The sequence below is a fragment of the Coleofasciculus sp. FACHB-1120 genome (assembly GCF_014698845.1).
Classification (GTDB): Bacteria; Cyanobacteriota; Cyanobacteriia; order Cyanobacteriales; family FACHB-T130; genus FACHB-T130.
The window spans coordinates 230686-288356 of the sequence record NZ_JACJTV010000005.1 but is presented as its reverse complement, the minus strand read 5'-3'; the positions used below and the strand labels follow the sequence as shown (position 1 = coordinate 288356).

Annotated in this window: 34 protein-coding genes and 1 pseudogene (2 of these 35 only partly in view); 15 read left to right on the top strand and 20 right to left on the bottom strand. The window is 45.1% G+C overall.

Annotated features, from left to right (window positions below; all coding sequences use genetic code 11):
• A protein-coding gene (locus H6H02_RS07985) for an erythromycin esterase family protein (protein WP_190816410.1) crosses the window boundary here: on the top strand, positions 1 to 991 show its 3' portion. 368 nt of this gene lie to the left of the window's left edge; 991 of the gene's 1359 nt are visible here — the last part of the coding sequence; the start codon falls outside the window, past its left edge; it ends in the stop codon at positions 989 to 991.
• A gap of 29 nt (positions 992 to 1020) precedes the next feature.
• Here the strand turns inward: H6H02_RS07985 and H6H02_RS07980 are convergent, their stop codons facing one another.
• Positions 1021 to 3498, bottom strand: a complete 2478-nt coding sequence (locus H6H02_RS07980) for a glycoside hydrolase family 31 protein (RefSeq protein ID WP_190816342.1) — start codon at positions 3496 to 3498, stop codon at positions 1021 to 1023.
• 429 nt (positions 3499 to 3927) lie between these two features.
• Here H6H02_RS07980 and H6H02_RS07975 point away from each other — a divergent pair, with 429 nt between their 5' ends.
• Positions 3928 to 4140 carry a hypothetical protein gene (locus H6H02_RS07975; RefSeq protein ID WP_190816340.1) on the top strand — a complete coding sequence of 71 codons (213 nt, stop codon included), beginning with the start codon at positions 3928 to 3930 and terminating at the stop codon, positions 4138 to 4140.
• 7 nt (positions 4141 to 4147) lie between these two features.
• On the opposite strand, the gene H6H02_RS07970 is transcribed toward H6H02_RS07975, so the two are convergent.
• From H6H02_RS07970 to H6H02_RS07960, 3 genes are all read right to left on the bottom strand, one after another.
• Positions 4148 to 7654, bottom strand: coding sequence for a tetratricopeptide repeat protein (locus H6H02_RS07970; RefSeq protein ID WP_190816338.1), 3507 nt, complete (start codon positions 7652 to 7654; stop codon positions 4148 to 4150).
• A 367-nt stretch (positions 7655 to 8021) separates the two neighbouring features.
• Positions 8022 to 9104 carry a glycosyltransferase family 4 protein gene (locus H6H02_RS07965; protein ID WP_190816336.1) on the bottom strand — a complete coding sequence of 361 codons (1083 nt, stop codon included), beginning with the start codon at positions 9102 to 9104 and terminating at the stop codon, positions 8022 to 8024.
• Positions 9105 to 9585: 481 nt separating this feature from the next.
• Positions 9586 to 9870 (bottom strand): hypothetical protein, encoded by a 285-nt coding sequence (locus H6H02_RS07960; RefSeq protein ID WP_190816334.1) that lies wholly within the window; start codon positions 9868 to 9870, stop codon positions 9586 to 9588.
• A gap of 280 nt (positions 9871 to 10150) precedes the next feature.
• Here H6H02_RS07960 and H6H02_RS07955 point away from each other — a divergent pair, with 280 nt between their 5' ends.
• Positions 10151 to 10360 carry a hypothetical protein gene (locus H6H02_RS07955; protein WP_190816332.1) on the top strand — a complete coding sequence of 70 codons (210 nt, stop codon included), beginning with the start codon at positions 10151 to 10153 and terminating at the stop codon, positions 10358 to 10360.
• Here H6H02_RS07955 and H6H02_RS27850 read toward each other — a convergent pair.
• A pseudogene (locus H6H02_RS27850) lies at positions 10327 to 10549 on the bottom strand (hypothetical protein); the annotation flags it as partial. The gene H6H02_RS07955 and the pseudogene H6H02_RS27850 sit on opposite strands and share 34 nt — an antisense overlap.
• A 174-nt stretch (positions 10550 to 10723) precedes the next feature.
• On the opposite strand from H6H02_RS27850, the gene H6H02_RS07950 reads away from it, so the two are divergent.
• Positions 10724 to 11014: a hypothetical protein gene (locus tag H6H02_RS07950; protein ID WP_347342583.1), complete on the top strand. Its 291-nt coding sequence runs from the start codon at positions 10724 to 10726 to the stop codon at positions 11012 to 11014.
• A gap of 264 nt (positions 11015 to 11278) precedes the next feature.
• Positions 11279 to 11446, top strand: coding sequence for a hypothetical protein (locus tag H6H02_RS07945; RefSeq protein ID WP_190816331.1), 168 nt, complete (start codon positions 11279 to 11281; stop codon positions 11444 to 11446).
• 11 nt (positions 11447 to 11457) lie between these two features.
• Here the strand turns inward: H6H02_RS07945 and H6H02_RS07940 are convergent, their stop codons facing one another.
• The gene (locus H6H02_RS07940) at positions 11458 to 16890 is read right to left on the bottom strand and encodes an ATP-binding sensor histidine kinase (protein WP_190816329.1); all 5433 of its coding nucleotides are present in this window, start codon (positions 16888 to 16890) and stop codon (positions 11458 to 11460) included.
• A 367-nt stretch (positions 16891 to 17257) separates the two neighbouring features.
• Here H6H02_RS07940 and H6H02_RS07935 point away from each other — a divergent pair, with 367 nt between their 5' ends.
• Positions 17258 to 18736 carry a CoA-acylating methylmalonate-semialdehyde dehydrogenase gene (locus tag H6H02_RS07935; protein ID WP_347342582.1) on the top strand — a complete coding sequence of 493 codons (1479 nt, stop codon included), beginning with the start codon at positions 17258 to 17260 and terminating at the stop codon, positions 18734 to 18736.
• Positions 18737 to 18885: 149 nt separating this feature from the next.
• On the opposite strand, the gene H6H02_RS07930 is transcribed toward H6H02_RS07935, so the two are convergent.
• The 7 genes from H6H02_RS07930 to H6H02_RS07900 all read right to left on the bottom strand — a co-directional run bounded on the left by H6H02_RS07930 (position 18886) and on the right by H6H02_RS07900 (position 24721).
• A complete protein-coding gene (locus H6H02_RS07930) occupies positions 18886 to 19674 on the bottom strand; it encodes a tryptophan-rich sensory protein (protein WP_190816325.1) in 789 nt (262 codons plus the stop codon).
• 226 nt (positions 19675 to 19900) lie between these two features.
• Positions 19901 to 20554, bottom strand: coding sequence for a peptide-methionine (S)-S-oxide reductase MsrA (msrA, locus tag H6H02_RS07925; RefSeq protein WP_190816323.1), 654 nt, complete (start codon positions 20552 to 20554; stop codon positions 19901 to 19903).
• A 232-nt stretch (positions 20555 to 20786) separates the two neighbouring features.
• Complete coding sequence (locus tag H6H02_RS07920; protein WP_190816408.1) at positions 20787 to 21479, bottom strand: pentapeptide repeat-containing protein; 693 nt, start codon at positions 21477 to 21479, stop codon at positions 20787 to 20789.
• A gap of 112 nt (positions 21480 to 21591) precedes the next feature.
• Positions 21592 to 21894, bottom strand: coding sequence for a hypothetical protein (locus H6H02_RS07915; protein ID WP_190816406.1), 303 nt, complete (start codon positions 21892 to 21894; stop codon positions 21592 to 21594).
• A 217-nt stretch (positions 21895 to 22111) separates the two neighbouring features.
• Positions 22112 to 23326, bottom strand: a complete 1215-nt coding sequence (locus H6H02_RS07910; RefSeq protein ID WP_206757265.1) for a hypothetical protein — start codon at positions 23324 to 23326, stop codon at positions 22112 to 22114.
• A 423-nt stretch (positions 23327 to 23749) separates the two neighbouring features.
• A complete protein-coding gene (locus H6H02_RS07905) occupies positions 23750 to 24382 on the bottom strand; it encodes a CDP-alcohol phosphatidyltransferase family protein (protein WP_190816319.1) in 633 nt (210 codons plus the stop codon).
• 156 nt (positions 24383 to 24538) lie between these two features.
• Positions 24539 to 24721 carry a hypothetical protein gene (locus H6H02_RS07900; RefSeq protein ID WP_190816317.1) on the bottom strand — a complete coding sequence of 61 codons (183 nt, stop codon included), beginning with the start codon at positions 24719 to 24721 and terminating at the stop codon, positions 24539 to 24541.
• 607 nt (positions 24722 to 25328) lie between these two features.
• On the opposite strand from H6H02_RS07900, the gene rsgA reads away from it, so the two are divergent.
• The 4 genes from rsgA (at position 25329) to H6H02_RS07880 (ending at position 32589) form a co-directional block, all read left to right on the top strand.
• A complete protein-coding gene (gene rsgA, locus H6H02_RS07895; protein WP_190816315.1) occupies positions 25329 to 26390 on the top strand; it encodes a ribosome small subunit-dependent GTPase A in 1062 nt (353 codons plus the stop codon).
• Between the two features lie 254 nt (positions 26391 to 26644).
• Positions 26645 to 28255, top strand: coding sequence for a ribosomal protection-like ABC-F family protein (gene abc-f, locus H6H02_RS07890; RefSeq protein WP_190816313.1), 1611 nt, complete (start codon positions 26645 to 26647; stop codon positions 28253 to 28255).
• Positions 28256 to 28334: 79 nt separating this feature from the next.
• On the top strand, positions 28335 to 29060 hold the full coding sequence (locus H6H02_RS07885; protein WP_190816311.1) for a cyclase family protein: 726 nt from the start codon (positions 28335 to 28337) through the stop codon (positions 29058 to 29060).
• A 151-nt stretch (positions 29061 to 29211) separates the two neighbouring features.
• A complete protein-coding gene (locus H6H02_RS07880) occupies positions 29212 to 32589 on the top strand; it encodes a non-ribosomal peptide synthetase (RefSeq protein ID WP_190816309.1) in 3378 nt (1125 codons plus the stop codon).
• A gap of 6 nt (positions 32590 to 32595) precedes the next feature.
• Here the strand turns inward: H6H02_RS07880 and H6H02_RS07875 are convergent, their stop codons facing one another.
• Together H6H02_RS07875 and H6H02_RS07865 are read right to left on the bottom strand one after the other, a co-directional pair.
• Complete coding sequence (locus tag H6H02_RS07875; RefSeq protein WP_206757268.1) at positions 32596 to 32985, bottom strand: hypothetical protein; 390 nt, start codon at positions 32983 to 32985, stop codon at positions 32596 to 32598.
• A gap of 485 nt (positions 32986 to 33470) precedes the next feature.
• Positions 33471 to 34580 carry an alpha/beta hydrolase gene (locus tag H6H02_RS07865; protein WP_190816305.1) on the bottom strand — a complete coding sequence of 370 codons (1110 nt, stop codon included), beginning with the start codon at positions 34578 to 34580 and terminating at the stop codon, positions 33471 to 33473.
• Positions 34581 to 34706: 126 nt separating this feature from the next.
• On the opposite strand from H6H02_RS07865, the gene H6H02_RS07860 reads away from it, so the two are divergent.
• Positions 34707 to 39560: a non-ribosomal peptide synthetase gene (locus H6H02_RS07860; RefSeq protein WP_190816303.1), complete on the top strand. Its 4854-nt coding sequence runs from the start codon at positions 34707 to 34709 to the stop codon at positions 39558 to 39560.
• Positions 39561 to 39565: 5 nt separating this feature from the next.
• A complete protein-coding gene (locus tag H6H02_RS07855) occupies positions 39566 to 40942 on the top strand; it encodes a GH1 family beta-glucosidase (RefSeq protein ID WP_190816301.1) in 1377 nt (458 codons plus the stop codon).
• 318 nt (positions 40943 to 41260) lie between these two features.
• Here H6H02_RS07855 and H6H02_RS07850 read toward each other — a convergent pair whose 3' ends face one another.
• The 3 genes from H6H02_RS07850 to H6H02_RS07840 all read right to left on the bottom strand — a co-directional run bounded on the left by H6H02_RS07850 (position 41261) and on the right by H6H02_RS07840 (position 44382).
• Positions 41261 to 43036 carry an ATP-binding protein gene (locus H6H02_RS07850; protein ID WP_190816299.1) on the bottom strand — a complete coding sequence of 592 codons (1776 nt, stop codon included), beginning with the start codon at positions 43034 to 43036 and terminating at the stop codon, positions 41261 to 41263.
• Positions 43037 to 43189: 153 nt separating this feature from the next.
• A complete protein-coding gene (locus H6H02_RS07845) occupies positions 43190 to 43696 on the bottom strand; it encodes a hypothetical protein (protein WP_190816298.1) in 507 nt (168 codons plus the stop codon).
• A 188-nt stretch (positions 43697 to 43884) separates the two neighbouring features.
• Positions 43885 to 44382, bottom strand: a complete 498-nt coding sequence (locus tag H6H02_RS07840; protein WP_242040610.1) for a DUF29 domain-containing protein — start codon at positions 44380 to 44382, stop codon at positions 43885 to 43887.
• Between the two features lie 59 nt (positions 44383 to 44441).
• Here H6H02_RS07840 and H6H02_RS07835 point away from each other — a divergent pair, with 59 nt between their 5' ends.
• Positions 44442 to 48524 (top strand): non-ribosomal peptide synthetase, encoded by a 4083-nt coding sequence (locus H6H02_RS07835; RefSeq protein WP_190816295.1) that lies wholly within the window; start codon positions 44442 to 44444, stop codon positions 48522 to 48524.
• 48 nt (positions 48525 to 48572) lie between these two features.
• On the opposite strand, the gene H6H02_RS07830 is transcribed toward H6H02_RS07835, so the two are convergent.
• Entirely contained in the window at positions 48573 to 49301 is a 729-nt protein-coding gene (locus H6H02_RS07830) for an iron-containing redox enzyme family protein (RefSeq protein ID WP_190816293.1), read from the bottom strand.
• Between the two features lie 175 nt (positions 49302 to 49476).
• Positions 49477 to 55011: an AAA family ATPase gene (locus H6H02_RS07825; RefSeq protein ID WP_347342581.1), complete on the bottom strand. Its 5535-nt coding sequence runs from the start codon at positions 55009 to 55011 to the stop codon at positions 49477 to 49479.
• Between the two features lie 789 nt (positions 55012 to 55800).
• On the opposite strand from H6H02_RS07825, the gene H6H02_RS07820 reads away from it, so the two are divergent.
• Positions 55801 to 57225 carry a WGR domain-containing protein gene (locus H6H02_RS07820; protein ID WP_190816292.1) on the top strand — a complete coding sequence of 475 codons (1425 nt, stop codon included), beginning with the start codon at positions 55801 to 55803 and terminating at the stop codon, positions 57223 to 57225.
• A gap of 163 nt (positions 57226 to 57388) precedes the next feature.
• On the top strand, positions 57389 to 57671 hold the 5' portion of the coding sequence (locus H6H02_RS07815) for a hypothetical protein (protein WP_190816290.1). 194 nt of this gene lie beyond the right edge of the window; the window shows 283 of its 477 coding nt (coding positions 1–283); it begins with the start codon at positions 57389 to 57391; the stop codon falls past the right edge of the window.

The following is a 57671-nucleotide window of genomic DNA, read 5'->3' as shown; positions in this document are numbered from 1 at the left end:
CAACTTCATTGATTGGCTGCGCCAGTACAATAGCGCCCTCCCTGAAAATGCCACTAAGACTGGCTTCTACGGTCTTGACCTCTACAGCCTACACCAGTCAATCGCCGCCGTTCTCGACTACCTTGACAAAATTGACCCAGAGGCGGCAGAACAGGCGCGTCACCGCTACTCGTGCTTTGAAGACTTTGGTGAAGACGCTCAATCCTACGGGTATGTCGCCAACTTCGATGATGAGGAATCCTGTGAGAGCCAAGTTGTCAACCAACTTCTAGAATTGCAACATCGTGCTAGCGAGTACGCCCATCGGGATGGTCGCCTGACAGAGGACGAATTTTTCTTTGCCGAACAGAACGCACGACTGGTCAAGAACGCCGAGGAATACTACCGCTCAATGTTTCGTGGTCGGGTGTCGTCGTGGAATTTGCGCGATCGCCACATGGCAGAAACGCTGCAACACCTCGTCGCTCATTTGGACAAACAAGGCGATCGCACCAAGGTCGTCCTCTGGGCACACAACTCCCATCTCGGCGACGCACGGGCAACCGACATGGGCGCACACGGCGAACTGAACGTCGGTCAACTGGTGCGCGAACAGTATGGTCGCGACGCGGTACTTGTCGGCTTCAGCACCTACACGGGAACCGTCACCGCCGCCTCAAATTGGGGCGCACCCGCCGAACGCAAGCGCATCCGTCCGGCGCTTCCAGACAGTTATGAAGCGCTGTTTCACGACACAGGTGTGTCTTGCTTCCTGCTCGTCTTACGCGACGGTGGCGCATCAATCAAAGAATTGCGGGAGCCTCGATTGGAACGGGCGATTGGTGTCATCTATCGACCCCAGACCGAGCGGAGTAGCCATTACTTCCACGCACGGCTCGCCGACCAATTTGACGCCATCATCCACTTCGACGAAACCCAGGCAGTGCAGCCCCTAGAGCGGGCTGAATGGGAGATAGACGAAGTGCCAGAGACATTTCCCTCTGGTTTTTAACCGTAGAGGTTTTCTGGGGATAAATGGATTTAACTCAATTCTCCCTGAAAGCGAATTTGCTGGAAGCGATGGATGCTACCGCCTCCCGCTGCGCTAACGCATTCTATACGCTTCCCCTGACAAGTCACTTCTGACCCATCTACCCAAGCTTGCTGGGCTTCCATCCCGTGAAGTTGCACTTGGACACTGGCGTAAGGGAAAGCATAATCCCCGTGTTGTTCTTCCCAGGTGAGTTCTAAACCGTTCCCGTCCCGCACCATCCGGAATCGATCGAGCCGCGATTCTCCATATCCATCTCCGGCATCGCTGTAGAGGTGAGCTTCGCAAGTTTCTTGTACGGGCGGGTAGAGGTGGAGAATTAGTTGCCGATCTTCCTCCATTGGAAGAATACTCCCTGCCCTCACCAGCACTGGAATCTGCTCTAGCGGTGCATCCAAATTTACCGACTGCGAACCCTCCAGCACTGCATCATCCCAGAAACGATACCAACGACCGTTCGGTAAGAGGACTTCACGCGATCGCGCTTTATCTTCAACAATCGGACAAACTAGCAGTGCATCGCCCAACAAGAAAGCATCCTCTACATCCCAAAGTGCCGGTTCGTCGCTGTCAGCCCAGAAAAGCGGACGCACCGGAGAATAACCCTTCTGGCTGGCTTCCCAAGCCAATGTATAGAAGTAGGGCAGCAATTTATAGCGTAATTGCAAGAATTGCCGAATGATACTCAGGTAAGGTTCGCCATACGTCCACGGCGTGCGGTGTTCAACGTTATTAGAAGAATGGGTGCGGCAAAAAGTCAGAAAACTTGCCATCTGGAACCAGCGCAAGTAAAGTTCAGCACTCGGATTTCCCTGAAAACCGCCGATATCCGGGCCACTATAAGGAACTCCCGATAGTCCTAACCCCACAACCGTTGCCACCGTCTGGCGCAACGCCGCCCACGTACACTCAATATCCCCCGTCCAAGTCCAAGCATAGCGCTGGAGTCCTGCCCAACCCGCACGGGAAACAATGAACGGGCGTTGATGGGGTCGATGTTCCCGCAGACTTTCGTATCCCGCCTTCGCTTGCAGCAACCCGTAGATGTTATGAGCTTCGCGATGGTCGCCCCCTCTCCCTTCCAAGAAATGCCGCGTCGGTTTGGGAAGAGAGCGATCGCCCCAAAGAATAAACGCAGCCGGTTCGTTCATGTCGTGCCAAAATCCCGCCACGCCGACATCTAGCAAGTATGCATACTGCCGACTCCACCACTTGCGTACCGTTGGATTCGTGTAATCGGGGAAAACTGACCAACCGGGCCAAACTGGGGCAACAACAAGCTTACCGTTGGGGTGTTTGCAAAACGCATCGAGAATCTGACCCTCTAAGAACAAGTTGCTCTGGCGGCTGTACTTAATTCCTGGGTTGAGAATGGCAATAAACTGCACCCCTATCTCAGCCAGCTCTTGCGTAAAACTTCCTAAGTTGGGAAAGCGCTCCGGGTCAATCGTAAAGGCTCGATATCCCACCTGACAGTCAATATCTAGGTGAATCGCACTCAACGGCAAGTTATGAGCCTGAAATGTCTTCGCTTCTTTTCGGACTGCCTCTTCTGTACCATATCCCCACTTCGACTGATGATATCCTAAAGCCCAGCGGGGAGGCAGGGGAGAACGTCCCGTCAACTCCGTGTAACGCTCTAGTAGTTCCGCAGGCGAGCCGGAAGTAAAGTAGTAACGCAGCGATCCTCCGTCGAAGTCGGCTGTGGCGACATCCGCAAACGTAAAATTGGCATTAAAAGAGTTTTCATAGAAAACCAAGTAACTGCCAGCGGAGTGAAGACCCCAATAAACCGGAATGCAAATATACATCGGATCTGAACCGGGAGCATACATCCCAGCCGCGTCATAGTTCCACATCCGATATGTTTTAGGTTGCTGGGTAACTTCTCCTTTCTTTGTCACCTCCCTCGCTGCACGCAGGTTGAGGGAAGAAGCACGTTCTCCCAAGCCATAAATGCGTTCTTCTTCTCGTAGTCGTGCTTTGTGAATCCATCCCCCGTCTTTTCGCTGCGGCGGGAGTTCTTCCCGTAAGGTTTGTCCAGAAGAGTCGCAGAATTTCAGACTGCCATCGATTCCGACGATGACGGCGAGATTGTGGCTCGAAACCGTCCACCCCTCCGCCGTTTCTTCCAGCGTCGTCTCGACTTCCGACCAATCCTGACGAGCGATCGCATACGGAATCGGCGGTATCCCCGGCTTCCAATCCACTCGGACTAAATCGCCAGTCAGAAAACAAATTTCTAACTCTGCTTGCTCGAAGTAAAAATTAGCACCTCGATTGCTTGGCTCGCCCCGGAGTAATTTTCCGGGGTTGTCAAAAGCTTCCTCGGCTGGCAGATTGGGAAACTCCTGTTCAATGCGATCGCGTTGGCGAGAGTAGACGAATGCCTGCGGCATATAACTCACATAGAGCAGCGATCCTAGAAAAAAACGTATTTTTAGCGATATTTCTTTGAAGAGACTCATCGTGTTTATGCCAGAAGAGAGCTAATCTTTTTAACCGATTTAACAATTCTTTTAATCGAGTAACTCTTCAAGAGAAAAGCAAATTTATCCTAGCAATCTCATCAATCTTAAGTATGATCTCTTTGATTAAAAGCTCAATTGATTTTCTAAAAAATATTCTGGTGATTAAAAAGACACGACTGGTCAATTCTGGCAGGGTCGGTTTGAAAGCCTGTTGAGAGCGAGTTTCGTCTGGATAGCCAGTAGAAACAAGGGTTATCGCGTCTCTATCTATACTTATGGAGGATAAACAGACAGAAAATAAATGAGTAGAAACCAATCATAAATGTTGTTTTTTTAGTCAAATTTAAGCCCCAAGATAGGGTATTTCTCTAAACCAACGAGTCTAAGCTGAAAGAGATAAATTCAATTTAAATTGAGGAAGAAATTATGCCAGGTGGTCATGCAAGTCATAAAGGTACTTCAGCCAAACCCAACACCAATGCGAATGGTCGGATTGATACTGCGGCTGACTCCTCAGTAGAGCCAGCCGATCTTCTGGATGAAGGTGTTGATGCCAGAAGAGCCGAAGAAGAAAGTCCGGAGAATGCCGCCGCGACGCAACGACCAAATCAAGGCGGATCGGGGCAAGAACAGCAGTAATCGGCATTTATAGACCATTGCCAATCAAGATGAAGGGTGCCCAATAATAAGGGTGGCTAAGGCGATCGCTAACATTACCGGGTATATCGCGAATCCGTTCGACGACAAAAATGCCCCGTTCTTGACCCAAAGCCGTATAGTCGCCGGTAATTAAGGCGATTTGTGCTTGGCGGAGGGATTCAGCTTTCGGGGTATTGCCATTTTCTAGTGCGGTATAGAAAGCATTCATCAGTGCTTGGGTACCGCCATCATCGACCGTCCACAAAGACGCGATCGCCGCCCTCGCACCTGCCTTCTGCATCAGGTACCCAAAGCCTAAAATCTCTTTCCCATCACCTAATTGACCGCCGACTCCGGTTTCGCAAGCAGAAAGTACGACCAGATCGGTATTTCTGAGAGGCCAAGTTTCGACATCGCGGAAATTTGCGCGATCGCCATTGCCAAATAATATAAACGAATCTTCAGGTTTACCTGTGACAAAGGCGGCATGAGTCGCGAAGTGGAGGATAGAATAATCGCTGATCCGGGCTAATATTTCCTTTTCGCTAAAGTCCCGGTTGAGTAAACCTGTCGTGTTAGGAAGCATCGCCGCCAAGTTTTCGACTTCCTTTCCTGCAAAGCGCAATCCTCCAAAGTTGAAGTTGCGATCGCCGACTTGAAAGCTGTAATTTCCCTGACTGAACGCACCCGCTAAAATCTTAGGCGTTTGGGGTTTCTTGTCCCACTCGGTCAAACTTAAGGCAGTGATATTATTGACGCGGTACTTCTGCACCAACCACTGATTGCCGTCATACAAAGCCGCTAGGGGAATGTAGCGCAATTGTCCGTCTGGAGCATAGATAATGGTCTGGGCGTTCGCTTCTTTAAGGGCAGCTTCTATCGGTTGAATGAGCCAATTGTAGAGTTTTTGGGCAGGTTCTTTAGCATTCGCATTCGGATTTGTTAAGGCAGAACGAAAGTCGGCAATGGTGCGGTTGAGTTCTTCTCGTTTGACGGGGACAGTCTGATGAATCGGAGGCGCGTAGGGGGTAATGAGTACCAGTTCCAGGCGGTCTTCGAGAATCAGCGGATAGAGGAGAACAGCATCTTGTGCCAGTTTTTTGAGATTATCTTGTAAACCTACAAGCATTTGCGGGCTAAGGGTTTCGCCGTCTGTGGTTTGGTTCAGTTGCCCAACCAGGGCGACAATTTGGGGAGAACCGATAAAATCGAGAAATTTTCGGGTCGATTCCCGCTGAGCGGTTTCAATCTCCCGTCGTCGCTTTTCCTGCTCAGGGGTGCGATCGCTTGCAGGAATTTTCTGGAGTTTCTGTAGTTCTTTACCAATTTGGACAACGGAAGCGAGTTCAGTATTATACTCGCCCAAAAGTCGCTCTTCTAAGGGTAAATATTCCACCCCCGGTTTTGTATTTTCGTTCCCTTGTACGGTGCGGAGGTAATCGTCGAGTTCTTGAAGTTTGAGCAAGTCGAGGACTCGTTGCGCTTCGAGTACCCGGTTTTCTTTGAGCAAAAGGTCGGCGAGACGACGATAGGTGGCTGCAACGGTTTCGGTGTAAGACTGCTGTTGCTCTTTTGGCAGGATTCTTAAATCTTTGCGAATCGCTTCCGTGACATTGACCGATTGTTTCAAGAAAGCGATCGCTAATTCTGGCTGCTTTTCCTCTAAAAGCACACCAATATTATTGAGGGTTACACCTTCCCCAGGCTTATCGCCAATTTCTTTGCGAATGGCTAAAGCTTGTTGATAAAACTCCAACGCTTTTGGGTCCTGCTTCTGGTCGTAGTAAACTGCCCCAATGTTATTGAGGGTTGTCCCTTCCCCCGCTTTATCGCCAACTTCTTTACGAATGGCTAAAGCTTGTTGATAAAACTCTAATGCTTTCTCGTACTGTCCCCGGTTGTAGTAAATTGCCCCCATATTATCGAGGGTTGTTCCTTCCCCCGCTTTGTCGCCAATTTTTGTGCGAATGGCTAAAGCTTGTTGATAGAACTCTAACGCTTTCGGGTACTGATTTAAGTTGCGGTGAACTAACCCGATGTTGCTGAGAGTGTTTGCTTCCGACGCCTTATCGCCAATTTCTTGACCAATCGCTAAAGCTTGTTGATAAAACTCCAACGCTTTTGGGTACTGTCCTAGCTCGGAGTAAACTAACCCGATATTGTTGAAAGTCACCCCTTTCCCTGCCTTATCGCCAATTTCTTGACCAATCGCTAAAGCTTGTTGATAGAACTCCAACGCTTTCGGATATTGTCCTAGTTTGGCGTAAACTAACCCAATATTGCTGAGAGTCACCCCTTCCCCCGCCTTATCGCCAACTTCTTTGCGAATGGCTAAAGCTTGTTGATAAAACTCCAAAGCTTTTAAATATTGCCCCAGCTCAATATAAACTGCCCCGATATTGTTAAAAGTCACCCCTTTCCCCGGCTTGTCACCAATTTCTTGACGAATGGCTAAAGCTTGATTAAAAAACTCCAAGGCTTTCGGGTACTGCCCCAGATTAGTATAAACTCCCCCAATATTGTTGAGGGTGCCTCCTTCACCCGCCTTATCGTCAATTTCTTTACGAATGGCTAAAGCTTGTTGATAAAACTCCAAAGCTTTTGGGTACTGCCCCAGGTTGTTGTAAACTAACCCAATCTTGTTGAGGGTGTTTCCTTCCCACGCTTTGGCACCAATTTTTGTGAAAATGGCTAAAGCTTGTTGATAAAACTCTAAGGCTTTCGGGTACTCTCCAAGGCTGTTGTAAACTGCCCCCATGTTGCTGAGAATTACCCCTTCCCCCGCTTTGTTGCTAACTTCTCTAGCGATGGCTAAAGCTTGCTGATAAAACTCTAAAGCTTTCGGGTACTGTCCCGACTCGTTGTAAACCGATCCCATGTTGCCGAGGGTTGTCCCTTCCCCTGTCTTGTCGCCAATTTTTCTGCGAATGGCTAAGGCTTCGCTAAAGAACTCTAGGGCTTTTGGGTACTCTCCGAGGCCGTGGTAAACTGCCCCCATATTGTTGAGGGTTGTCCCTATCCCTGACTTGTCATCAATTTCTTTGCGAATGGCTAAGGCTTGCTGATAGAACTCTAGAGCTTTGGGGTACTGGCTCAGTTTGCGGTAAACTAACCCGATGTTACTGCGAGTGTTTCCTTCCTCCGCCTTGTCCCGACTTTCTATAAAAATCGCTAAAGCTTGTTGATAAAACTCTAAAGCTTTGGGATATCGATCCAAGTTGTCGTAAGCTAGCCCAATGTTGTTGAGGCTGACTCCCTCGCCTTTGCGATCGCCAATTTCTCGATTAATCGCTAAAGCCTGCTGGAATTTCTCTAAGGCTTCTCGAAATTGCCCCCTGTCTAATTGCTGAAGTCCCTCTTCGTTCAGCCGCTTTGCCTTAGCGTTTCTATCTTGGGTCGTTTGCGCCTGAACGACCAGAGGCTCAAAGTTTGAGGTAAGCGGTAAAAGGGGAAATGTTACCGAAAGTAATAGAGTCGCAGTAGTAAAGCTGAGATATCTAAGACGGTAGTGCATTGGGAAGTCCTCTTGCCGATTGGTAGATGGCTTGCTCCCTTATCTATATCTTTATCTGAGCCACAGTTATGTAAAAATTTGCTCAGTTATCAAGCACTCCGGTTAGTGGCAAAGCTCATAGCTTGCACCAATGCTAAGCCGAAGGGCATTTGTAGAGACGCGAAATTGCCTACAACTTAATTTAGCGAAATTATTTTTAAGTCAGCTCAACTAACCGCAACTAGGCGAAATCATATCAAATTTTAGGGAAATTAAAATTCTTAAACTGCGATTCGCTCTTAACTGAACTAAATTGAGGAATTAAGACTTACAGTTTGGATGGCAAAAGCTTCCTCCTCCCTGTAAGATTCCTCAAAACGATTAGCGATTAATGGGTGCTACGCAATCTAGATTGACTGCGGACGTGACCATTTTGCGAAAAGCGCTCCGCCAAGATTTGTTGATAAACTGCTTCGTAGCCATCAGTCATCTGTTGCACGCTGAAGTGACTTAGCACGTGTTCTCGACAAGCGTAGCGGTTCAATTGGGCAGCTTGATCAATTGCAGCGATCGCTTCTTCAACGTTGTGGGTTAAAAAGCCTGTCTTCCCGTGAGCAATCACTTCTGGCGTAGAACCCATCTTCATGGCAATCACTGGCGTTCCCGATGCCATCGATTCAATCATTACTAACCCAAACGGTTCGCGCCAGGTAATTGGGAACAAAGTTGCAACAGCCCCTCCCATCAATGCATTCTTTTGAACATGGTTTGCTTCACCCAAATATTCAATCTGCTTGCCATCGATGTGAGGCTTGATTTCCTGCTCAAAATATTCCACATCAACGACATCCACTTTTCCTGCCATCTTTAAGTGCCAGCCAGAACGCTTAGCAATTTCTATTGCCAAATGTGGCCCTTTTTCCGGTGAGATTCGACCTAGAAAAGCCAAGTAAGGGGGGTTATCCGGCTGGGGGTAAAACTCATAAATCGTTGGATTGATGCCGTTGTAAACCGTAGCGACGCAGTTCAGATTTAGTCTGGGTTCCCGCTGGTCATTGGAGATACTAATAAAAGGTTGACGGCGGGCGTGCATAAACAGCTTTTCATTGTCTGGGGTAAAAATGCCATGCAGGGTGTGAACAGTAGGCGTTTTTACCAGATTCGCATAAGGCAAGGCAGCGCAGCCCATGTGAGAGTGAATGATATCAAACTTATCTGCTTGCTCGTAGACTCGACTCAATTGCAGCATTTCGTAAATGCTATATTCCTTCACTGAGGAGTCTAAACGGAGTGCCTGTGGATGAACAGATTCTAATTTAGCGAGACTGATGGAATCACCAGATGCAAACAAAGTGACCTCATGACCGCGCCGGACTAATTCATCGGAAAGTAACCCGACAACCAATTCAATGCCGCCATAAGCTGGAGGTGGAACACGCTCCCATAAGGGTGCCACCTGTGCAATTCTCATCACTAACCTCCTAATTGTAGTAAGGTAAAAATTAGATTAGAAGAGGCTCTGTTCTTTAGATATCTTATTCCTTGTGAAGGAATTTATAAACAGAGGGGATTTCTTCACAAGATTTTATTGAAACTTATTTAGTTTTGTAAATGCTACTTTGGACGGAAACTTGGAATCAAAAAGGTAGAGATATCCGAACCGAAAAATATAAAATTTGAAATATAATTTTGAGAATAAAAATACTTGGGTCGTGCGAGTTTTGCGCGTAATAATCTCTTTTTAGCTGGCGCTATAGCAACCCTATTTGAGTTATGAATCAGCAGTTCAGATACCCGACTTCCTTAAGGAAGTCGGGTATCTCGCTTTCACGCATCATTTAGGACTGCTATATCTTTCCGGAAGCAATCGGGAAAAATATAACTCATATGTGAGGTATCTGTGAGGTGTGTTCCAGCCACCTCCCAGTCAGCTCAGTATTGAGGTAACTGAATTAGCTTCCCACAACAGGTTTCGTTGACGAAGCACAATAACTATCACTCACGACTGTAGAGGTGGAAGACATCTTTACAACTTGTCTGTGAGATTCTTTGGACTGCAACGGTTTCTCTGGATGCATCACAATCTTCTTACAAACAACTTGATGGCTGCCTACATCTGCAAAGCTCCAGATGTAATTTTCAAAGTCACTGCTAGTCGCGTTAGCTGGAGATAGCGCTAACGCAGACAATAACACTATCTCCAAAGTTAATAGAGCTACGATCGCAATTCTCAACATAGTATTTCTACCGAACTAAAAATTTTCCTCATCTGTATTTCTCTAATTATTCCCTGAATTTTCGTCTTCGTAAAGAACCAGGCTTAACCTGGATTCCAATGAAACCTAACCGCACCACGCTTTGATGAGCAGCTGCAACACTACTGGAGATTGAAGGCTGCTGTAGGTGTGTATTTCAAAATCTCAGTTCAGTTCAAGCCATTGATGCGGCGATTGAAGCAGCACTCAACAGAAAAATTGGAATAGTACTTTAACTTGTGGGAATGCACAAAGCTGTTATGTGAAAAAATTAACCGCGATCGCACTTGCAGTGATTGCGATCGCGGTTGGTTGTCGTTTCAGCAACAGACAGAAGCAATTCCGTCTATCGCTTGTCTCTCAGGAGGAATGGGGGATGCGAAGCGCGTTAATTAGGAAGCGATCGCTGATTCAGCTGGAGTCTGGTCATTATGACCGTTACCTTGTTCGCTGTTCGCTTCTACAGTCGTAGAAGCGAACAGCGATTTCCTTTGGCATCGCTATAGCGCGATCGCGCATGGCTACGCTAACGCTTCCCGCGCCTTGGCTTTCACCCAAGTTGAGTCTAACGACTCGGTGTTCGTGCTTCTTCCACCTTAGGCAGCGTCAGCGTTAAAACACCATTCTGGAAGTCAGCTTGTACCCGCTTGTTTTGCCTTGCTGTTGACTTAAAATCTTGAGACTCCTAGGGCTGAAGCTCCTGGGAGTCTCAATTCAGCACAAAAGTGGAGTTTTCGCCAGAAGCCATGAAGTGACCCAGATCGTACTCGTGCTGCGATTGGGTTCGCCATTTTTTGTGATTCAAATCACAAGAGACGCTTAAAAGAATCACGTTTTGTTATCCCATCGCATCACCAATGACAACCGGAAATTCACCGATATTATAGATATCGAGTTCAAGTTTCAAGCGATGCCTTCTATCCAACTTCTCCCCACCGCCCTCTCCGAGTTATTCGCTCAAGTTACTTATTCTGGTTCCCTGACGCTTGCCGACCGCTACGGACTTATGGCAGCGCTATTAGATGATTCGCTGGGTGAAGAAGAGAGAGATGTCATCGACCGTCTGCTTCGCGCCGCGTGTAAAGGACGGCTTTCGTTAGTGGAGCAAATTTCGGCTGTAATGTAGAGAACAAAGCGGACGGGACTCTAGATAAAAAATAATCGGACTCGAAAGAACTCGCTCCTCAGTACACCCCAGATGGGTACTGGGGTTTTTTGCTTTTAATCGCTTTGATTTGGCGAACGTTGGAGTTTAAATTAACCTGAGTTTGGGATAAGAAAAGGAGGAGACGTGTAAGCTGAAATGAGTTAAATCTATAATTCAGCCAGTTCCTTCCATATCTAGTGCCAGAAGAACTTTTATGGCACATCGACGATTTGTGCTGCCACTTTGAACCCTAGTGGTGAAAGTCCCAGCTTCAGTAGCCAAAACCCAGAATTTAAGCTATACAACGGTCGTACTCAGCGGCAGCAGATCGCCTTTGCATCTACACCAAGATATCTAAACTTTCCCCTGCAAAAGAGTGGTTATACTGCGCCACAGCGGTGGTTGGGTTGATCTACAACGTTTCAAGCAGGATGGATGACTTGACCCCGAACCGGGAGGAAGATGGAAAACTCAGTGCCTTGCCCCAACTCCGACTGGACTTCCAGCCGACCATCATGTTTCTCTAGCACAATCTGACGAGCGATCGCTAAGCCTAACCCCGTTCCTTTGCCAACCTCTTTAGTAGTAAACAAATGATCGAAAATCTTAGATTTGATTTCCTCATTCATGCCTTTACCGTTATCATTAATGCGAATTTCAACCGTATTTTGTTCTGGTAATAATGCAGTTTGAATCGCGATCTGTTGGGGATGATGTTCTAATTTTTCAAAGATTGTTTGCTGTGCCATTTCATCGAACATATCAATCGCATTAGCCAAAATGTTCATAAACACCTGGTTAAGCTGACCGGGGAAGCAATCAATTTCAGGGATTTCACCGTAGTTTCGGATAACTTTAATGGCAGGCCGATTTTCATTCGCGTTGAGCCGATACTTGAGAATTAACAGCGTACTATCTAACCCTTCGTGCAGCTTGGCGCTAATTTTGTGTTCCGTATCGGCACGAGAGAAGGTACGCAGACTGGTGCTGATGCCTTTGATGCGATCGGTCGCCCCTTGCATTGAGTCAATTAACTTGGGTAAATCCTCCAAGAGAAACTCCAGGTCAATTTCTTGGGCCAATTCGGCCACCGAACCAGTAGGCGGCTGCTGCTGCTGATAGGTGTCTAAATATTCACGCAGGTCTTTTACATAATCTTTGGCATTATTAATACTGCCGTTGAGGAAGCTGACTGGGTTATTAATTTCGTGAGCAACTCCTGCCACCAAGTTACCCAAAGTAGCCATTTTCTCGTTTTGCACAATCTGAAGCTGAGATTCTTCAAGCTGTTGAGCATAGGCTTGGGCTTGCCGATAGAGGCGAGCATTCTCCAGTGAAATCGCAGCTTGGGCACAGAGCAGATTCAGCAACTTCACGCGATCGCGGGTAAAGGCTCCTGTTGCCAGGTTATTTTCCAGATAGACCATGCCCAGCAACTTGCCTTGTTGCAGAATGGGGCTGCACAGCAGACTCTTGGGCTGTTGGTTTTGGATATACACATCACCGATCAATAGCGGCTCTTGCACGGCGTTGCTAATCACCGCAGACTGCAAGTTGCGTTTAACTTTTGTTACCAAACTGATGGGCACTATACCACTATCGACAAGCGACTGCGCCGGATGCAGAATCTGCGTTTCGATTTGACCCGATTCCGTAAGCTCTGCCTTAGCCTGAACCGTGAGATTTTGTTCCTCACTCAACATCAAAGCGCACTGCGTCGCCCCTGAGGTTTGTATTACCGTAAGTAAGAGAGTGCCAATTAACTGCTCAAGCTCAATTTCACTAGAAAGAGTTTGGGAAGCTTTGAGGATGGCAAACAGATCCAGGGAATCAGAAATACTGGTGGAGGAAGTATTCGTAGCGGTGACAGTTCCAGTGGCAAATACGGTTTCGTCAACAGAGAATGGTGTCTGCGTTGGTTGGAGGATGGGAGCCAGTAGTTGAGGATAGCGAGTTTCTAAGTCGGCGAGTTTGGCTTTCGCCCCCCAGCGAGCATAGCCATAATAGGCTTCAATCATATAAGCTTGGGCGATCCGCTCTTTGTTCCAAGCCAGGTAAAATTTTGCCGCTAGTTCATTGGCAAGGGCTGCTTCCTGAGGGTAGCCATTGGTTTTGGCACCAGCGATCGCTAGGTCATACAGTTCTATTGCTTCCGTTTTGCGATCGAGAACGCGATGTTTTTCAGCTTCTACTAGATGATATTTGTGCAAGTAATTCATGGGGCCATAATCTGCCCACTCTTTTAGCTTGGCTTGATTTTCTTGCATTCGCTGCCATCTAGGTTCTGACTCCAACATCGATTCTGGCGGAGTTGCCAGCACGGTCAGAGAATCATAGAAATATAAGATCGGTTCAACGGTACTTCCCATCCCTCCGGCTAAATACTGTCGGGTTTGAGTGGCATCGTATTCCGCCTTGGCAAAGTCTTCCAGCCAGTAATTCAATGTGAATCGATACAGGTAAAAGAAAGATAGTCGGTAAAAATCGACTTTTGCCTCATCCAGAACTTGTTCTTCATAGGCATCCTGGCGTAGGAGAATCTCTTCCTCTGACTCACCCAAAAGAATTTGAGCCGCTTGCCAGTAAGCCAAAACACAGTTTGCTGCCGTAACTTGGTGGAGGTCGCACAACTGTTGGTAATAGGCGCGGATTTGTGGTTCGAGTTCAGCGAGCGGTTGACCGCACCAATAAGCATTGAAGCAGTACAACTGGGCATCGTAGCCCATAAATTCTAGATTGCCAGTTTCTAATCCAGCTTGATAGCCTTCCAGCAGAATCGGCAACGTTTCTCGCAGATGGATCGTCCAGTGACCCACATATCCCCCCATTAACAGGGCTGTTGCGGCTCGAATATTTTTGGCATCTGGCTCTGAGGCGAGTTGGTATCCTAATTGCCCAAACTGAGGTACCTTGGTCATGTCTCCCCACAATATCCTCAGTTGAAAGGCGTAACCCGCGTAGCAGTAAGGGGAAACCGGACTATTGCCAAATTGAATTGATAATTTAACCTGGAGGGCTACGACCAGAAAATAAAGCTTTGTGCCGGACATATAGCAGACGGGGGTCAGTCGCGCTGCATTTTGCATAATCGCGAGCTGCTGAGGATCGCTCATGGGGGGCAGATAAAGAAATGACTCAATGGCGCGATCGCCAATTAAGGCATCAATTTCCTGCTTCAGGAGCCGAATATCCTCTAGCGTTGTTTCGTCTGGCAAGTTCACGCCCAACATTCGGAAGACCGATTGACCGATCGCGATCGCTTCGACAAATTGATTGCGGGCGACTAACGCCTGAATTCGGACTTGATAGACTTGCACCTGTTCTAGTGGTGTTTTCGCACGAGCAATCACCGCTTCAATCCACCGATCCATCTGCTCAAAAGCACCCGCTAAGAAAGCTACCTCGGCAGCTAAGTCGTGCAGAGCTAAGGTCATTTCGTACTGCCGGTGCCAAGCGTCTGCTCCTAGCAGTTGCAGCCCTACGGTGGCATATTCGCGGGCGGCTTGATAGGCGGTTGCCAGTCTGGCTTTGCGGCAAGCCATGAGATTGAGTTGGGCGAGTTCGTCCCGTTCCTGTTGTGCCTCAACCAGCGTCGTTCCATAGTTCAACTGATTGACGATTTCAAAAATGCGTTCTTCTCTGGCGCCTGGGGAAACTTGTTGCAGCAACAGTTGTCCGATTTGGTAATGAGTCGTCTGTTTTTGCTCGTTAGGGATGAGAGAATAGGCGGCTTGCTGAACGCGGTCGTGGAGAAAGCGATAGGAACAGTTAAAGGTTGCTGCCTGGTTGACGTCTGCCACCTGAAGTGGTGACGGCTGATAAAACTTATAGACCTCGGCAATCGGTAAAATCACGCCTTCTTGCAAGGCTTTCCAGAGGTCGATGGCGGTATCTTCGGGCGATCGCTCATTGACAATCGCCAAGGTTGCCAAATCGAACTGAGCGCCAATGCAAGCTGCCAGTTTCAAAGCAGTCTGGGTTGCAGCAGGTAATTTTTGCAACTGAAGTGCCATAAACTCGACGACATCATCCGTGAGCGCGAGTAACTTCACCGTTGCTAAGTCGCACTGCCAATGTCCTGCCTGGGAATCAAACGAAATATAGCCGTCCTCATGCAGGGCTTTGAGAAATTGGGTGAGGAAGAAGGGATTTCCCTTGGTTTTTTGACAGACCAACTCTGTCAATGGCTGAGCTAATTCAATCGAGCAACTCAGCGTATCTGCCGTTAACTGATTCACATCCGCTTGGCTCAGGGGTTCCAGGGTGAGGGTATGGATCGGGGTTTCAGCTTTTTTGACCTCATCGAGCATCAGCATCAAGGGGTGAGTCGGGAACACTTCGTTATCCCGATAAGCTCCGATGATGAACAGATAACCGCGTTGCTTGCCGCCGTAGGCATCGCGCTCTGTCAGCAGTAGCTTTAGCAAGTTCAAAGAAGCGGAATCAGCCCACTGCAAGTCATCCAGGAAAATGACCAGTGGATGCTCTGGGGTGGTGAACACCGTGATGAACTTCTGGAACAGCAGATTGAAACGGTTCTGAGCGGCGCTACCAGAGAGTTCGGGTACAGGGGGTTGTGGGCCGATAACCTGTTCGAGTTCAGGAATTACCTCGATCAGCACCTGACCATTGTCACCCACTGCTGCCAGGATCTTCGCTTTCCACTCTTGCAACTGCACGTCATCATTGCTCAGCAGTTGACCCATCAGGTCGCGGAAGGCTTGGACAAAGGCGCTAAAGGGAAGATTGCGGTTGAATTGGTCGTATTTACCTTTGATGAAGTAACCATGCCAACGCACAATCGGCTTATGCACTTCATTGACGACGGCGGTTTTGCCAATACCGGAAAAACCGGCTACTAGCATCAGTTCGGAGGCTCCGTTGGCAACTCGACCAAAAGCTTCAAGCAAGGTTTGAACTTCTTGTTCTCGTCCGTAGAGTTTTTCGGGAATCAAAAAGCGATCGCTGATATCCCGTTCACCTAACTGAAACCAGGCGAGTTTGCCAACAACCTGATACTCTTGCTGACATCTCATGAGATCGTACTTAAGACCAAGGGCACTTTGATAGCGCTCTTCCGCATTCTTAGCCATCAGTTTGCGGAGGATTTCACCGAGCAGGATGGGCAAACCTGGGTTGAAATCGCAGACTGAGAGGGGTTGCTTCGCGATATGGGCATGAACCATTTCCATTGGCTCGTCAGCTGGGAATGGTAACTGTCCCGTAAGCAGTTCAAAAAAGGTAATTCCCAAAGAATAGAAATCGCTGCGATAGTCAATCCCCCGGTTCATCCGCCCGGTTTGTTCTGGTGAGATATAGGCTAGGGTGCCTTCTAGAATGTTGGGATTTTGAATCTCTTGGGTTTCGCGGGGTAATAGGGAAGCAATGCTAAAGTCAATCAGCTTAATCTGCCCAGTTTCGGGTTGAATCAGAATGTTGGCGGGTTTAATGTCTTTGTGAATAATTCGTTGCTGATAGAGCTGGTGGAGGACATCCACAATTTGCAGAGCAATTGGCCAGAATTGTTCAACCGTCAGCGGGGAAGTCTGGATGTAATGACGTAGAGAGATGCCACCAATGTCTTCCATCACCAAGGCATAGCCATGAGCATAGGGTTCTAGACTCATCGGTTGGACAATGCCTGGAATGTCGAGATTTTTTGCGATCGCATACTGATTGCGAAACTGCACCAATTCGCTGAAGCTAGGATATTCGTGCCGCAGTGTCTTAATCACCACCGGACATTGCTGTAACCTTTGCACTCCTCGATAGACAGCTGTCCTAGAACCTAGATACAGTTGCTCAACCAAGGTATAGCCAGAAAGTTTTGGGAATTGCTGTACTAGAGGAGTCATTAGGTTTAAAAAGCGAGCTTTAACTTTATTCCTAGGATTCCCTAAAATGTTACGTATGTAACAAATAAGCTAAAAGTACAACTTACTTAATTATTCAGAAACTTTCTATATATCCCTATCGGCAGGAGTGTGAGAACACAGCATCCCTAAGAACAGACGCGATCGCGTGTCGGAGGGAAGGTGAACCTGCTGTGTGGGTTGATTGCAAGAATGCCATCAGCCCAAGAAACCGTCGCTCGATCTGGACTTTGCTTTGCCCCAAGTTGCTTAACCCGAACTCAGGTTAAATTACCCTCCCCGGTATAGCTTCGATTCCGGTCTTTTTGGGAGTAGGATGCAGAAAAAACCTTTGGAAGGAGAAATCTCTGTGTCCTTCAGAAACCCTTTACCCAACTACATTAACGGCGAGTGGTGTGCTTCCCGCGCCACCGAATACCTGGATGTGGTAAATCCCGCCACTGCCGAAGTCTTAACTCAGGTTCCTTTGTCACTTGCAAGCGATGTCGAGGCTGCTGCTGTTGCGGCTGCGGCTGCCTATCCGAACTGGCGACGCATCCCGGCAACGGAACGAGTGCAATATCTATTTAAATTGAAATTTCTGTTAGAAGAACATTTAGATGAATTATCTCGCATTGTTACGCTGGAATGCGGGAAGACGTTTGCTGAGTCAAAAGCAGAATTACAACGGGCAATTGAGAATGTAGAAGTTGCTTGTGGGATTCCCATGTTGATGCAGGGTTATAACTTGGAGGATGTTGCCCGTGGGATTGACGAAATGATGATTCGTCAACCTGTGGGAGTGACCGCAATCATCGCGCCGTTTAATTTTCCTGGGATGATTCCCTTCTGGTTTTTGCCGTATGCGATCGCTTGTGGAAATACAACCATTCTTAAGCCTTCTGAAAAAGTCCCTTTGACGATGCAAAAGGTCTTTGAATTATTAGAAAAAACTGGATTGCCCAAAGGCGTCGTCAATTTGGTCAATGGTGCCAAAGAAGTGGTCGATGCAATTTTAGAACACTCCACAATCCGCGCTATTAGCTTTGTCGGTTCTTCACCCGTCGCCCAATATGTCTACAGTAAAGCCGCCGCCTTTGGGAAACGAGTGCAATGTCAGGGAGGTGCGAAAAATCCCATCATTGTCCTGCCAGATGCGGATATGGAAATGACGACTCGAATTACCGCCGATAGTGCTTTTGGCTGTGCCGGACAACGCTGTTTAGCGGCTTCTGTGGCTGTAACAGTGGGAGAAGCGCGGCACACTTTTACGGAAGCGATCGCAAATGCGGCACAAACACGAGTCGTTGGCTATGGCTTGGATGAGAAAGTCCAAATGGGTCCGGTAATTACCCGTCAAAGCCAAGCGCGAATTGAGCAATTAATTCAACAAGGAGCTGACGAAGGTGCGACGGTATTAGTAGACGGACGTAGCGCCAAGATTCCCGGTTACGAACAGGGAAACTTTGTCCGACCGACAATCTTGCAAAATGTCAACCCAAAAAGCGAATTAGCTCGTACAGAAATCTTTGGTCCGGTGTTAGGAGTGATGCATCTGGAGACGATTGAGGATGCGATCGCATTAGTCAATGGCGGTCAATGGGGAAATATGGCTTGTTTATTTACTAGCAGTGGTGCGGCAGCGCGGCAGTTTCGGTATGAAGCAGAAGCTGGCAATATTGGCATCAATATAGGAGTCGCTGCACCGATGGCGTTCTTTCCGTTTAGTGGTTGGAAAGATAGCTTCTACGGCGATTTACACGGTCAAGGGAAAGACGCTGTAGCGTTCTTTACGCAAACAAAAGTTGTAGTTGAACGCTGGCCTAAAACGTGGTCGCGTCAGTTTTAGTCTCACATCAAATAATTGGATTTCACAATAAAAACCTCACGTCCAATTCCTCTCCTTCAAAGGAACGGCAAGCCATAAAACCTTTAGCATTTTCCCCTCTCCGTTAACGGAGAGGGGGTAGGGGGTGAGGTTCTTTGGGATTTTATCGATTAAACCGCCACATCAGGACGGCGCAGTTGACGCCATAAAATTAATAACCCTAATGCGATCGCAAATCCTATCGCTGTAGCAGCAATCAAAGGTTGATTGGCTTGACGTACTGCGATCGCTACGAATGCCCAGATAATTACCAAGGGGTAGGCAATATCCGCGCGGTTTACGGTAATCGTGGCAGCGATCGCTGCCGCGACAACCAGCAGAATTACCGTCCATATTTGAGGACTGATGCCCCAACCATTCCAACCTAAATAGTCAAGCGTACTCGCCACATTCACAATCGTCGCAACACTAATCCAGGCTAGATAGATGCTCAAGGGAATGTGAACGAACCATTTTTGTGCCCTTGAAACTCGTTCTAAACCAATTCCCAACCGCAGATAAATCCCAATCAGGGACAGCAATATGAACAGCATTGCCACAACTGAGAGTGAAAATAGCTGGTACCCGAAAAGAAACACCCAGGCGATTTGTGCAATACTCGCTAATACCAAAAAATACCCTTCCCGACGCAGATAGGGATTTTGTCTTTGAGCGGGTAGAACTTGATAGACTCCAAAACTAATCAAACCTAAATAAATGACTCCCCAAATCGCAAAAGCATAGTTGGCGGGGATAATGGGGACATCACTAAAGAAGCGATTAGAAATTTCCCCAATTGTCAATCCATTGGGAGGAGCCACATTTGCATAGACGTTAATCGCAAATGCGGCAAGAATAGCGATGAAATTTGCAACTGACCGGAGGAAATCTGAGTCGAAGCGCTGATTGGCAGATTTCATATTGTTATCGCCTCTGTTTCAAGGCTTTGTTTGACAATTCAAAATAAAAAATTGTGGCACTGGTTTTCTAAAGAGTAAGAACTGGTCAAACCATTACCAAATCTAGGTTAGACAAGTTCATCACGCTTTGAGGAACCAGTGCCACGAACGCAGCAACCCGCTCAAGAGCATACCGGGTAAAGATAGTGATTTCTGCTAGCGATCGCTAAAAGACACAACGATGATTTTAAGCGTTCGTCATAGCAGGACAAGCAACGTTCGTCCCACCTAGCCCACAATACCCATTTGGGTTTTTGGCGAGGTACTGCTGATGATAGGCTTCTGCGTAATAAAACTCAGGAGCATCCAGAATCTCAGTGGAAATTTCCCCATACCCAGAGGCTTTCAGGGCTTGCTGATAAGCGTCTCTGGATGCTTCAGCCAGCTTCTTCTGGCTCTCTGAATACGCATAAATTCCGGAACGGTACTGAGTACCGACATCATTGCCTTGACGCATTCCTTGGGTGGGATTGTGGCTTTCCCAGAAGAGTTTCAGGAGTGTTTCGTAACTAATCACTTTCGGGTCAAACACAACGAAAACCACTTCATTGTGCCCCGTCATGCCACTACAAACCTCTTGATAAGTAGGGTTTGGCGTGGCTCCTGCTGCATAGCCAACTGCGGTGGTGAAAACTCCAGGTTGCTTCCAGAATATGCGCTCTGCTCCCCAGAAACACCCCAAGCCAAACATCGCCATCTCCATCCCATCGGGAAAAGGAGGTTTCAGCGGATTACCGTTTACATGGTGAGTAGCGGGGACTTGCATGGGTTCTGCCCTTCCCGGTAATGCTTGCTCGATCGTGGGCAGACTTTGCTTTTTACCAAATCCGAATAGCGCCATTGATTCTGACTCTGTTTTTTGTTAAACGTTTTAACCTTACTTCGTATTGTAAAGATTTTGGCATCCCCTGAAGAGTGGGGAGGAGGTGGGGTTAGCCGCAACCTTACCCCCCAACTCCCTCGACCTTCACCCAGAGGAGGCTACTTCTTTGCGTTTTTGTTGAGCTAAAGGGAGCTAGCTTCTCCTCTCCCTGCTTACGGCGTAGGGTCAGATAGGACGTATCGCTATATTCCTAAGCGTGGATGCTGCCATCTGGTAAGATTGCTCCGGCTAAGTTCGCTCCAGTCAGTTTAACCAGGATTCGGTCTTGCGACCCAATCTTAGCGCCCCTTAAATCGGCTCCCCTCAAATCGGCTCCGCTGAGGTCGGCTCCAATTAAGTTAGCTTCTCGCAAATTAGCGTTGTTTAGCTTCGCTTGCAGCAGGTTGGCTCTAAAAAGATTCGCTTTTTCTAGGTTGGCTCCCTGAAGATTCACCTTATGGAGGAAGGAATCGCTCAAGTTGGCGTTGCTGAGGTTGGCATTGCTCAAATTTCTTCCTGACAAGTCCTTTTCTTTCAGATTGGCTCCGCTCAAGTTGGCTCCGCTCAAGTCGGAATTCGGCTTAGGAGTTTGATAGGAAGATTGAGGCGGTGATTGATAGGAGTAACTAGATTGATAGTAAGGACTCGGTGAATGAGCGCGATCGCGTGGCGGAGGTTCGGGATTTCGGGTCTTTTCGCTGGGTCGAACTGACCGCAAGCGATCGCGTGCCTGATTAATCTCTTTCAGCTTTTCTTGAGCTTTTTGCTGTAACCGAGGATTATCTTTCGGGATGCGATCGGGGTGCCAAATAAAAGCCAAATCCCTATAAGCCTGGTTCACTTCATCGAGTGACGCTCCAGGCTCTAATCCCAGCACTTTGTAGTATCCATCTAGATCGCTCATTATCACTACCCTAGCAGGCGTTGCCGGTTGAACGAATGCTTCTTTTGGAGTGAAGTAATGAGACCCCGAAACCTCTAGGGGCGATCGCACTCCTGTTGCCCATCCCATCAAATCATCGCGTTTTGCAACGCTCTAGCACATCTTCAGCGATCTGCTGCCACTCTTGGTTTAGGTCTTCTTTAAACTCTGGTCGTCCGGTGCGCCGATACCAGTAAAGGGCATTGCTTTTGTCGCCTTCTTTTCGATGGAGGTAGGCGTGAACCCAAGCACTGTCAGCATCACTGGCATTTTGCACAATTTGATGAGCTTTGTCCCAATCTCCTTTTTTGTCGTACCACAGCGCCTGCAAGGCTTGAGGTAGAGACTCAGGACATCTTTCCTGTTCCATCAACTGTGTAAATTCATCCAATCTCATCATCTGGTCTCGGATTGTTTAAAGAAAGGCACAGACTAAGAACGATTATAGAAATTTGGTCGAATCAACGCACGCCGACTCCCTTCCCAGTATCACTTTACTGAAAAGTTCTGGTTGCTTGGGTTGCAATACATCAAAACCCGAACCGAAATGAATTGAGTCTGTAGTGGCAAAGCGCTGTTTGCTTCTACAGACTCAATCTATTTCAACAACAAAATCACTCGACTTTGAACTGAGAACCCGATCGATCGAGGCGATAAACTAAGGTTTTCCCGTTGCCATCCACAGCGACTCGCCAACCTGCGACCATTGCTTGAGCGCAGCTATTTTCCGTACCAGGCAAATCAAAACAGGTATTTGACCACATCTGACTTCGACCTTCGAGGATGTATAGCTGAGAAGTGGGGACTTTTAATTGCTTACTGGCATCCTGCAATACCACCTTGGCAATGGAATTAGGCAAAGAGTCTTTGCGTGGGGGCATTTCGCTTATTGCTTCCGTCCTAATTTGCTCAGCAGATTTATCGGTACGATAGACCTGGTATTGCTTGGGTTTGCCTTCCACCGTCACCTGCCAACCCGGTGTCTGAGCGCTCATGCATCGCTCTACAGGACTCGGAAGATCTAAACAGCCATTAGACCAAGTTTGCTGTTGAGTTTTTGTAATTAGAAGTTGAGAGATTGGTAAAGTTAAATGCTCGGATGCTAACTTTAAAACTTGCTCAGCAACCGCAGGAGGCAATTTTTTCGCCTCGTTTGGCGGGCTCTCTCTTTGATAAAGCTGAACCTGGGAACCCACTTTGTCAGTGTTATAAATCCAGCGTTTTTGCCCGCTTTCTACGGTGACTTGCCAGCCCTCCACGACAACTGGATCGCAGGGATGGGGAAAAGTCGAAACTTCGCAACCATACGTCCACTCTGCCTGCTTGGCATTCACAATGCGTCCGGTGTTCGCCAGAAGTCCCCAGTTTTGGGTGGCATCTTGCAAAACGGCCCTGACAATAGATTTAGGCAATTTGGCATTAACGATGCTGCTAGCGGCTTCATTTAATCTGATCTGGGAGCCGTTGCGATCGCTTCGATAAACTAAGCTTTGTTGCCTAGCTTTTATAGTGACTTCCCAAGCAGGCATATTAATTTTAGTGCAGCCTTCAGCCGGACGCGGCAGATTTAAACAGCCGTTGGTGTAAATCTGTTCATACTTAACGATGCGTAGTTGCGACGCTTGTAACCCCGTGCGTTGAGATGCCATTCGCAAAACGGCATTGGCAACAGAAGACGGTAACTTTTCTTTCTTAGATACTTGTTTGACGGGATCGGCAACAGCAGCTTCTTTTAAGGTTAAAGCAGTACATAAAGATAAAGACAAGCTGCTAGTTAACAAAATCAAAGTAGCAATTAGCCACTTTTTAGGATTTTTAGTTCGATTCATTTTTTCCATAATTAAGACTACTCCAAAGCCACTTGAATTAAAGCTTAGAAGTTTGATGTTTGCTTGAAGTTTATACAATAGTTTGAGACGTGGCTGCAAAACCTATGTTCCAAATTTAGTTTTTTCTGGGTTTGACAGGCACGTTAGCACAAGGCTATTTTGCGTTCCTGGATTTTGAACGCACTCAAAGCACTTTATAGAAAATAAACCTAAAATCAGATTGCCATAACCGCAATTTTTAATTCTGTCGGGAGAGTTGCTACTATTTTTATAACATTGGGATTAGGGCATCTAAAGTGTTGGTTTCAAAAACTGAAACCACTGATATTATCTAGGCGGCTGAAGTCGCAGCTATATCAACTAAACCCACTTACAGGGATTCTAAAAGTCTTATTAGTTACCTATCTTCTCAAGCTGAAAGCACTATTCCTTATAAGAAACTATCTTTCGCGCATGAACAATACTCAGGACATCGTGCGTCCAAGTTGGCAGAATTAATGTCATCGCAATTTCTTCTAGCGTGTGAAGGCAACCTACAGCAATCATCATGAATAGCGTGAATCCAGCATAATTAAAACCGAATAGAGCAATTGTGGCGATGAACAGTGTTACTCCCCAAGTCTTGGCTGAATAAGTGTGATAGCTGGCAGGTTTTCCATATTTCGCCAAGTTGACTACCAACCAGATTAATTGCATCAAGATAATTAGGCTCAAGGGTATCGAGAATTCAGTTATTACATCAGGATGCACTAACCATGCACTGATTCCGATACATAGATAAAGACAAACATCAGCTAAACTATCGGCTTGCCGCAAAGAAGCGGTACTGACACCGATTCGACGGGCGATAACGCCATCAAAAATATCTGAAAGGAAGGCAAGTACAAAACCAAAAATGAACCAGTTACTGGTTATGCCGTCAAGGGCATCCCATAATAGCAAAGGGCTTAGACAGAGGCGGATAATAACCAGTGAAAAGGGAATATATTGCAGAATTAATGATAAGTATCTTGGGCGATCGCGTTGGGAGTGTTCGACTGTATTTATGTTGTTCATGTTATTGAAGGCATGAGTAGGCGTGTGACGATAAAGACGCGATCGCTAATTCTATTTCGCTTTTGTGAAGCTACACATCAGATCCCCTCAACCCCCTTAAAAAAGGAGGGCTAAGAAGAAGCTTATGTGTGCCGGTCAAAAAATGAATGGCTATATCTAAAAAGGAAGTGCTGTTATCGCTTGCATCTCGTACTGCTCATTCGCTGCTATATCGCTGGATCTCGCGCTTGTCCCTAAAGGCAAAGGAAGTGGTTCATGGCGTTCCAGGCGGTTGAGGGGTGTGCTGGTTGTAGTTTCGTAGGCAAGCGCAGTGTGGAGGTAAGCTAGGATTTCCATCATGGGTAGATGCCTGGGGGGTGAAGTTCTCGATTAGCCTTAGTTTTATGGGAATCCAGATTTATAGGGAGCGATCGCTTACCAGTTTTTGAAAAGTGTGCCTGTTTGGTGGCTGTAAACCTAGTTTTCTCGTAGCGGCTGCGGCTTGAGAAGGGGTCAGTTGTAAAATTGGCTGACGCATTAGGAAAATAGCGAAGTCTTTTTCGCCTTGTCTACGCTTTGGCAAAGGCAATTGGTTGCGGAGCATCTCAATGATTACCCGACCGGGTGATTTCTCAGAACAACAAGCGCGACTAAGATAAGCCCAGCGAACAACACGATTGAATACAACGGTTCGGCGTGCGCTGGTAAGTTTTGTAAACTAGCTTCAGCCAATTGCAGTTTTTTGTAGTATTGTACTACAAGTCCCATGACTGGGAAATTACTAAAAAGTATCTAAGGAGGAAGAGTGATGTTAGAGCGTGTAGCCGTTAAGACCGCCACAACCATTCAGACGCAACACCCCATCCTCACAGAGATTTTCATTTAATTATTCTGATGTACGCGAATAATTTACGCGATTCCTCTGTGAGTTTGGCGGTCTATAACCGCACCCATAGAGGAAACTTCAATGAATTTAGAGTTGTTGGGCTGGAATCGTTTTTTTGAAAAAAACTTTGACAGCTATTTTCAACAAGGATATACTGTTGGTCGAGTTGCTCTAGAGCAAAAAAATACCTACCTTCTCTACACTGAGTTTGGAGAATTGTCGGCAGAAGTAACGGGAAAAATGCGTTACCAAGCCGAGGGGCGAACAGATTTTCCAGCGGTCGGAGATTGGGTAGTTGTTACCATCATTGACGATGAAGAAAGAGCAAAAATCCATGAAATTTTGCCCAGAAAAAGCAAGTTTTCTCGAAAAGCTGTAGGCGCACAAACAGATGAGCAAATAATTGCCACCAACATTGATACGGTGTTTTTAGTTTCGGGATTGGATCTAGACTTCAATCTCCGAAGAATCGAACGGTATCTAATTTTGGTTTGGGAAAGTGGAGCGAATCCAGTCATCATTCTGAATAAAGCCGACTTGTGCGATGAAGTTGAGCAACGAAAAGCGGAAGTAGAAGCGATCGCTCCTGGCGTACCGATTATTAGCTTGAGTGCAATTGAGAACCAAGGACTCGATGCCTTGAGTCCCTATCTCGGTACGGGACAAACGGTAGCACTAATTGGTTCTTCGGGAGTCGGGAAATCGACGATTACCAATCAATTAGCTAAAAAGGACATTCAAGCAGTTCAAACAGTACGCAAAGGAGATAATCGAGGTCGCCACACCACAACGCATCGAGAGTTAATTATTTTGCCTTCTGGGGGTTTGCTGATAGATACTCCGGGAATGCGAGAAATTCAGATGTGGAATGGAAGTGAAGGCTTTCAGGAAACCTTTACTGATATCAATACGCTTGCTACAGAGTGTCGTTTTCGCGATTGCCAACATGAAGCCGAACCCGGTTGTGCAGTGCAACAAGCTTTGCTTGATGGCATTCTAGATAAGCAACGTTTTCGGAACTACCGAAAACTTCAACAAGAGCTTGAATACAATAACCGGAAACAAGATCAAAAAGCGTCTTTAGCCGAGAAAGAAAAATGGAAAAAAATCCATAAAGCTCTAAGAAATAATCCAAAACGCTAAGCAACTAAGCCATTATCTTAGTCAGCAAATAAGCGTTAATTTCTAGGAGCAACAAGCAAGAACCGGGAGGTGGAGCCTTGAAACTTCCAAGCTAAACTTGGAAGTTTCAAGATTTCACCTAGGCAGTTTAATTCGTGTAGCCATGAGTTGACTTGCCAGCGTTTTTTTATCAACACTCAGCATTTTGGAAATAGCCATGAAGAACCTAATAAAAAACTATCATCTGTACTCTAATTACCCAGGATTCAGCATATATGCAAAAAAAATCATTTCTAACAGCCGAACAAATTAGCTACGAACTTGCTTCCAACCAAACCTTATTTACCAATGTTCGAGCCACAGTGAATGAGGGAGATAGAATTGCACTGGTCGGTGCTAATGGGGTAGGAAAATCAACCTTGCTCAAAATCTTAGCTGGGGAAATTCAGCCTAGTTCGGGTTCCGTGAATCGTGAAGGTACTGTTTATTACCTTCCACAAATTAGCACCCTTATCCAGGCAATTCAAAGTGCGACTGTTCTAGAGTTTCTAAGTAATTTTTCAGAAGATTGGTGGGAAATTAGTAACCTTTTAGAGGTCAAGTTAAAAACTTCAGTAGATATTTCGCTACCAGTTAGCAGTTTGAGTGGTGGAGAGCTTACTAAATTGTTTCTGGCAATTGGCTTATACAGAAAACCAAGCGTGTTACTCCTAGATGAACCCACTAATCACCTGGATTTCTTAGCTTTAGAGAATCTGAAGAATTTTCTCCAAGAATTGAAGCAACCTTTTGTGATTGTCTCTCACAAACCTTTTTTCCTAAATCAAGTCGTTAACACCATTTGGGAGCTGACAGCATTAGGAGTGAAGGTTTACGGCGGTAACTTTTCCAGCTACAAGGAACAAAAAGAAATTGAATTTCAGGTAGCCTTGAGGACGCGAGAAATAGCCAAAAAAGAACTTCGGAGGGCAACTGATGCGTCTTTGCAAGAAGAGAAGCGGGCGGGACAATCCCGAAGAGAAGGGCGTAAACAAGCTCACGACGGAAGCATGGGGAAAGCTGCAAAAAGATTCTTCGAGAATCGAGCATCAGCGAGTGCTGGAAACGCCTCAAAAAAACATGAGGCGGCTATCGCTAAAGCTACACAAAATTTGGAATCTGCCAAAATTAGGACAAATCCAGTCGCGATTGTTCGCCTTGAAGAAGAAAGTAGTAAAAAGGGGAGAACCTTGATTGACATTCAAGGGGCAAATCTGAAAATTGGAAATCAGTTTCTTATCAAGAATATACAGATGCAAATAGCATCCGGTGAGCGAGTTGCTATTTCTGGGGCGAATGGGTCGGGAAAATCTAGCTTAATTCGGGCAGTTTTGGGCATCCATCGAGAAAATTACCCAGCGATTCTTGAATCGGGTAAGGTTTCAGTTGCTCCGAAGTTAAAAGTTGTATATCTTGACCAAACTTACGAGTTAATAGATAGAGGGAAAACTATTTTAGAAAATTTGCAAGCAGCGAATCCCAATCTTGAGTATCAACTTATCAGACAACAGCTTGGACACTTTTTATTCTTCAATGATGAAGTGAATAAAAAAGCCGAGGTTTTGAGTGGAGGAGAGCTAGCCAGACTTGCTCTGGCGATGATTAGCGTATCGGAAATTGAGTTGCTGGTATTGGATGAACCAACGAACAATTTGGATTTAGAAACCGTTACTCAAATTGTCGAAGCGTTAGAAGAGTATCGAGGCGCTATATTAGTAATTTCTCACGACCTCGACTTTCTCAGTCGCATCCAGATAACCAAAGCCTTTAAAATTCAAAAAAGGGAAATGCGAACGACCGTTTTCCTTCCCGCTGAGACAGAACAATATTATCAAGAGTTACTTTGAACGCGAAACCCCGAATTCTTAGAGAATTCGGGGGTCTTAACCGCTGGGATATCACAAATATTTTTAGTAATCAGACGCCATGATTTTTAGCTCAAACAATCTTAAAACCATTAATTACACCCAAATTGTAGACCTAAGTCATGTCATTGATCCAAATATACCGATTTGGCAAAACGATCCACTCGTTGAATTTGAGCCAGTCGCCGAGTTAGAAAAAGATGGCTACTATCTACGAAGATTCTCGATGGGAGAACACAGCGGCACTCATATCAACGCACCCAGTAGCTTTTATGAAGATGGAGTTGGAATTGAGAGTTATTCAGCCCAGTCGCTCGTTGTACCAGCGATTGTTATCGATATCCGCGACAAAGCTATTGCTAATTTTGACTATGCTTTAACGACAGCCGATGTCCTCGACTGGGAACAGCAATACCATCCTATCTCCCCTAACACTGTTGTACTTCTATACACGGGTTGGCAAGAAAAGTGGGGCGATCGAAGAGCTTTTTTAAATCAGGACGAGAAGGGAAAATTTCACTTTCCGGGGTTTGGTGCTGAAACTAGCCGATTCTTGGTCGAAGAACGCGCGATCGCTGGCGTGGGAATTGATACTCATGGCGTCGATCCAGGGCAAGATGAAACCTTTAGCACCAACCGCCTGGTATTAAAAAAGGCTGGAATTGTATTGGAAAACCTGACAAATCTTGATCGGTTATCGCCCACTGGCACTACATTAGTCATTGGGATTTTACGTCTACGGGGTGGTTCTGGGACACCTGTATCCGTGTTAGCTTTTGTCCCTTGATACCTACACCAAAAATCGCATTGACTTTACGCGATCGCTTCTTCCCATTCAATCAACCTTGACAGGCTATTATCCCTTGTGGTGAAAGCAAAGATAGATGACGCCGGATCTTGCCGACAACGCCCCGATAGCTGCACAAGAAAGGATCGATATGTCTGAACGAGAGGTTTTTGTATTTCCTGCATCCTTTGCCCAACAACGGCTGTGGTTTCTTGACCAGTTGATACCTGGCAATACTATCTATAACGTGCCGACCGCCATTCGCTTAATAGGTTCACTCAATTTAGCAGCATTAGAGCAGACGTTTAATGAAATTGTGCGTCGCCACGAAGCCTTACGGACTACATTTAAGGCGCTAGAGGGACAACCCGTACAAGTGATTCCTGTGGAAAGCTGCGCTAACGCTTCCAGCTTAACCATCCCTATGTCCGTAGTAGACCTGCGGCAATTCCCAGAATGCGATCGCGAACTCCAAGCACAGCAGTTGGTAGCAGCAGAAATCGAACGTCCTTTTGATTTGTCCTCTATCCCCTTGCTGCGAGTGAAGCTGCTACAGCTTTCCGAAACAGAACATATTCTATTGCTGAATATGCACCACATTATCTGTGATGATTGGTCGATTGGGGTGCTGATTCGGGAACTGGGAACCCTCTACACAGCCTTTACTTGTAAAGACGCGATGCATCCCGTCTCTACGCTGCCGGAATTGCCCCTGCAATACGCTGATTTTGCCCATTGGCAGCGCGAATGGCTGCAAGGAGAAGTGCTGGAAACTCAGTTAGCTTACTGGCGGCAACAATTAAACGGTATTTCCGTACTCAATTTGCCCGTTGACCGACCGAAACCAGCAGTTGCAAGCTATCGAGGCGCAACGCAATCTTTAGAGTTACCAAAAAAGCTCAGTGATGCGCTCCAGATGCTTTCGCAGCAAGAAGGTGTCACCCTATTTATGACTTTGCTGGCAGCATTTCAAATTTTACTTTATCGCTACACGCATCAAGAAGATATTGCGGTGGGTTCGCCAATTGCTAACCGTAATCGCAGCGAAATCGAAGGATTAATTGGCTTTTTTGTCAATAGTTTGGTGTTACGCACCGACTTATCTGGAAACCCAACTTTTCGGGAACTCTTAGCCAGAGTCCGACAGGTAACACTAGGCGCATATAGCCATCAAGATTTGCCCTTTGAGAAGCTTGTTGAGGAACTGCATCCAGAACGCAACTTAAATATTCATCCGCTATTCCAAGTAGTATTTGGCTTTGAGAATGCACCAATGTCGTCGCTAGAACTACCTGGATTAGTACCTAGCTTTATGGATATTGACTTTAAAACAACGCGATTTGATTTGGAGTTACATCTGTGGAAGTGTTCCGAAGATTTCCGGAGCTTATGGGGCGGTAAATGGGAGAATTCTGAAGGAATTAGAGGCATCGTGGTGTACAACACGGATTTATTCGATGAAGCCACGATTACTCGGATGCTGGGACATTTTAAAACATTGTTTGAAGGTATTGTTAACAATTCAGAAGAACGAATCGCAACTTTACCGCTATTGGGTGAAGCTGAATTACAGCAGTTGTTAATTCAGGGGAAGGACACCCAGGCAGATTATCCTAAAAATAAGTGTATCCATCAATTGTTTGAAAATCAGGTAGAGCAGAATCCTGATTCCATAGCAGTCAGTTTTGAAAATGTTGAGACAAGGCTTATCGCGTCTCTAACCTACCGAGAGTTGGATATACGCAGCAACCAATTAGCACATTATTTACAAAAATTGGGTGTAGGTTCGGAAGTTTTAGTCGGCATCTGCATGGAGCGTTCTATAGACCTAATTGTGGGATTACTAGGCATTCTGAAAGCCGGTGGAGCTTATATGCCTTTAGATCCGAGTTATCCTCAAGAGCGTTTAAAGTTCATGCTTGATGATGCTTGTAAGGGTGAAGCATTTGTTAAGAAAAACCTCAGATGCGATCCAGAAATTACTGGCACGAATGCTACGCCCCTACTATTGCTAACACAGGAAAAAATTGTTGAAAATTTTGGAGATTTCTCAAACCCAGTTGTTTACCTCGATAAGGATTGGGAAATCATTGCCCAAGAAAGTAAAGAAAGCCCGAATAGCAGCGTAACCAGCGATAACCTAGCTTATGTAATCTACACGTCCGGTTCTACAGGAAAGCCTAAGGGAGTTGCTGTTACTCACAAAGCTGTAAATCGGCTGGTTTGCAACACAAATTATATAAAATTGTCACCTAAGGATAAAGTTGCCCAAGCCTCAAATACTTCTTTCGACGCAGCAACATTCGAGATTTGGGGCGCGTTACTCAATGGCGCTCAACTTATTGGAATTAGCAGAGATGTCACCCTTTCGCCCCACGAGTTTGCATTACAACTCCAAGAAAAAGACATTAGCGTTTTATTTTTGACCACTGCTTTATTTCAACAGATTGCCAGAGATGTTCCCCAAGCTTTCGCTTTGTTACGCTATTTGCTATTTGGAGGCGAGGCTGTTGATACTCGGTGGGTAAAGAAGGTTCTTAAACAAGGCGCGCCGAAGCATTTAATTCATGTTTATGGGCCAACAGAGAGTACAACATTTTCTTCTTATTACTACGTGGAGAAATTGGCAGAAGCAGCAGCCTCTATCCCTATAGGTCGCCCAATTACGAATACGCAAATTTATCTACTGGATGGTCATTTACAACCTGTACCCATTGGCGTTGTCGGTGAGTTGTACATTGGTGGTGATGGACTGGCGCGAGAATACCTCAATCGCCCTGAATTAACTGCTGAACGCTTTATTTCTAATCCTTTTAGTAATGAACCAGAAGCACGGCTTTATAAGACGGGTGACTTAGCCCGCTATCTAGCAGACGGCAATATTGAGTTTTTAGGTCGCGTTGATAATCAGGTAAAAATTCGCGGCTTCCGCATCGAATTGGGCGAAATTGAAGCAGCGGTTAATCAGCATCCAGCAGTGCGCGAGACAGTGGTAATTGTTAAGGAAGAAATTCCTGGGGAGAAGCACTTGGTTGCTTATATTGTTCCCAACCAAAAACAGGCAATAGCAAGCATGAATCTGCGGCAATTCCTGAAAGAAAAGTTACCAGAATACATGGTGCCTTCAGCTTATGTGATGCTAGAATCCCTACCGCTGACACCGAATGGCAAAGTGGATCGCCGTGGCTTACCTGAGGTAGATACGCTCAGTTTTGATATCAAAGAAGATTATGTCGCACCGCGCGATCGCGTTGAGGAAGCGCTAGCCGAAATTTGGGCTAAAGTTTTGGGAAAACAGCAGGTAGGTGTCCACGATAACTTCTTTGAATTGGGCGGTCATTCTCTACTAGCAACTCAGCTTACTTCTCGGATACGCGACGCTTTCCAAATAGAGTTATCTGTACGCAACTTGTTTGAATCTCCAACTGTAGCTAGTTTAGCTAGGCACATTGAAACAATGTGTTGGGCGACAAAAGGTTTGGATAACACGAGTTCTATGGGAAATGAGCGAGAAGAGGTTGAATTTTAAGGAACTCTATAATCTCATTTGCAAATATTCCAGAGTCAGCAAGCGCAAGTAATCTAGCATCCGAATATAAGCTTTTATTTGCCCGTAGTCTCCATCTATTGCGAAATAAATTCTCGCGATCGCTGGAACGTTGAAGACTCGCATAGCTTGCAATTGCTCAATTGCCTCTGGTTCGTTTTCAATCCAACCTTGTGCTTGAATTTGACTAGCATAGCCCCGAATATCTACTGTTAGCAGTTCAATTTCCTCTAAAACAGTAAATTCTTCATCAGGATTTGGAGAGAGAGAAGCAATTTCTTTTCGCTCTCGTTTGCTATTTTGATAATTGACAGTTAACTCCTTTAACAGATGACTAATGTAGTTTCTAGTAATTTCAGCACTTTGAGTGTTGAGCATGGCTTTACTCATCATTTACTCCATAAGTAACTATTTTTTCAATACCAAATCGATTGGGTCGGACAATCAGATATTCATTGCCTTTTCGATAGACTGCTGAACCATCCCGACGATATCCAGTTTTAGGAACTCGTGCTGTTCCCTTCTTATTAAAGTTTTGGGCTTTTCGGAGATATTTTAATGGGTCAATTTCTTTTCTTGAAGCATGGTCTAAAATATTCTGAGCGACACTGATATAAGTAGAAGCATCTCATTCAGATATATACTGCTCTATTTCGGCAACTTCTGCCTCGGTATATCCTTCACATAGCTGGGCTAAAAAGAGATCGACAGGTGGCTCATCCTGCATCAGGTTTTAATTTTGTTATCATCAGGTTTCAGTCCTATCTATCACGACTGTAACCCCCGATAGGCAACCAATGCAATGCTCAGTTTCATGTCAGAAGACACCTATTGTTTTAAGCATTGATATATTGTTCTGAGCGTTACCCGCACTTAGCACAAAACGCAGTGACAACTTCGGAAAATAGCTGATTCTTTTCTATCAATGCCATGTGCCCACCCGGCTTTATCATGACGAGTTCAGCTTGAGACAATTCGGCTTTCATGCGATCGCTTGCAACAGGTTTAGTCGCGATATCTCCTGCACCGCAAACAACCAACACCGGAACGTTAATCGTTGGGAGTGTCCTTGTTTCCTCGAAATTGAACATTGCCAATGTACCGCTAGCGAGAACACCAGGCGAACCTAAAGCCGATAAGAATGCGGCGAAATCTAGTTGACCGCGTGTTTCAGTCCCCTTAAATCCAGAAATCTCGACGCTGATATATAGCGAACCATTGAGATAGCTTAGCCAAGTCATCAGCCAAAAGATGGGTGACAGCAGAATCGTGAGGTACAACAGAGGTTCGAGCAGCGGTTTCTGCAACTTGCGTAACACACTGCTCAAGATAGAAGTTTTCAGCGGATTGGTATAGGTTGTATCTGCAAGGATTAAGCCTGCTACGCGACGACCCAGATGTTCTGGAAACAGCCGACAGAATGTTAGGTTAATCATGCCGCCCATGCTGTGACCTAGCAGGATAACAGGCTTCTCTCCCGCTATAGCAACAACCGCTTCTAGGTCACGGGCATATTTTTCTATAGAGTAGTCGTTATTTTTGGGTCTAGTAGATTTTCCGAGTCCCGGCAAATCCCATACTATTACTCGGAAGCGATCGCTCAGTTGTCGCTTGGCATAGTACCATACCGCACTGTTCGGTCCCCAACCGTGTGACAAGATAATCGGTTGACCATCCTCAGGCCCATAGAACTCTACTTGCAGAACACTACCATCCGGTCGTTGTATGCGCTGCACAGTTCCGGTACGCATGATTTTGGGTTCGTCAGCACCTTGGCGACGCAGCAGTGGCAAGCTGATAAAACGACCGCCAAGAGACCACAAAACCATCGCCAGTCCGCCTATCAAGTAGGACATCCCCACCAGTTCCCCTTCATACCACTCATAAAGAATGTAAATGCCTCCGCCAAGTATGCCGATGGACAGCAATCCTACCAGCCATACGAGTAGAAAATTCAGGGGCATGAACACCATGAGCAGAAACCTTTAGAGTAGGATGTTGAGTTAGTTTTGTTCTAACGTCATACCGAGGTTAGACTACAGCCGCCTCAATAGCAAGTAAACTCCTCTAGCGGGTACTGTCCTAGAAGAGGTTTAATTTTGAAAACAGTTGAGTTTTTATCTTACCTCCGTAGCTTAGATATTCAGGTTTTTATCGATGGAGAACGCCTTCACTGTAACGCCCCAGAAGGAACTCTCACTTCCGAACTGCGTGCAGAAATACAACAGCGCAAAGCAGAAATTCTTTCATTTTTAAGGGCAGCAAATTCTACTACCAGCAACGCTTCTACATCCCTGGTACCTATCTCGCGGGATAGAAATCTCCGCCTCTCATTTGCTCAGCAACGGCTATGGTTTCTGGACCAATTATTCCCCAACAATTTTTTCTATAATGTTCCGGCAGCAGTGCGTTTAACAGGTTCGCTCAATTTAGCAGCGCTGGAGGAAGCTTTTAACGAAATCGTCCGCCGTCACGAAGCTTTGCGTACCACTTTTGTCACGGTGGAAGGGCAACCTATTCAGGTAATTAATCCCAACTTAAAAATATCTTTACCAGTCATAGATTTACGAGAGCTACCAGCAGCCGAACGAGAAAACCAAGCACAACAGCTAACAACTCAGGAGGCGCAACGTCCTTTTAATTTGTCAAGCGATCCATTGCTGCGAGTAACCCTGCTGCGGTTGGATGAGACAGAATATATAATGCTGCTGAATATGCACCACATTGTCTCCGATGGTTGGTCTATTGGGGTACTAATTAAGGAATTGGCAGCACTCTACACAGCTTCTTGTAAAGACGTATTAGCACAGTTGTGCGTCCCTACATCTCTGCCAAAACTCCCCATCCAATATGCAGACTTTGCACACTGGCAACGCGAATGGTTGCAAGGGGAAGTTTTAGAAACACAACTTGGTTACTGGCGGCAACAATTAGATGGCATTTCCATGCTGAATTTGCCCACCGATAAACCGCGATTAGCCGTTCAAACTTACCGGGGTGCAACGCAAATTTTGCAACTACCGAAAAGTTTAAGTGAAGCGTTAGAGGCGCTTTCTCAGCAGGAAGGAGCCACTTTATTCATGACCCTGCTGGCAGCATTCCAGATTTTACTTTACCGCTACACGCATCAAGAAGATATTGCTGTAGGTTCACCAATTGCCAACCGCAATCGCAGCGAAATTGAAGGTTTAATTGGCTTTTTTGTCAATAGTTTAGTGCTGCGAACCGATTTATCGGGAAACCCAAGTTTTCGCTCACTATTGAGTCGAGTGAAAGAAATTGCCTTGGGCGCTTATGCTCACCAAGATTTGCCTTTTGAGAAGCTAGTGGAGGAACTACATCCAGAACGCAGCTTGAACCAAAACCCTCTGTTCCAAGTGGTATTTGCGCTACAGAATGCGCCAATTTCAGCCCTGGAACTCCCTGGATTAACGCTCAGCCCGATGGAATTTGATAGTCAGACAACTCGCTTTGATTTAGAGTTTCACTTGTGGGAAAAAGGGCAAAAAAATGGATTATGGGTAGATAGTTTAGAAGGGATTAGTGGTTTTGTAATTTATAGCACCGATTTATTCGATCAAGCGACGATCAATCGGATGTTAGGGCATTTTCAAACCTTGCTAGAAGGAATTGTTGCGAATCCAGAGGAACGAGTCGCCAACTTACCGCTACTCAGTCAATCTGAGCTACATCAGTTGTTGGTTGAATGGAACAATACCCAGGTAGATTATCCAAAAAATTTATGCATTCATCAGGTATTTGAGGCTCAGGTAGAGCAGAATAAAGATGCGATTGCACTGGTGTTTGAAGACAAGCAACTTACCTATCAAGAGTTAAACATACGCAGCAACCAACTTGCACGTTACTTACAAAAATTGGGTGTTGGTGCGGAAATTTTAGTAGGACTTTGCGTAGAGCGATCGCTTGATATGATAATCGGGATGTTAGCCATCCTGAAAGCAGGTGGAGCATACCTACCTTTAGACCCCAGCTACCCGCCTGAGCGTTTGATTTTTATGCTTCAAGATGCTCAAGTGCCGGTTATATTAACCCATGAACAGTGTATCGAACGCCTTGGAGAATATAGCTCACAAATAATATGTTTAGATAAAGATTTGGAAACCATTGCCCAAGAAAGCGAAGCTAATACTATTAGTAATGTTACAGCAGAGAATCTTGCTTATGTTATCTATACCTCTGGCACCACAGGAAAGCCTAAAGGGGTTAAAACTGAACATTGCAGCTTATTAAATCTCATCTTTTGGCATCAAAAAACGTTTGCAGTTTCACCGCTTGACCGAGTAACGCAGGTTGCTGGAGTTGCCTTTGATGCTTGCGGGTGGGAAATTTTGCCTTATTTGAGTGCAGGATGCAGCATTTATTTGATTGATGATGAAATAAGAATAGCGCCTGAAAAGCTGAGAGACTTCTTAATATCGAAATTAATAACAATTAGCTTTTTACCGACAACTTTAGCTGAGAAAGTTTTGTTATTGGATTGGTCTAATAACGCAGATTTCCGAATATTACTGACAGGAGGCGACAAACTACATCAGTATCCTTTGACTGATTATCCTTTCCAGCTAGTTAATAATTATGGCCCAACTGAGAATACAGTTGTGACAACATCCGGTATTGTTCCTGTCAGAGATAAAGAAGATCCCCCCAAACCCCCTTATAAAGGGGGGCAAGAAGAGAACACAGATCTAATAGCACCATTAAGAAATAGTATAAAGCCTACAATTGGTCGTCCCATTGCCAACACTCAAGTTTATGTTCTAGATAGATATTTACAACCTGTTCCTATCGGTGTTGCTGGTGAATTGTACATTGGTGGTGATGGACTAGCGCGAGGTTATTTAAACCGTCCTGATTTAACTGCTGAAAAATTTATTTCTAATCCTTTTAGCAACCAACCAGAAGCACGTCTTTATAAAACAGGCGATTTAGTTCGTTATCAACCAGATGGCAATATCGAGTTTTTAGGTCGCCTCGATGAACAGGTGAAAATTCGCGGCTTCCGCATAGAGTTGGGAGAAATTGAAGCGGTATTGAGTCAGCATCCAGCAGTGCTGCAAAATGTTGTAATAACTCGTGAAGATTTACCAGGGGAAAAGCGTTTAGTAGCTTATGTAGCGCTAAATTCTGAGTACAGCGAACAGAAGCAGGTGGAAATCCAATTGCAAAATGAGCAGGTTTCGCAATGGCAGATGCTCTACAACGAAAATTATAATCAACCTGCTGCTGGTTCAGATCCAACATTCAATATTGTCGGTTGGAATAGCAGTTATACTAATCAACCGATTCCAGCAGAACAGATGCGTGAATGGGTAGATAACCAAGTAGCGGAAATTCTGGATTTGCAACCGAGTCGAGTGTTAGAAATTGGATGTGGAACAGGTTTATTATTGTTTAGAATTGCGCCTCACTGCAATAAATATTGTGGAACAGATTTTTCCTCGGCTTCACTAAACTACATCCAGCAGCAATTGTCACAATTACCTCAAGTAAGATTGCTTCAGAAGTTAGCGACTGACTTTGAGGGAGTGGAGTCACAAGCCTTTGATACGGTGATTCTGAACTCCGTGGTGCAATATTTTCCCAGTATTGATTATCTAGTGCGCGTACTGGAGGGAGCCATAAATGCGATCGCTCCCGGTGGCTTCATCTTCATTGGCGATGTGCGTAGTCTCCCCCTATTGCAAGCTTTCCACGCCTCAGTACAGTTTTATCAAGCCGAACCTTCTCTCACCCGCGAACAGTTGCAGCAACGGGTAGAAATGCAAATGTTCCAAGAAACTGAGTTAGTAATTGATCCAGCTTTCTTCAGTGCATTAAAGCAGCGATTTCCCCAGATTAGCGACGTACAAATTCAACTGATCCGGGGTTGTTCTCACAATGAATTAACGCAGTTTCGTTATAACGCAATTTTGCATATTGGCACAGAAATAGGTTCTGAAAGAACCCCCCTCAATCCCCCCGAAGCGGGGGGAAGTAAGAATACTCCGGCTCCCTCCCCGTTGCGGGGAGGGCTGGGGAGAGGTTCCTCGCTAGACTGGCACGAAAATAACTTAACCATCTCCGCTGTACATCAGCTATTAATTGATAACCAACCAGAAACCTTAAGCATTACCAATGTGCCTAATGCGCGGGTAACAGCAGCAGTTAAAACAGCAGAATGGCTGTCAGACCCAGCAGAATTTAAAACTGTCCGACAGATCCATGAAGCTTTGCAAAAACTCCAAAATTTGGGAGTAGATCCAGAAGATTTCTATAGCCTAGATGTCCCTTACAACATTGAAATTAGCTGGTCAGATTCCGGCACTGAAGGACGCTACGATGTAGTGTTTGTAAGCAAAGAAATAGACAAAAAAACTACTTTGCCACTCAGCGCTAAATTGCGATCGCTACAATCTTATGCGAATAATCCCCTACAAGCAAAAGCAGCCCGTAAGTTAATCCCTCAATTGCAGACTTATCTCACCCAAAAGCTACCTGAGTACATGGTGTCATCGGCTTTTGTGGTGCTGGAATCTCTACCGCTTACACCTAATGGCAAAGTCGATCGCCGTGCTTTACCTGCACCCGAACCAGTCAAACTAGAATTGGCAGGAAGTTATGTTGCACCTCAAACTCCGGTTGAGGAAGTGTTAGTGAAAATTTTTGCAGAGGTTTTGGGAGTTAAACGGGTGGGTATTCAGGATAATTTCTTTGAATTAGGAGGACATTCATTACTAGCGACTCAGCTTGTTTCTAGAGTGCGCGACGCATTCGGGGTGGAGTTACCTTTGCGTAGTGTCTTTGAGGCACCGACAATTGCAGAATTATCGAAAGCGATCGCTAGTTTTCAGCAGACCACTACTCAAAGCAAAGCCCCAGCCTTAGTGCCAATTTCTCGTGAAAATCGTCGCATGAAGCTATCTTCTCTCAATAAAGAAAACCAACAACCGTAAACCAGATGAAAGCCAACGACCAATTTCCAGAAAATTTCATCTGGGGCGCGGCTACCTCCGCCTATCAGATAGAGGGTGCGGCAACAGAAGGCGATCGCAAACCCAGCGTCTGGGATACCTTCAGTGCTACCCCCGGACGGGTTGAGAATGGCGATACAGGTGCTGTTGCTTGCGACCATTACCACCGCTACGAAACAGACGTAGAACTGATGGCAAAACTGGGTATCAAGCAATATCGCTTCAGTATCGCTTGGCCCCGAATTATTCCTGATGGTCGGGGAAACGTGAATGAAAAGGGAGTCGATTTCTACAAGCGCCTAGTTGATTGCTTGCACAAACACGGGATTACTCCCCACGCCACCTTGTTTCATTGGGACAGTCCTCAAGCACTAGAGGATTTGTACGGTTCTTGGCGCAGCCGGGAGATGGCTTCAGATTTTGCTGACTATGTTACTGCCGTTGTCAGTCGGTTAGGCGATCGCATCACCAACTGGATGACCATCAACGAAATCCCCTGCTTCACTGATTTCGCCTACGATGTGGATAAAGACCCACCCTTTGCCCCCGGCACTCGTGTCAAAACTCGCAAACAAGTGTGGCAGACTTCTCACCATGCCCTCCTCGCTCATGGAATGGGCTGTCAAGCTATCCGTGCTGCCTCGCCCGTTCCTTGTTCTGTAGCACTTGTAGACAATATTTCTGTCACCGTTCCCCTCACCGAATCAGCAGCTGATATAACGGCGGCTCAGCAAGCTTTCCATACTTCTTGGCTCAATGGTGGGATTATTTTTCCAGCGCTGACGGGTGCCTACAGTCCAGCAATGCTTGAGAAATTGGGCGTTGATGCCCCAGATATTCAGTCGGGCGATTTAGAAATCATTCACCAGCCCCTCGACTCAATCGGTATCAATATTTACACTGGCACTTATGTTCGTGCCGCAGATAATAAAGACGGTTACGAGTTTCTTGACTTCCCGAAAGGCTACCCGCGAATGAATATGCCTTGGCTGCATATCGTTCCTGAGAGTATCTATTGGGGAATTCGCCATATTAGTGAGACGCTTGGGCGACAAGATTTGCCCGTGTTCATTACGGAGAATGGTTGTGCTGCCGAAGACGAACTGAACGCTCAAGGCGAGGTAATTGATACAGACCGCATTATGTATTTGCGCCAGTATTTGAAGGCGGCTAATCGAGCCATTCGTGAAGGCTATCCCCTGAAAGGTTACTTCCTTTGGAGTTTCATGGATAACTTTGAGTGGCCTTACGGTTATAGTCGCCGCTTTGGAATTACCTATATCGATTACAAGACACAACAACGCATTCCCAAAGCCAGCTTCAATTGGTATGCAGAGTGCATTCGTCAGAACCGGGTGGTTTGAGATAAAATCGTGCGATCGCGCCTTAATCATACTGGTGCAAGTGGTGGAGCTACGCGAGCGCACAACTATCCAAAGTTGTTGAAAGTTTGAAAGACAGCAATGCTAAAAGTAAAGCCCCAGCCTTAATCCCGATTTCTTATGAGAGTCGGCGCATGAAACTATCCTCCCTTAACAAAGAAAGCAAAGAGATATGACCGGGAGGTAAAATCTATTAGCAATAATGGATCGCCCCCACAATTTGGACAAGGAGCGATCCTTTGGCTGTAAGGTAGCTGATGCTGATTTCTCAGTAGGGCTACTTTATTGAAGGTGACAAGTCTAAATCACATCCTTGACCTTTCCAATTAAAGAGTCTGAGAACTGGCCCCAGTACATCCGCAGGTCTCCGTAGCGTTCACGAGGATTTTCGTCCATTGATTCCGCCTTGCCGTATGCAATTATCAGGAGGGTCAAAGCCTCGATTGTCCTTTTTGCAGCTCGAACAGCCTCATCGCCGGATACGCCTCCTGGTGTGCGTTGAGCGATAGACCGGATCGGTTCCCACATTTCCCGATAGAACCGATGCCGAGTGTTGAGCCGGATAATAACCTGACCGTTTAGATGTTGGATGTCGATGAACGTGTGACCAGGGAAATCTACTGACTCAATCACAAAGGGGAGATCCTTAATCGACTCTAGATATTCCTCCTGCGCCTTCTTGTCATTCCCAATTACATCTTTAGCTAAGTCAAGTTTTACACGCTCCTGCTCTACCCGATCGTCGGGCCCCTTAGCGCGGCTTTTGGGAAGGGTACGATTTGCCTTTTTGCTAGCCTTAACAAGGGGAGTGTGTTCACCCTGATGCGTTTGATTATCTCTTGCTGCCTCGCCCCTTATGTCATCAAGCTTTGCACGAGCCTCAGCAACATACTTCTTGAGAAGATCAAACATTTTGGCTCGGAGTTCATCATGCGGTTCGACACCCCGCTTTACGTTCCGAACGCCAAAATAGTCGTCAAGCTCAGGCTTAAAGGCTACTTCAATACCCAGGAAGCGATCTTCTGTCTGCACACCTCTTGGGAATATCCTCGGTACATTCGTGTAGTTAATTTCGCGCTCAAGCCGCACAAAGCTGATACATCCTCCGTTATCTACTACTCGAAGCTTTTTAGCAAGTTCATCTCCGCCTGTACCTGGTTCCCGCGCCACCTCTTTTGGGTAAACTGTTACGGTGAGTTCTGCTATAGATCCTCCGATCTCGATCCGCTCCTTATTAGCAATAATTAGAGCGGGAAAGTGTGTTTTACGGCTCGATTGGTAATTATCTTGACTCTCTTGCTCGTTAGCTTTGCTAATACGAGAGTAGTATTTTGTGAGCTCTTTATCTGTCCAGGTTCCTTCCATAAGAAACAGTGGATCGTAAGGAAGGAGCTTTGTATCGTTGACGGAAATCTTAATGCCACCATGAAGGAAATAACGAAACATACGAGAAAGTTCTTTCTCAACTTCAACCCGCAGAGTCTTAGCGTCGGGCGCTCGCCGTCCCTCTTCAAGACGGTCAACCTTCGACCAGACGACCACAGTCCCGGAGTCATTAGGCAGCAATGAAACTAGCTCATCAGGAACAGGTTCCTGGTTTGGCATCTCAATGCCTACCACTTCACCTTTCTCTTCCTGTTCAATAGCATCATCTAAATCAAAATAGACGTGCTGCCAAGGCTCCTCCTCTCGCGTCCGGCTCCACACATCAATTCGACGCCCGTAGTTCAGTGCCGCAAGCTTGGCACCCACACCGTACTTCCCAATGGTGTCCTTTTGCATATACCTGGTGGAGAACCCAACTTGCAAGTAGTACGGAAGTATCTCGGTGCCCATGCCACTTCCGTCATCAACAACAACAATCCGATGGATGTGCTTCTTGCCATGCTTATCCTGCGTCTCCTCTAGGCGTAGCAAAATGTTGTTTGCATCGGCTTCGAGACTGTTGTCAATCACCTCTCCTAATGCCGCCGCAAGACTATAGCCGGAGTCACGCAGAGACCTGAGAGCGTGACCACTGAGAACCACCGGAATCCGCTTTGTCGTTTTGGATATATCCGTTGTCGTTATTGCCATTTCATTCTCCTTTGAGGATTTTTGGCGCACCTAAGCGTGCGTCTTGTTATCAAACTTCACGAATTAGCGTTCTAGCTGTTGCTGCCTAGCGATCACCTAAAGCAGGTCGCAGTAGCATCAGTGTCCCTATCAAAAGCAGAATTAGCCCTGCCATCATGCCTCCTCTTGAGGGAAAAAGAAGCTCCGAGAAATCTCACGTATTTTCTGCCGTGCCCGGTCTACACTCCTGCGCGAAATTCCACATCGTGCAGCAGTCTCAGCAATACTCTCGCCAACGAGCATTCCATCAAAGCAGTTAATTAGCTCAGAACCATTCTGCGCCAAAGCCTCCCGAATCTTGTCCTCCATCTCACTTGCAATGCAGTTGGCTTCGGGTGTCTTTTCGTTGATACTGTCTAAGGCTTGTGCAGAGTAGGCTGTAAAATTTTTGAGAAAAACGACTCTGCGAGCATAAGTTCGGAGTATGCTGTGCTGTGCGTTACGCAAAACATCGTGAAAAAGAAATTCAACACTCCTTGACTGGCGACCCGAATTTAAAGCCAGGGAGATTGCGCGATCGGTAATTTCGTACTCTCTAGTCCCAGGGGCGAGGCGTTGCAGGCGCGAGTAGAGTTTCTCAACGACGCACCAGCGGACATCGGATGAAGATATGGTATCCATTTTTGCTCCTTTTCGGTACTCTGCCGCCCCTATACCGGGTGCAGCTTTGTCCTGTTACACAATATACTGCACCACAATTCTGGCTTATGCGCCAAGTGGAAGTGTCAAAAATGAATTCATATAAGTAGCTAGCAGATGAAACCCGACTGCTAGCTATTAAGGAGCGATCGCGTCCTTTCAATTTATATTTAGTTACCATCCCAGTTGGAGTCTGACTCAATTTTTTCACCTGGGAAAAACGAAGAGTCTAATACCTGCTCTAAGCTATAAAGGCACTCTTGGGGAAAATTTTTGTAATTTAAAGAAGTTTCGCGAACACCGAGGTCTACTCCATCCTGATAAGCTTTCTTCAACTCTTCAAATAAGTAAGGTTGCAAGCTGGGACTTTCTTCAAGTAAATCTGCAATTCGGCGACGCTGTTCTCGAATTGTGGCAAACCAGCTTTTAGAACGATGACTAGACTGAAACTCCCACTTGAGGAAATGTCCTAGTAAAATCCCCAAACGGTTCCTTAACTCCTGTCGTTGTTGTTTTCCCAACGATTCAATCTCCTCAACCAAATTTGAGATATCTAAGCAGTCCCAAGCACCATCTTTGAGAAATTTAGCTTGTTCAATCGTCCAAGCATAAAAGTCTGTCTCATATTGTCCAGAAGTTGTAGACATTTCCGTTTGTGTTTTAGTCATAGCGATCGCAACCTACTATAAATTTACTGGCTCTCAAATTGCGGAAATCCAAGCAGCTTATGAACCCTTATCTTTCTGACAATTCCCTCACGGCAGCTGAGGAAAAAGTCAATACCTCTGAGGAAACAGAAGTTTTTGTATTTCCGGCATCTTTTGCCCAACAGCGATTGTGGTTTCTCGACCAGTTGTTCCCAGGCAATACTTTCTACAATGTAGCGACTGCACTTCGCCTGACGGGTTCGCTCAACACTTCGGCACTAGAGGAGACGTTCAACGAAATTGTGCGTCGCCATGAAGCTTTGCGTACCACTTTTAGGATGCTGGATGGGCAACCCGTTCAAGTCATTGCTTCCAGCTTAACGATACCCCTGCCCCTTGTAGATTTGCGGCATCTACCTGCAACCGAACGGGACGTGGAAACTCGACGGTTGGCTACTGAGGAGCGATCACGTCCTTTCGATTTATCTCAAGACTCGTTACTACGAGTAATGCTGCTACAGCTAGATTCCTCAGAACACGTACTTTTGCTGAATCTGCATCACATTGTCTCCGATGGCTGGTCGATTGGAGTGCTAATTCGGGAACTCGGAACGCTGTATACCGCTTTTGGCAATAACGAGCGATCGCCCTTGCCAGAACTCCCCATCCAATATGCAGACTTTGCTGACTGGCAACACGAATGGCTACAGGGTGAGGTTCTGGAGACTCAGTTAGCCTACTGGAAGCAGCAGCTGGACAATATCCCCTCACTAAACTTGCCCACTGACAAACCTCGCCCAGCTACTCCAACCTACCGAGGCGCGACGCAATTTCTAGAGTTACCGAAAAGCCTGAGTGAGGAACTAGAGGTACTTACGCAACGCCAAGGGGTGACTCTGTTCATGACTCTTTTAGCGGCATTTCAAACCTTACTTTACCGCTACACACAGCAATCAGATATTGTAGTCGGTTCGCCCATTGCCAACCGCAACCGCCGCGAAATTGAGGGATTAATTGGTTTTTTTGTTAATAGTTTGGTGCTGCGTACCAACTTATCAGGTAATCCAACATTTCTGGAATTGCTGAGCAGAGTCCGGGAGGTGGCGCTAGGCGCTTATGCCCATCAGGACTTACCCTTTGAGAAGCTAGTAGAGGAACTGCATCCAGAGCGCAACCTGAGCCAGCATCCATTATTTCAGGTTGCATTCAGTCTGCAAAATACACCAATCGAGGCGCTAGAGTTACCTGGGCTAACACTCTCCCATCTAGATTTTGATAACCCCAGCGCCAAGTTTGACCTAGAGTTTCACCTGTGGGAATCTCCGGAAGCTCTCAGAGGACAGGTAATTTACAGCACCGATTTATTTGATGACGCTACCATTACCCGGATGCTGGGGCATTTTCAAACGCTGCTGGAAGATATTGTTGCCAATCCAGAGCAAAGCCTTTGCGAGTTGTGTTTATTAACAGCAGCCGAACGGCAACAGTTATTAATTGATTGGAATAATACCAGAAGAGATTACCCGCAAAACCAGTGTTTTCATCAGTTGTTTGAGGCACAAGTAGAGCAGACTCCGGATGCGATCGCGCTCATATTTGAAAATCAGCAATTAACCTACCGCGAACTCAACATCAGAGCCAATCAACTTGCACACTACCTGCAACAATTGGGGATAGTTCCAGACGTTCTAGTTGGCATCTGTATAGACCGTTCTGTAGATATGATAGTGGGACTTTTGGGCATCCTCAAAGCAGGAGGAGCATACCTGCCTTTAGATCCGACCTATCCTCAAGAACGTCTTAGCTTCATGCTAGAAGACGCTCAGGTATCCATCTTGCTAACTCATTCCCATCTAGCCTCCCTGTTGAAGACCTGTTGGGGGGATCGCCAAGACGGTTTATCTGTAGTTTGTTTGGATACGGACTTGGATGCGATCTCTCACCATCCCCAACACAAACCAACCAGCAGCATAACATCTGAAAATCTAGCTTATATCATCTACACCTCTGGCTCAACCGGAAAGCCTAAAGGCGTTTTAGTACAGCACAGAGGACTGTCTAACTTAGCAGAAGCTCAGCGCGAAGTTTTCAATGTCCAGCCAAGCGATCGCATCCTGCAATTTGCATCCTTGAGTTTTGATGCCTCAATTTTCGAGATTGTCATGGCATTGCGATCGGGAGCAACCCTCTATTTAGCAAAAAAAGAATCTCTTCTGCCTGGACAACCCTTAATAAAGTTATTGCGCGAGAATGCGATTACTCACGCCACGCTCCCGCCTACTGTACTCGCACTATTACCAGAAAAACTTCCCGCGCTGCAAACTATCATCTGTGCAGGCGAATCTTGTTCCCAGGATATTGTAAAGCGCTGGGCTGTTGGTCGTAAGTTTTTTAATGCTTATGGGCCAACTGAAGCAACTGTTTGGGCTACGATTGCAGAAATTAGTTACGACAGCCAAAAACCCTCCATTGGTCGCCCAATTGCTAATACTAAAATTTATATATTAGATGCTCATTTACAGCCGGTCCCCATCGGAATTACTGGCGAATTGTACATCAGTGGTGATGGACTGGCGCAGGGATATCTCAATCGCCCTGATTTAACTATCGAACGGTTTATTCCTAATCCTTTCAAAAAGGCAAAATTAGGAATACAAAATGAAGAAGAAATCCGAAATAATTCTTTCTTCTCCCCCCTTTGGAAGGGGGGTAGGGGGGATCATCTTTATAAAACCGGCGACCTAGCTCGTTATCAACCAGACGGCAACATTGAATTTTTAGGTCGCCTCGATGACCAGGTAAAAATTCGCGGTTTCCGCATCGAATTAGGAGAGATTGAGGCAATACTGACTCAGCATCCAACAGTTAGAGAAGCGGTGGTAATTGCTACAGAGATGTCTGGTGATAAGCGTTTAATCGCTTATATTGTGCCAGCCCAAAATTTTAACCCTACAATTATTAAACTCCGCGATTTTATAAAAAAGAAGTTGCCAGAATACATGGTTCCTTCAGCTTTTGTCGTGATTGAATCCCTGCCGTTAACACCTAATGGCAAAGTCGATCGTCGTAACTTACCCGCTCCCGGTAATTCAACTAGCCAAATCCTAGATAAGGTTTACATTGAACCCCGTAATCCTACTGAATCAACCCTTGCAAAAATCTGGGCTGAAGTTCTTAACATCAAGCGTGTAAGTATTCACGATAACTTCTTCGATTTAGGGGGGAATTCGCTGCTGAGTATCACCCTCATAGAGCAGATACACAAGCAATTTGAACGCGAATTACCGCTGTCTACTCTCTTTTTAAGTCCAACCATTGAAGGTCTAGCCAACACTCTATCTCCCGACACAGATCCTCCATTTTGGTCGCCCTTGGTTGCAATTCAGCCTAAAGGTTCAAATCCACCTTTCTTTTGTGTTCATCCCATTTTTGGAGTAGTCTTCCCTTATTATGAATTTGCGTATCATCTAGGGACAGAGCAACCATTCTACGGGTTACAACCTCTGGGTATGGACGGAGAACAATCCCCATTAACTCGGATTGAGGATATGGCGACTTATTATATTGACGCCTTGCGTGTAGTGCAGCCGAATGGCCCTTATTTTTTAGGAGGTTGGTCTTTTGGAGGTTTGGTTGCTTTTGAAATGGCTCAACAACTGCAAAAAGCTGGGCATAAAGTAGCTTTACTTGCTGTGCTGGATACTTCAGCCCCAGTTTCTAATAACAAACCTTCTTTCTGGGGTGGTTTAAAGTTTCTCATGACCACAGGAGCGCGATATATATGGCCTTATTTTATGGATTATTTTGATCTTATCGCTGATACCGACAAACCCCAAAGCAAGTTAATCTCTCAAGAGTCTAAAAAAAGAATATTAAAAGAGCTAAAAAGTAAATCTATACTTAGAGTTTTTCAAGCGAATAGTCAAGCCGCTCTCAGCTATGTGCCGCAAGCCTATCCTAGGAAAATTACTCTTTTGAAAAATAGCGAACAAAGTATCGCTGCGAATCAAGATCCGAGTATGGGTTGGGGCGAGCTAGCTGGAGGAGGAATGGAAATTTATAACATTCCTGGCAATCACCTAACCATGCTAAAAAAACCCCATGTCCAGGTTCTCACGGAACAGTTAAGAACCTGTATTGAGAATGCACAGGTAGGAAGATAAGAGCGATCGCTTACTCTGTGATGTAGCGATCGCTCTTCCCGTGGCCTACTATTCGTACAAAGCCCATAAGTAGTGGGCACCCAGCACCAGCCCTTGAGCAACATGAGCGCGGTTGCGTGGCTCCTCCCAACAGGGTTCTGCCAAAACCAACAATTCTCGTGCGTGTTCTACGTCAAGTTCCTCGTGGACAGTATAGTGTGACTGGCTACCCGGTGCTGCCCAAGCTCGCTCTTTAATCGTGCGGGCGATCATCCCACTAACACTCGAATACAGATGCTCCAGCATCCCCAAAGCGGCTGCACCCGCGTCACTGGATTGTGTCAGACAGTAGCCCAGAAGTGAATGATTGAAAGCTAACACTGATGCAGGACAGGGTATTTCTAAATCTTCTGGAGTGGCACCCAAAGCCCGCAAAAATTGGCGGAAGGTGTATTTGTGAGAGTTCAATAAATTGCCGTGACCATGTTCTTCAGCCACGTTTTCCATCACCGAAAGTCGCCGTTCTAATACTGGAGTCCGAGCCAAAACTGCCGCTAATGATTGCGAAAATGACTCAATTGCAAAACAAATTGGTAGCTGTGTGCAAAGAAATTGCGCCCGTGAGGTAGAAGGTGCCTGCATCCACATAAAGTAAGGATGACGGTGGAAATCATAAGCCTTATTTACCATCAGCACTGCTTCTGATAGCGTGGTGCATCTCACGATATCTTCTACATACAATTGGTGAAGTCCTACTTTTCTCTCAGTACCAATCGAGCAATTGTCTAGGAGCTGCATGACTTACTTCTTCCTGCTAACCTTACCACTCAGTGGTAGCCTTTCTTTAAATCCATAGTCCACCGTGAATGTGCCTAACTATGAACTTTGTATAAAGAAATGCCTAGGCAAAATTACTGAAAATACTGCTTGTCTTCTATGTCTGATAAAGGAGATTAGCTTCTTAAGACAAAGGTTAATGTTGCGGACGGATCGGAATCTCAACAATAAATTCAGTTCCCTGCCCAAGTGTGGAAAAACACTGCAATTGACCGCCATGTTTTTCTACCACAATCTGGTAGCTAATTGCTAACCCTAGCCCTGTCCCTTTACCAATCGGTTTTGTAGTAAAGAAAGGGTCGAAAATACGTTTTTTGACTTCCTCTGTCATCCCAGGCCCATTATCGGCGATGGCAATCAGAACCCGACTTTCGTCTACGACATAGGTGCGAATCCGAATTGTTGGTAATTGGTAATCGCTCATTGGCAATTGGTTATGAGGATTCTGTTCTTTTCGTTCCCAAGAAGACGAACAAGATACCTGGGCTATTTCCTGGCAATCTCCTATTGTTTTTGAACCATTGCTCATGACTTCTTCCAAAGTATCAATCGCATTAGCCAGGAGATTCATAAAAACTTGGTTGAGCTGACCCGCATAACACTCTATTAATGGCAGCGAACCATACTCTTTAATCACTTTAATGGCGGGAATTTCTGTCTTAGCTTTCAGGCGGTTTTGCAGAATTAACAACGTACTATCTAGCCCAGAGTGAACATCAACCTCCTTCATTTCTGCCTCATCAAGGCGCGAAAAATTCCTCAAACTCAGGACAATCTGACGAATTCTGTCAGCCCCCACCTTCATAGAGGACAGCATTTTTGGCAAATCTTCAACTAAGAAATCTACTTCAATTGCCTCCGCTTCGTCTTGAATCTCCGACACCGGATTGGGATAATGCTTTGCATATAGCTGCATTAGGTTTAGTAGGTCTTGAGTATATTCATTAACGTGGACAAGATTGCCGTAGATAAAGTTAACTGGGTTATTAATTTCGTGGGCAACACCCGCTACTAATTGACCCAAGCTAGACATTTTCTCAGTTTGAATTAATTGAGTCTGAGTACGCTTAAGTTCTTGTAGAGTTTGGGACAACCGTACATTTTTTTCATTTAACTCATGCGTCCTCTCTTGGACTTTCTGCTCCATTGAATTGTAAAGCATAGCATTTTCCAAAGAAATTGCTGCCTGAGCTGAAAGCAGTTTTAAAACTTCTATTCTATCGGGAGTAAAAGCTCCGGATGTTAGATTATTTTCTAAATAGAGAATCCCGATTAATTTACCTTGATTAATGATGGGAGTGCAAAGAACTGACTTCAATTTATTTAGCTCTATATAAGAGTCATTAATAAACTTTCCCTCGCTAGCCGCATCATTTAGAACCACATCTGAGCGAGTTCTCTTTACATAATTAATCACTGTCAGAGGTAATTCCTGACAACCTTTAAGTGGAGTTGATTGCCGAACAATAACCTGTTTAGATTCAATCGATGAGCGGGCTTCAATTAGCAGTTTTTCATCTCTGACCAAGAGTAGTAAACCTTTTTGTGCGCCAGCATTCTCGATAGATATTTTCATTAAAGAAGCCAGTAATTTATCCAACACGATACAAGCAGCGATCGCTTGGCTAGCTTTCATCACAGTGGTTAAATCCAGCACATTAGAACTACTACCCGTAGAGGAATGTCCAGTAGTCGTGGGAGTATCTTTAACACGAGGCAAAATAGATGTTTTAGTCAGAAAATGCGGATATTTTTCCTCCAAATCTTCTACTTTGCGCTTAGCTCCCCAACGTTGATAGCCGTAATAAGCTTCTGTAATATGGACTTTGGCATACTTCTCTTTTCTTTTAGCTAACCAGAACTTAGCAGCGAGTTCATTCGCTAAAGCTTCATTCTGAATAAACTCATTTTCTTTTGCTGACTCGATGGCGCGTTCATACAATTCTATCGCCTCTAAATCATTGCCAGTGATGCGACTAATTTCAGCTTCTACTAACAGGTACTTGTGTAGAAAATTTTCTGGGCAGTTGTCTGCCCAAATTTTCATCTGCTTTTGATTCGCTGCTAACGTCTCCCAAGATTGTTTTTGTACTGATTCTGAAACATTGGGATAGAGAGCAACCAGAATCAATGAGTGATAAAAGTTATGTGTAGATACGGAAATATGACCGAAAATAGAAGTAAGTAGCTTTGAAGCTAACAAGCTACTGTTCAAAGCTAAATCCGGTTTTTCGTATAAATAGAGAATTTGGGCTTTTAAAATATGGAATTCACAAATTGCCGCCGAACTTTGATGTTGTTCGCAACTTGTCAAGAAGTTGGATTCGATAATCCCGTCATTATCAAAAGATAAGGTTCCGGCAGTCATGCCTATCAAGTTTGATACCGCCAGGTTATAACCTAAAATGATATCAATTGCCCACTGATTTTTACTTTTTTGGCAAAATAGCAAAGACTGAGGTATTTGTTTTAAACTTTGCTCTAAACTTTTACATTGATGGAAGGAAGCAATGACTTTGTGAAGACGAGTATAACCTGCCCATTGCAAATCTCCAAAGTCTAGCCCCGTTTTATATGCCTCATCATTAATTGTATGACTAAACTTAATTGGCTTCACCCAATTACTCAAGTAATTGGCAAGAACCACCAGTTCTGCACATTTTTGAGCTACATTATTAAACTTATTACTTAGTTTAGTTGCTAGCACACCAAACTCATAACCAGAGTGATAATTCCCTAAAATTGTGCTAAGTATCATTCCATAACACGAGTAGCTATACGCTGCTCCTGAGGCATAACCATAGGTGAGAGAAAGATTGATTGTTTTAACAGTAACTAGCTGCCAAAGGTCTAAATTAACAAAATATGCCAAAGGTCCCATATTTGCTAATAATTTGACTGCTGCTTTTACTTCGGGAACTTTTATTCTTTCTAAATTAATTAAAGACGCAATCTCTTGGTTTTCTAATTTCTTATTAACTTCGTCTAGTTCTAGCTCAACTGCTGTTGCTAATTCCCCTTCAGGTAAGTCAATTCCTAGCAGACTAAGAGCATTACGCCCTGCTTGAATTGCCTCTTGGTATTTAGCAAGCATGGTATGCTGCACAATCAGCATATTATAAACTTCAGCTTTATCGAGGACTGATTTTGCTTGAGATAGAGTTAGCTCCAGCAAGGCTTCAGACTGAGAAAAATTACCGTTTAAATACTCAATTTCAGCTCGTTTTTTATGCAATGCAAAAGCCAGCTCGTAGCGTTTTACCCAAATATCGCTCGGTAAAACGCTCATACAAGCAGTCAAATAGTGAAGTGCTGAGCTGTATGCAGTTGCATCTTTCGCTTTTCGAGCTGCTTCCAAATTCAATATTACTAATTCAACTTTTGCCTCTTCATCGACGATTAAATCAGACCCAATATTCAGATGATCAACCAATTTAAAAATTATTTCTATCTGGTCTCCTAAGGGGGTATTTGCTAACAGGAGATTGCCAATTTTGAGATGAACTGATTTTTGAAGCGAGTTATCAATCAGTGCATAAGCTGCCTGTTGCACGCGGTCGTGTGAAAACTTATAATTAAAAACTAATAATTGAGAAATAACCCCTTCTTCCTCGGCTGTTTCCAAGACGGAAGTGGGCTTAATTAATTCTTCTTTCAGGGCTGGCAAAAGGTCTTTAAAAGTTTCAGAAATTGATTTTTCATAAATGATAGACAGAGTATTTAAATCGAAACTATTGCCGACACAAGCTGCTAACCGTAAAGCCTGCTGTGTTGAATTCGGCAATTTTTTTAACTTTCCTATCATTAACTCCACAACATTATCAGTAATACCCAACGCTTCAATTTGAGTGATGTCCCATTGCCACAGGGCGTTACTTACCTCTTTTTCTCCTTGAGTAAGGAGCGTCTGAGGGGGGGTGAAGGTAAGCAGGTTTTCCTGATATAGAGTTTTTAGAAATTCATTGACAAAGAAGGGATTACCTTCTGTTTTACGCAGGATGAGGGAAGCTAAGGGTCTTACTGATTCCCTATCCCTATGTAAGGTGTCGGCAATCAAGTGGGTAATATGCTCAAGTTCTAAAGGTGCTAGATTAATTTGGTTGATGATAGCTCCATCATCGCGTAAACTATCCAGCGTCATCATCAAGGGATGAGTAGAGCTGACTTCATTATCCCGATATGCTCCAATGAGAAATAGATAGTGCGTTTGCTCATCCCTCATCATCAACTCTATCAATTTGAGCGTGGCAGAGTCAGCCCACTGCAAATCATCTAGAAAGATGACTAATGGATGTTCTTGTTGGCAAAATACCCGAATAAAGTTTTGAAAGACTAAATTAAAGCGGTTTTGAGATTCAGTTGACCCTAACTCTTGAACCCTAGGCTGAGGACCGACAATTAGTTCCACCTCTGGAATCACATCAATAATAATTTGCCCGTTCGAGCCAATGGCTTCTAGGAGTTTTTCTTTCCACTGGTTGAGCTGTGCTTCGCTTTCCGTTAAAAGTTGCTGAATTAAGGCAGAAAAGGCGCAAACGACAGCAGAATAGGGAATACTCCGCTGAAATTGGTCAAATTTTCCAGAAATGAAATAAGCTCGCTGTTGAGTGATTGGTTTGTAAATTTCCTGCACTAAACATGACTTGCCGATGCCAGAATATCCCGACACCAACATCATCTCAATATCCCCTGGCATTGGCTTACCAAACGAGAATTGACTCACTCGTTCAAATGCTGTTAGTAAAATATTAATTTCTTGCTCTCTGCCATAGAGCTTCTCTGGAATTTGAAATTTATTGGAGATATCATGACGACCAAGAGAGAACTCTGGAATTTGGTTGTTTATTTCTAGTTGGGTTAGACAATATTCTAAATCTGCTTGAATTCCATAAGCACTTTGGTATCTATCTTCAGCAGTTTTAGCCAGCAATTTCATCACAATGTCTGAAACTGCTTTGGGAATATTTTGATTGAACTTATGAGGCGGAATTGGCGTAAGCGCAATATGACTATGCACTAACTCCATTGCATCAGTACCATTAAAAGGTAGTCTGCCAGTGAGGAGTTCGTAGAAGGTGACACCAAAAGAGTAAAAGTCAGTGCGGTAATCTAGCGAACGGTTCATTCTGCCAGTTTGCTCTGGCGACATATAGGCAAGAGTGCCTTCTAAAACATTAGGACTTTTTAGGGTAGGGTTTTCCCGCGACAAAACGCTGGAAATTCCAAAATCAATAAATTTTACTTGCCCACTTTTTGGGTCAAAAACAATATTAGATGGATTAATATCTTTGTGAATAATGTTTGAAGTATGAAGCTTAGCTAAAGTCTCGGTAATTTTTATAGCAATTTTAATAACTTCTAAAACTGTAAAGCTTTGGTTGTCTATCAATTTTTTTAGAGATTGACCACCAAAATCCTCCAACAGCATCACTAGAGTGTTTTGATAGGGTTTTAAATCATACGCCTTAGCAACACCATCTATATTCAGCGAACGGGTAATTTCATATTCTTGCTTATACCTAGAAATTTCTTCTGGTAATGGATAGTCTTCTTTAATAACTTTAAGAATAAGAGGTAAATTATCCTGAAGTCGGCATCCCCGATACACCAGAGACTTGCTACTTTCATAGATTAGCTCAAAAAATTGGTACCCGGGAATCGTTGTCATCATTGTGTAATCTACAGATTTGTAGTTGCTCCAGTTCAGTTATGGGCAATTTTGGGGATAGGTTTCTAAATCCTCATAGTTGCACTGAAGTAAAAATAAAGCTTTATTCAAGGAGTTGAAAGCGTATTTATACGGAAATATAATTTGCTTATCAGCAAATATCAGTGTATACACAGTTTGTTGGGAAGCATCGTTTTGACCGCCCCAAAAAATGTAATTTAGAATACTAATTTCTTCGTAAGATTGTCACAAAAACTGTAGTAAAGTGTTAGTAATAGTTTGAGAGAAAACATTAAAATAGCCTGCATGAGTGCATTTCAATGCTTGCGAAAACATTACTGGTTATCTGGAACCCCACGCAAGCTTTGTATAAAAAACTTATTTTTGATACTGCCCCTTTGGCGGATATTTTCAAGGATTGTAAGACTAACCAAACAGTCTTATGTATGAATTATGTTCCATAAAAAATATATTAATCTTTATTTACCTTTAAAACATATTTAGTATTCCAAGTTTTATAAAGATTCACAAATGCACTTGTTTCTTAACTTTGCCTTTATGCCTATATTTATTTGATATAAAATTGACATAAAAAGGTGAATTTCCCTAAAAAAGCTTGATTTGAAGTTTGACTTATTACCACTTTCTAATGCTCAGCAAGGTTAAAACAGGATTTTTGGTATTTTGATGAATTGTATCTTTCAGTTCGTGTCGCGGCAGAATACTGGCTTATCAATGGGTAAGTTGAGAGGATGTAGAAATTTTTAAATACATACAGAGTCGGGTAGAAAAATGATCCAAGATAAAACGTATCTAGAATTGTCAGAGTCAGAGAGTAGTTCTCACAAATTTTATGAAGTGATTGTCAACGGTACGGAAGTATTAATTCGCTACGGTCGCATTGGCGACTCAGGACAAACTCAGGTAAAAACCTATCCAACGCCAGAAAAAGCCAAAGCTGAAGCGACGAAAAAGATTAACGAGAAACTGAAGAAAGGTTACGAACCAGCGGTTATGGGAGTAAGGAGCAAACGTCCCGTGACTCGACGGGAAATAAAGAGCGATCGCTCAACTGCAAACCAAGCACCTGTAGTTTGGAAATTTGCCTCTTCTTCCCCTGCTTTTGGCATTTTCATCGACAATTCTCGGTGCTGGGTTGGAAATCAAGCAGGTCAGATTTTCGCTCTCAGTCATACGGGAATTGTGCAAAATCAGTTTCGTCTTCCTGACGGCGTGAAGTGTATTGTCGCGGATGAAGGTTGGCTTTATGCGGGATGTGATGATGGTAAAGTATACGATTTAACAGGCAAAATACCCCGTGTTGCTTATGAAATTGCCCCCGATGTAAATATCTTCTGGCTTGATATCAAAGATGCAATTCTCGGCGTTTCTGATGATGCTGGTAATGTCACAACGATTAATCACGAAGATGAATCTCAATGGACTAAAAAAAGTAGTGGTGAGTATGGCTGGATGGTGCGCTGCGACGAAATTGGCATTTATCACGGTCACAGCAGTGGCGTGACAATGTATGACTGGGAAGATGGAAAGACGATCTGGAACCAGAAAACTCGCGGTGAGGTACTATTTGGCTGGCAAGAAGAAGCATTTGTATATGCTAGTACCAGTGATAATCAAGTTTATTGCTTTACCAAGAGAGGGGAAATTAGCACAATTTATCAATGTGATGCCCCTGTTTATTCTTGCGCCACTGCTGAAGAAGGTAAATATGTCTTTGCCGGCGACAATTGCTCCTCGATTTATTGTTTTAGTCAACAAGGAGAGCGTCTTTGGAAACTTGCCACTGGCTGCGGTTCCGCCTTCTCCATGCAGTTTATAGATGACCATCTCTACATCGTCACCACCGATGGTTCTCTTGCTTGCATTGATGCGGGGGAAACAGCCATCAAAGCAGCACAAGCGGGTACGGTTCCCCAGGCTATTAATATTAAAGCACCTACCGCCGTTGCACCAGCCGTTCCTTCTAATACTTTGGAAACGACATCAAACGCCACTCAGGGAGTGATTGTGGAATGTTTCAAAGAAGACGGGAAGTTAAGAATACGCGCTGTTTCTCCTGGTTACAATCCCAATTGGAAAGTACAATTTCCTCAAGATATTCGCTCCGATGGTGCGCGTTATCTGGTGGAAGAGGTGCGCGAATCTTCTCGCGGTGGTTTCTATCGGGCTTTTGGGGATATTCAGAAATTAGTGTAGTAGTTGTAGTTTGCGCGATCGCTTACTCTAACTTATGCGATCGCGCCTCTTTTACAGAATGCGATCGCTCTCGAAAAGTCTTATCATTTTCAGGAGTTGCGATCGCATTGGTTGAGTTGAATAATAGTGAAACCCAACCTACTATTAGTAGGCTTTTTTCTCCATGAGTCCCCGCGATCAATTTGCAATTCTGCCAAGTGGAGAAATCCGCATCAATGACCGGCCTCTGATTGACCTTGTGCGGGAAATTGAGTTACCTTTTGCCCAGGAGGAATATAACGAGCGGAATACAATGGGTGAGAATCTCAGGAAAGTGGATTTAATTGCTGGGGATTATAGCTACCTCCCTCCTTGGATGGTGATGTTTCCTTCTAAACACCTGCTTGACGAACCCTACAGAATTGCCGAGGAAGGCTTTATCCTGAAACCTGAAGATTCACGCAGAG

Excerpts from the sequence above, each read along its gene's own strand:
- H6H02_RS07980 (WP_190816342.1), bottom strand. The coding sequence starts at position 3,498 with ATGAGTCTCTTCAAAGAAATATCGCTAAAAATACGTTTTTTTCTAGGA.
- H6H02_RS07975 (WP_190816340.1), top strand. The coding sequence starts at position 3,928 with ATGCCAGGTGGTCATGCAAGTCATAAAGGTACTTCAGCCAAACCCAAC.
- H6H02_RS07970 (WP_190816338.1), bottom strand. The coding sequence starts at position 7,654 with ATGCACTACCGTCTTAGATATCTCAGCTTTACTACTGCGACTCTATTA.
- H6H02_RS07965 (WP_190816336.1), bottom strand. The coding sequence starts at position 9,104 with ATGAGAATTGCACAGGTGGCACCCTTATGGGAGCGTGTTCCACCTCCA.
- H6H02_RS07960 (WP_190816334.1), bottom strand. The coding sequence starts at position 9,870 with ATGTTGAGAATTGCGATCGTAGCTCTATTAACTTTGGAGATAGTGTTA.
- H6H02_RS07940 (WP_190816329.1), bottom strand. The coding sequence starts at position 16,890 with ATGACTCCTCTAGTACAGCAATTCCCAAAACTTTCTGGCTATACCTTG.
- H6H02_RS07930 (WP_190816325.1), bottom strand. The coding sequence starts at position 19,674 with ATGAAATCTGCCAATCAGCGCTTCGACTCAGATTTCCTCCGGTCAGTT.
- msrA (WP_190816323.1), bottom strand. The coding sequence starts at position 20,554 with ATGGCGCTATTCGGATTTGGTAAAAAGCAAAGTCTGCCCACGATCGAG.
- H6H02_RS07920 (WP_190816408.1), bottom strand. The coding sequence starts at position 21,479 with ATGAGCGATCTAGATGGATACTACAAAGTGCTGGGATTAGAGCCTGGA.
- H6H02_RS07915 (WP_190816406.1), bottom strand. The coding sequence starts at position 21,894 with ATGAGATTGGATGAATTTACACAGTTGATGGAACAGGAAAGATGTCCT.
- H6H02_RS07910 (WP_206757265.1), bottom strand. The coding sequence starts at position 23,326 with ATGAATCGAACTAAAAATCCTAAAAAGTGGCTAATTGCTACTTTGATT.
- H6H02_RS07905 (WP_190816319.1), bottom strand. The coding sequence starts at position 24,382 with ATGAACAACATAAATACAGTCGAACACTCCCAACGCGATCGCCCAAGA.
- H6H02_RS07900 (WP_190816317.1), bottom strand. The coding sequence starts at position 24,721 with ATGATGGAAATCCTAGCTTACCTCCACACTGCGCTTGCCTACGAAACT.
- rsgA (WP_190816315.1), top strand. The coding sequence starts at position 25,329 with ATGAATTTAGAGTTGTTGGGCTGGAATCGTTTTTTTGAAAAAAACTTT.
- abc-f (WP_190816313.1), top strand. The coding sequence starts at position 26,645 with ATGCAAAAAAAATCATTTCTAACAGCCGAACAAATTAGCTACGAACTT.
- H6H02_RS07885 (WP_190816311.1), top strand. The coding sequence starts at position 28,335 with ATGATTTTTAGCTCAAACAATCTTAAAACCATTAATTACACCCAAATT.
- H6H02_RS07880 (WP_190816309.1), top strand. The coding sequence starts at position 29,212 with ATGTCTGAACGAGAGGTTTTTGTATTTCCTGCATCCTTTGCCCAACAA.
- H6H02_RS07875 (WP_206757268.1), bottom strand. The coding sequence starts at position 32,985 with ATGCTCAACACTCAAAGTGCTGAAATTACTAGAAACTACATTAGTCAT.
- H6H02_RS07865 (WP_190816305.1), bottom strand. The coding sequence starts at position 34,580 with ATGGTGTTCATGCCCCTGAATTTTCTACTCGTATGGCTGGTAGGATTG.
- H6H02_RS07855 (WP_190816301.1), top strand. The coding sequence starts at position 39,566 with ATGAAAGCCAACGACCAATTTCCAGAAAATTTCATCTGGGGCGCGGCT.
- H6H02_RS07850 (WP_190816299.1), bottom strand. The coding sequence starts at position 43,036 with ATGGCAATAACGACAACGGATATATCCAAAACGACAAAGCGGATTCCG.
- H6H02_RS07845 (WP_190816298.1), bottom strand. The coding sequence starts at position 43,696 with ATGGATACCATATCTTCATCCGATGTCCGCTGGTGCGTCGTTGAGAAA.
- H6H02_RS07840 (WP_242040610.1), bottom strand. The coding sequence starts at position 44,382 with ATGACTAAAACACAAACGGAAATGTCTACAACTTCTGGACAATATGAG.
- H6H02_RS07835 (WP_190816295.1), top strand. The coding sequence starts at position 44,442 with ATGAACCCTTATCTTTCTGACAATTCCCTCACGGCAGCTGAGGAAAAA.
- H6H02_RS07830 (WP_190816293.1), bottom strand. The coding sequence starts at position 49,301 with ATGCAGCTCCTAGACAATTGCTCGATTGGTACTGAGAGAAAAGTAGGA.
- H6H02_RS07825 (WP_347342581.1), bottom strand. The coding sequence starts at position 55,011 with ATGATGACAACGATTCCCGGGTACCAATTTTTTGAGCTAATCTATGAA.
- H6H02_RS07820 (WP_190816292.1), top strand. The coding sequence starts at position 55,801 with ATGATCCAAGATAAAACGTATCTAGAATTGTCAGAGTCAGAGAGTAGT.